This window comes from Corynebacterium sp. S7 (assembly GCF_054401105.1).
Genome location: NZ_CM136760.1, coordinates 1,829,970 through 1,887,640 on the forward strand (window position 1 = coordinate 1,829,970; position 57,671 = coordinate 1,887,640).

At 58.3% G+C, this 57,671-nt stretch carries 52 protein-coding genes and 1 riboswitch (2 of these 53 cut by a window edge); of the genes, 20 read left to right on the forward strand and 32 right to left on the reverse strand.

Going from position 1 to position 57,671, the window contains the following annotated elements; translation table 11 throughout:
- Positions 1-145, forward strand: the 3' end of a protein-coding gene (locus ACXZ66_RS08780; protein WP_458748173.1) for a hypothetical protein. 785 nt of this gene lie to the left of the window's left edge; 145 of the gene's 930 nt are visible here — the last part of the coding sequence; the start codon falls outside the window, past its left edge; its stop codon occupies positions 143-145.
- A gap of 9 nt (positions 146-154) precedes the next feature.
- Positions 155-1,276: an ATP-binding protein gene (locus ACXZ66_RS08785; RefSeq protein ID WP_458748174.1), complete on the forward strand. Its 1,122-nt coding sequence runs from the start codon at positions 155-157 to the stop codon at positions 1,274-1,276.
- On the opposite strand, the gene ACXZ66_RS08790 is transcribed toward ACXZ66_RS08785, so the two are convergent.
- Positions 1,273-2,253 (reverse strand): class I SAM-dependent methyltransferase, encoded by a 981-nt coding sequence (locus ACXZ66_RS08790; RefSeq protein WP_458748175.1) that lies wholly within the window; start codon positions 2,251-2,253, stop codon positions 1,273-1,275. The two genes, ACXZ66_RS08785 and ACXZ66_RS08790, sit on opposite strands and share 4 nt — an antisense overlap.
- Positions 2,240-2,977 carry a uroporphyrinogen-III C-methyltransferase gene (gene cobA, locus ACXZ66_RS08795; protein ID WP_458748176.1) on the reverse strand — a complete coding sequence of 246 codons (738 nt, stop codon included), beginning with the start codon at positions 2,975-2,977 and terminating at the stop codon, positions 2,240-2,242. The genes ACXZ66_RS08790 and cobA overlap by 14 nt, the downstream gene beginning before the upstream one ends.
- A gap of 24 nt (positions 2,978-3,001) precedes the next feature.
- Here cobA and ACXZ66_RS08800 point away from each other — a divergent pair, with 24 nt between their 5' ends.
- Complete coding sequence (locus ACXZ66_RS08800) at positions 3,002-4,129, forward strand: protein adenylyltransferase SelO family protein (protein WP_458748178.1); 1,128 nt, start codon at positions 3,002-3,004, stop codon at positions 4,127-4,129.
- Positions 4,130-4,132: 3 nt separating this feature from the next.
- On the opposite strand, the gene ACXZ66_RS08805 is transcribed toward ACXZ66_RS08800, so the two are convergent.
- On the reverse strand, positions 4,133-5,026 hold the full coding sequence (locus ACXZ66_RS08805) for a VOC family protein (RefSeq protein ID WP_458748179.1): 894 nt from the start codon (positions 5,024-5,026) through the stop codon (positions 4,133-4,135).
- Positions 5,027-5,101: 75 nt separating this feature from the next.
- Positions 5,102-6,601, reverse strand: coding sequence for a malate dehydrogenase (quinone) (gene mqo, locus ACXZ66_RS08810; protein WP_458748181.1), 1,500 nt, complete (start codon positions 6,599-6,601; stop codon positions 5,102-5,104).
- A gap of 244 nt (positions 6,602-6,845) precedes the next feature.
- Between mqo and ACXZ66_RS08815 the strand changes: the two genes are divergently transcribed.
- On the forward strand, positions 6,846-7,841 hold the full coding sequence (locus tag ACXZ66_RS08815; protein ID WP_458748183.1) for an alpha/beta hydrolase: 996 nt from the start codon (positions 6,846-6,848) through the stop codon (positions 7,839-7,841).
- 84 nt (positions 7,842-7,925) lie between these two features.
- Positions 7,926-9,335 carry a mycothione reductase gene (gene mtr / locus ACXZ66_RS08820; RefSeq protein WP_458748185.1) on the forward strand — a complete coding sequence of 470 codons (1,410 nt, stop codon included), beginning with the start codon at positions 7,926-7,928 and terminating at the stop codon, positions 9,333-9,335.
- Here the strand turns inward: mtr and map are convergent.
- From map to dxr, 5 genes are read right to left on the reverse strand one after another with little or no spacing between them, the layout of a single operon-like run.
- Positions 9,332-10,207, reverse strand: a complete 876-nt coding sequence (map, locus tag ACXZ66_RS08825) for a type I methionyl aminopeptidase (RefSeq protein ID WP_458748186.1) — start codon at positions 10,205-10,207, stop codon at positions 9,332-9,334. The genes mtr and map overlap by 4 nt on opposite strands.
- Before the next feature lie 43 nt (positions 10,208-10,250).
- Complete coding sequence (locus tag ACXZ66_RS08830; RefSeq protein WP_458748187.1) at positions 10,251-12,077, reverse strand: penicillin-binding transpeptidase domain-containing protein; 1,827 nt, start codon at positions 12,075-12,077, stop codon at positions 10,251-10,253.
- Between the two features lie 60 nt (positions 12,078-12,137).
- On the reverse strand, positions 12,138-13,301 hold the full coding sequence (gene ispG / locus ACXZ66_RS08835) for a flavodoxin-dependent (E)-4-hydroxy-3-methylbut-2-enyl-diphosphate synthase (RefSeq protein ID WP_458748189.1): 1,164 nt from the start codon (positions 13,299-13,301) through the stop codon (positions 12,138-12,140).
- A gap of 59 nt (positions 13,302-13,360) precedes the next feature.
- Entirely contained in the window at positions 13,361-14,572 is a 1,212-nt protein-coding gene (locus ACXZ66_RS08840) for a M50 family metallopeptidase (protein WP_458748191.1), read from the reverse strand.
- 30 nt (positions 14,573-14,602) lie between these two features.
- Positions 14,603-15,784: a 1-deoxy-D-xylulose-5-phosphate reductoisomerase gene (dxr, locus tag ACXZ66_RS08845; protein WP_458748193.1), complete on the reverse strand. Its 1,182-nt coding sequence runs from the start codon at positions 15,782-15,784 to the stop codon at positions 14,603-14,605.
- A 149-nt stretch (positions 15,785-15,933) separates the two neighbouring features.
- Here dxr and ACXZ66_RS08850 point away from each other — a divergent pair, with 149 nt between their 5' ends.
- Positions 15,934-16,371 carry a DUF2631 domain-containing protein gene (locus ACXZ66_RS08850; protein ID WP_458748195.1) on the forward strand — a complete coding sequence of 146 codons (438 nt, stop codon included), beginning with the start codon at positions 15,934-15,936 and terminating at the stop codon, positions 16,369-16,371.
- A 56-nt stretch (positions 16,372-16,427) separates the two neighbouring features.
- On the opposite strand, the gene rlmN is transcribed toward ACXZ66_RS08850, so the two are convergent.
- Complete coding sequence (gene rlmN, locus ACXZ66_RS08855) at positions 16,428-17,531, reverse strand: 23S rRNA (adenine(2503)-C(2))-methyltransferase RlmN (protein ID WP_458748197.1); 1,104 nt, start codon at positions 17,529-17,531, stop codon at positions 16,428-16,430.
- A gap of 93 nt (positions 17,532-17,624) precedes the next feature.
- Between rlmN and ACXZ66_RS08860 the strand changes: the two genes are divergently transcribed.
- Positions 17,625-18,041 carry a LapA family protein gene (locus ACXZ66_RS08860; protein WP_458748198.1) on the forward strand — a complete coding sequence of 139 codons (417 nt, stop codon included), beginning with the start codon at positions 17,625-17,627 and terminating at the stop codon, positions 18,039-18,041.
- Here the strand turns inward: ACXZ66_RS08860 and ACXZ66_RS08865 are convergent.
- The 5 genes from ACXZ66_RS08865 to rpsB all read right to left on the reverse strand — a co-directional run bounded on the left by ACXZ66_RS08865 (position 18,038) and on the right by rpsB (position 22,415).
- Positions 18,038-18,952, reverse strand: coding sequence for a phosphatidate cytidylyltransferase (locus ACXZ66_RS08865; RefSeq protein WP_458748200.1), 915 nt, complete (start codon positions 18,950-18,952; stop codon positions 18,038-18,040). The genes ACXZ66_RS08860 and ACXZ66_RS08865 overlap by 4 nt on opposite strands.
- A gap of 50 nt (positions 18,953-19,002) precedes the next feature.
- Complete coding sequence (gene frr / locus ACXZ66_RS08870; protein ID WP_458748202.1) at positions 19,003-19,560, reverse strand: ribosome recycling factor; 558 nt, start codon at positions 19,558-19,560, stop codon at positions 19,003-19,005.
- Positions 19,561-19,633: 73 nt separating this feature from the next.
- Positions 19,634-20,362, reverse strand: a complete 729-nt coding sequence (gene pyrH / locus ACXZ66_RS08875; RefSeq protein WP_458748204.1) for a UMP kinase — start codon at positions 20,360-20,362, stop codon at positions 19,634-19,636.
- A 192-nt stretch (positions 20,363-20,554) separates the two neighbouring features.
- Entirely contained in the window at positions 20,555-21,382 is an 828-nt protein-coding gene (gene tsf / locus ACXZ66_RS08880) for a translation elongation factor Ts (RefSeq protein WP_458748206.1), read from the reverse strand.
- Positions 21,383-21,563: 181 nt separating this feature from the next.
- On the reverse strand, positions 21,564-22,415 hold the full coding sequence (gene rpsB, locus ACXZ66_RS08885; RefSeq protein WP_458748207.1) for a 30S ribosomal protein S2: 852 nt from the start codon (positions 22,413-22,415) through the stop codon (positions 21,564-21,566).
- Between the two features lie 333 nt (positions 22,416-22,748).
- Between rpsB and ACXZ66_RS08890 the strand changes: the two genes are divergently transcribed.
- A complete protein-coding gene (locus tag ACXZ66_RS08890; protein ID WP_458748209.1) occupies positions 22,749-23,270 on the forward strand; it encodes a M23 family metallopeptidase in 522 nt (173 codons plus the stop codon).
- Here ACXZ66_RS08890 and xerA read toward each other — a convergent pair.
- From xerA to ACXZ66_RS08935, 9 genes are all read right to left on the reverse strand, one after another.
- On the reverse strand, positions 23,267-24,205 hold the full coding sequence (gene xerA / locus ACXZ66_RS08895; RefSeq protein WP_458748211.1) for a site-specific tyrosine recombinase/integron integrase: 939 nt from the start codon (positions 24,203-24,205) through the stop codon (positions 23,267-23,269). The genes ACXZ66_RS08890 and xerA overlap by 4 nt on opposite strands.
- Before the next feature lie 27 nt (positions 24,206-24,232).
- On the reverse strand, positions 24,233-25,426 hold the full coding sequence (locus ACXZ66_RS08900; RefSeq protein WP_458748212.1) for a DNA-processing protein DprA: 1,194 nt from the start codon (positions 25,424-25,426) through the stop codon (positions 24,233-24,235).
- On the reverse strand, positions 25,423-26,946 hold the full coding sequence (locus ACXZ66_RS08905; protein ID WP_458748214.1) for a YifB family Mg chelatase-like AAA ATPase: 1,524 nt from the start codon (positions 26,944-26,946) through the stop codon (positions 25,423-25,425). Before ACXZ66_RS08905 ends, ACXZ66_RS08900 begins: the two co-directional genes overlap by 4 nt.
- A complete protein-coding gene (locus tag ACXZ66_RS08910) occupies positions 26,933-27,301 on the reverse strand; it encodes a YraN family protein (RefSeq protein WP_458748216.1) in 369 nt (122 codons plus the stop codon). Before ACXZ66_RS08910 ends, ACXZ66_RS08905 begins: the two co-directional genes overlap by 14 nt.
- A 133-nt stretch (positions 27,302-27,434) precedes the next feature.
- The gene (locus tag ACXZ66_RS08915) at positions 27,435-27,743 is read right to left on the reverse strand and encodes a DUF2469 domain-containing protein (protein ID WP_018298056.1); all 309 of its coding nucleotides are present in this window, start codon (positions 27,741-27,743) and stop codon (positions 27,435-27,437) included.
- The gene (locus ACXZ66_RS08920; protein ID WP_458748218.1) at positions 27,740-28,390 is read right to left on the reverse strand and encodes a ribonuclease HII; all 651 of its coding nucleotides are present in this window, start codon (positions 28,388-28,390) and stop codon (positions 27,740-27,742) included. The genes ACXZ66_RS08915 and ACXZ66_RS08920 overlap by 4 nt, the downstream gene beginning before the upstream one ends.
- 1 nt (position 28,391) lies before the next feature.
- Complete coding sequence (gene lepB, locus ACXZ66_RS08925) at positions 28,392-29,117, reverse strand: signal peptidase I (RefSeq protein ID WP_458751344.1); 726 nt, start codon at positions 29,115-29,117, stop codon at positions 28,392-28,394.
- Between the two features lie 135 nt (positions 29,118-29,252).
- Positions 29,253-30,176, reverse strand: coding sequence for a MaoC family dehydratase (locus tag ACXZ66_RS08930; protein ID WP_458748220.1), 924 nt, complete (start codon positions 30,174-30,176; stop codon positions 29,253-29,255).
- A gap of 7 nt (positions 30,177-30,183) precedes the next feature.
- Positions 30,184-31,524 (reverse strand): 3-oxoacyl-ACP reductase, encoded by a 1,341-nt coding sequence (locus ACXZ66_RS08935; RefSeq protein ID WP_458748222.1) that lies wholly within the window; start codon positions 31,522-31,524, stop codon positions 30,184-30,186.
- 95 nt (positions 31,525-31,619) lie between these two features.
- On the opposite strand from ACXZ66_RS08935, the gene ACXZ66_RS08940 reads away from it, so the two are divergent.
- The 4 genes from ACXZ66_RS08940 to ACXZ66_RS08955 all read left to right on the forward strand — a co-directional run bounded on the left by ACXZ66_RS08940 (position 31,620) and on the right by ACXZ66_RS08955 (position 40,070).
- Complete coding sequence (locus tag ACXZ66_RS08940; RefSeq protein ID WP_458748224.1) at positions 31,620-32,921, forward strand: acetyl-CoA C-acetyltransferase; 1,302 nt, start codon at positions 31,620-31,622, stop codon at positions 32,919-32,921.
- Between the two features lie 108 nt (positions 32,922-33,029).
- Positions 33,030-35,108 (forward strand): acyl-CoA dehydrogenase family protein, encoded by a 2,079-nt coding sequence (locus ACXZ66_RS08945; protein WP_458748226.1) that lies wholly within the window; start codon positions 33,030-33,032, stop codon positions 35,106-35,108.
- A gap of 133 nt (positions 35,109-35,241) precedes the next feature.
- The gene (locus ACXZ66_RS08950; RefSeq protein ID WP_458748228.1) at positions 35,242-37,857 is read left to right on the forward strand and encodes a YhgE/Pip domain-containing protein; all 2,616 of its coding nucleotides are present in this window, start codon (positions 35,242-35,244) and stop codon (positions 37,855-37,857) included.
- Positions 37,854-40,070 carry a YhgE/Pip domain-containing protein gene (locus ACXZ66_RS08955; RefSeq protein WP_458748230.1) on the forward strand — a complete coding sequence of 739 codons (2,217 nt, stop codon included), beginning with the start codon at positions 37,854-37,856 and terminating at the stop codon, positions 40,068-40,070. Before ACXZ66_RS08950 ends, ACXZ66_RS08955 begins: the two co-directional genes overlap by 4 nt.
- Before the next feature lie 122 nt (positions 40,071-40,192).
- On the opposite strand, the gene rplS is transcribed toward ACXZ66_RS08955, so the two are convergent.
- Positions 40,193-40,540 carry a 50S ribosomal protein L19 gene (rplS, locus tag ACXZ66_RS08960; RefSeq protein ID WP_458748232.1) on the reverse strand — a complete coding sequence of 116 codons (348 nt, stop codon included), beginning with the start codon at positions 40,538-40,540 and terminating at the stop codon, positions 40,193-40,195.
- Between the two features lie 220 nt (positions 40,541-40,760).
- A riboswitch (TPP riboswitch) is annotated at positions 40,761-40,875 on the forward strand.
- On the opposite strand from rplS, the gene ACXZ66_RS08965 reads away from it, so the two are divergent.
- The 5 genes from ACXZ66_RS08965 to ACXZ66_RS08985 all read left to right on the forward strand — a co-directional run bounded on the left by ACXZ66_RS08965 (position 40,870) and on the right by ACXZ66_RS08985 (position 44,742).
- Positions 40,870-41,520, forward strand: a complete 651-nt coding sequence (locus tag ACXZ66_RS08965) for a thiamine phosphate synthase (RefSeq protein WP_458748234.1) — start codon at positions 40,870-40,872, stop codon at positions 41,518-41,520. Its footprint overlaps the riboswitch before it by 6 nt.
- Positions 41,513-42,661 (forward strand): glycine oxidase ThiO, encoded by a 1,149-nt coding sequence (gene thiO, locus ACXZ66_RS08970; protein ID WP_458748235.1) that lies wholly within the window; start codon positions 41,513-41,515, stop codon positions 42,659-42,661. The genes ACXZ66_RS08965 and thiO overlap by 8 nt, the downstream gene beginning before the upstream one ends.
- 10 nt (positions 42,662-42,671) lie before the next feature.
- Positions 42,672-42,869: a sulfur carrier protein ThiS gene (gene thiS / locus ACXZ66_RS08975; protein WP_458748236.1), complete on the forward strand. Its 198-nt coding sequence runs from the start codon at positions 42,672-42,674 to the stop codon at positions 42,867-42,869.
- Positions 42,870-42,871: 2 nt separating this feature from the next.
- A complete protein-coding gene (locus ACXZ66_RS08980) occupies positions 42,872-43,654 on the forward strand; it encodes a thiazole synthase (protein WP_458751345.1) in 783 nt (260 codons plus the stop codon).
- 2 nt (positions 43,655-43,656) lie between these two features.
- Positions 43,657-44,742: a ThiF family adenylyltransferase gene (locus tag ACXZ66_RS08985; protein WP_458748238.1), complete on the forward strand. Its 1,086-nt coding sequence runs from the start codon at positions 43,657-43,659 to the stop codon at positions 44,740-44,742.
- Here the strand turns inward: ACXZ66_RS08985 and ACXZ66_RS08990 are convergent.
- The 5 genes from ACXZ66_RS08990 to trmD form a co-directional block, all read right to left on the reverse strand.
- Positions 44,739-47,033, reverse strand: coding sequence for a Tex family protein (locus ACXZ66_RS08990; RefSeq protein ID WP_458748239.1), 2,295 nt, complete (start codon positions 47,031-47,033; stop codon positions 44,739-44,741). The two genes, ACXZ66_RS08985 and ACXZ66_RS08990, sit on opposite strands and share 4 nt — an antisense overlap.
- 52 nt (positions 47,034-47,085) lie before the next feature.
- Positions 47,086-48,054 (reverse strand): LacI family DNA-binding transcriptional regulator, encoded by a 969-nt coding sequence (locus tag ACXZ66_RS08995; protein ID WP_458748241.1) that lies wholly within the window; start codon positions 48,052-48,054, stop codon positions 47,086-47,088.
- Between the two features lie 12 nt (positions 48,055-48,066).
- Positions 48,067-49,605, reverse strand: coding sequence for an anion permease (locus ACXZ66_RS09000; RefSeq protein ID WP_458748242.1), 1,539 nt, complete (start codon positions 49,603-49,605; stop codon positions 48,067-48,069).
- 38 nt (positions 49,606-49,643) lie between these two features.
- Positions 49,644-51,065 carry a class-II fumarase/aspartase family protein gene (locus ACXZ66_RS09005; protein ID WP_458748243.1) on the reverse strand — a complete coding sequence of 474 codons (1,422 nt, stop codon included), beginning with the start codon at positions 51,063-51,065 and terminating at the stop codon, positions 49,644-49,646.
- A gap of 242 nt (positions 51,066-51,307) precedes the next feature.
- Positions 51,308-52,510 carry a tRNA (guanosine(37)-N1)-methyltransferase TrmD gene (trmD, locus tag ACXZ66_RS09010; RefSeq protein WP_458751347.1) on the reverse strand — a complete coding sequence of 401 codons (1,203 nt, stop codon included), beginning with the start codon at positions 52,508-52,510 and terminating at the stop codon, positions 51,308-51,310.
- Positions 52,511-52,547: 37 nt separating this feature from the next.
- On the opposite strand from trmD, the gene ACXZ66_RS09015 reads away from it, so the two are divergent.
- Positions 52,548-53,168: a DUF4232 domain-containing protein gene (locus ACXZ66_RS09015; protein WP_458748244.1), complete on the forward strand. Its 621-nt coding sequence runs from the start codon at positions 52,548-52,550 to the stop codon at positions 53,166-53,168.
- Between the two features lie 2 nt (positions 53,169-53,170).
- Positions 53,171-53,764: a TetR/AcrR family transcriptional regulator gene (locus ACXZ66_RS09020; protein WP_458748245.1), complete on the forward strand. Its 594-nt coding sequence runs from the start codon at positions 53,171-53,173 to the stop codon at positions 53,762-53,764.
- On the opposite strand, the gene mmsB is transcribed toward ACXZ66_RS09020, so the two are convergent.
- Positions 53,757-54,644 (reverse strand): 3-hydroxyisobutyrate dehydrogenase, encoded by an 888-nt coding sequence (mmsB, locus tag ACXZ66_RS09025; protein WP_458748246.1) that lies wholly within the window; start codon positions 54,642-54,644, stop codon positions 53,757-53,759. The two genes, ACXZ66_RS09020 and mmsB, sit on opposite strands and share 8 nt — an antisense overlap.
- A 38-nt stretch (positions 54,645-54,682) precedes the next feature.
- Complete coding sequence (locus tag ACXZ66_RS09030; protein WP_458748247.1) at positions 54,683-56,200, reverse strand: CoA-acylating methylmalonate-semialdehyde dehydrogenase; 1,518 nt, start codon at positions 56,198-56,200, stop codon at positions 54,683-54,685.
- A 256-nt stretch (positions 56,201-56,456) separates the two neighbouring features.
- Here ACXZ66_RS09030 and ACXZ66_RS09035 point away from each other — a divergent pair, with 256 nt between their 5' ends.
- On the forward strand, positions 56,457-57,671 hold the 5' end (the start) of the coding sequence (locus tag ACXZ66_RS09035; protein WP_458748249.1) for a GNAT family N-acetyltransferase. Its footprint extends 1,386 nt past the window's final position; only the first 1,215 of its 2,601 coding nucleotides appear in the window; its start codon is at positions 56,457-56,459; its stop codon lies beyond the right edge, outside the window.

Here is a 57,671-nt window from a genome sequence, read left to right on the forward strand (position 1 = left end):
GAAGCGGGTTACGCACTTTTCGACGATTGAAACCGGTGTTATCGGCCCGGTGTCTCCTGAAATAGTTGGCTATTACCTGCGCGGACTTGGCCCTATGATCGCGGCGTCAATTGTCATCGTGTTTATCAATTTATCAATCGCGTAGCATGGTGGCATGCGCAATCCCTTCCGACCAACTTTTGGTGCCAGCCCGAAGGTCTGGGCTGGTCGTCAAACGGTTCTCAACGAGTTCGACACTGCCCTCGATTCCGGTCCCGGTCACCCGCACCGTTCGATCGTGATTTCCGGTTCGCGCGGTATTGGTAAGACTGTGTTGCTCACTGAGCTGGAAGAGAAGGCCCGCCAGCGTGGCTGGGTAGTCATTCGTGCTTCGGGGCGCCAAGGTATGTCGGAGATGCTGACCGAGTCGGCGATCCCAGAGGCCATCGAATCCCTGGATCCCACTCCGCAGCGCAAACTGACCGGCTTTAGCGTTACCGGCCTCGGCAGCGTCCGCACTGATCTGACCGAAGAAAAGCCTGTCGCTCCGCGGCTTGGTAATCGACTTCGCGCGCTTTTAGGCAAGCTCCACGGTACCGGGGTGCTAATCACGATCGACGAGATCCAGGACTCCGACCCCACCGATCTCACCGAAATCGCGGTGGCCTACCAAGACCTCGTGCGCGATGATGCCGAAGTGGCTCTGGCTATGGCTGGGCTGACCCAGGGCGTGAACCAGTTGCTCAACCTGCCTGGTGCGACGTTCCTGCGCCGGGCCCGCCACTATGAACTGGGACCTTTAACCATCGAAGACGCCACGGCGACCCTCACCGATACTGCCGCAGCCGCCGGTAAGCCATTCACCCCGGGTGCTGCCGAGTACGCCGGTGAGCTGACGCAGGGCTACCCCTACCTCGTTCAGCTGATTGGCTATCTCGCATGGAACCACGCAGGTAACAAGGAGATTGCGCGGGCGGATGTGTCGTCGATAAGCGAAGAAGCCATTGACACCCTGGGCCGTCAGGTCCACCACCCTTCGCTGCGTGCGGTGCCGCCGCGGCAGCGTGAGTACCTCGATGCTATGGCGCACATTCAGTCGCAGACTGGCAGGTCACGCGTATCGACGACCGACCTCACCACCGCGCTGGAGCGACCCGTGACGGCTCTGTCGGATACCCGCAGCAAGCTTATTGATCGTGACTTAATTGTCCCGGCCGGCTGGGGCGAGGTGGAATTCGCGCAGCCTTATCTCGGCGACTATCTGCGGCGTGAACAGGGCCCGACGCGGGTGAATTAGCCTTCTTTCACGCCGCGCATGACGGTGAACTTCTGGTTGCGCGCTTCCTCCGTCACTCGCTCGAACCGTGCCTCGATCTCTGGCCGGTAGCGCAGATGCGAGTTGTGTACCAGGTAGAGTTGCCCGCCTGGTTTCAGCAAGCGCTTCGCCGCATCGAGGAGGTACTGCACGAGCGTGGCATCGACCGAGGTTCCCTCATGAAAGGGCGGGTTGAGCAGCACAGTATCAAAGTCAGGCTCCAACTGGGCTCCCGCATCATCCCAGGTCACCTCGGCACGCTCGCCAAGTGTGGCACGCGCAGAGTTGACGGCGTCGGCATCGGCATCGGTGGCCACGACGCGCGCGTCCGGGTACGCCTCCAGCACGCGCTTGGCCACCGAACCGTTGCCGCAACCCAAATCAAGGACGGTCCCAGGAGCAGTTCGCTTATCGACGACCACCTGCGCCAGCAGTTGGCCACCGAAATCCTCGCGCGCACCGGAGAACACTCCCCCGACAGCCACTAGACCATCGGCTTGCTTGGGCTCATAAGTGGAGGGTGTGGGCCCCGATGCCACCAGACAGCGGAACTTCCCCTTGCCACGCGAGGCCGAGACATTCTCGAAGGACTCCCCCAGGACCTCATTCATGGAGCGCGAGAGGTGCTTATTGTTCCCGCCAAAGACGAGGGTGACCTCACTGAACCCGGCTGAGGCAACCGAGCGCGCCACATAATCGAGCCTGGCCAACGACTTCGGCATCTGCCCAATCACCACGGCACTGCCCTCCCCTTTCAGCCACTGATCCAGCCGGTTGTCTTCCACCGACTCGGCTCCGCGGGAGAGGGCATCGCGGGACTGCGCAAAGTCCGGCGAAATTGAGATGATGCGGGAGGCGGTGAGGTGCTCGTCGATAAGCGAACGCTCTGGGTCGTCGTCGATGATGACCGTGTCGGCGCGCGGCGCGACCTCGAGGATGAGTGCATCAAGCGTGCGCAAGACCAGCTACCTTTCCAATGACATACACGGCTGGGTTGGTGATGTTGTTCGTCTCCATCGTATCGGCGAGGGTGGCTGCGGTGGCGGAGAGGGCGCGCTGCTGCGGGGTTTCGCCGTTTTCAATGACCTTGGCTGGTGTCTGCGGGTCGAGGCCGGCGGCCACGAGCGCGTCGAGGATCGCGCGGGCATTGCGCACTCCCATGATCACCACGATGGTGCCGCCGACCTGCGCGAGCGCCTCCCAGTTGATCAGCGAACCAGGATGGCCTGGAGCCAGATGCCCGGAAACCAGCGTGAAGGAATGGGTCACCCCTCGATGCGTGACCGGTACCTCGGCGGCGGCCGGCACCGACACGGCACTGGTCACACCGGGGACGACCTCGCAGGCGATCCCCGCGGCCAGACACTCCTGGTACTCCTCGAAACCGCGACCAAACACATACGGGTCGCCGCCCTTGAGCCGCACCACGTGCTTGCCAGCTTGCGCATGCTCGATGATCAGGGCGTTCGTCTTCTCCTGCGCCACCTGCCTACCATAGGGCAGCTTGGACACATCGATGACCTGTTTGCCGGTGAGGTCAAGGAAGTCGGAGAGCTGATTGGTCGGGCCGAGATGGTCCGTCAGGATCACATCCGCATTCTCCAGGGCGCGCAGGCCGCGCACGGTGATCAGGTCCCAGGCGCCCGGACCACCGCCGACTAGGGTGACTCGTCCATTATTCATAGTGTCTCAGTCTAGGCTGGGGGCATGTCCCAACCACGACTTACCCACGCTTTCGCCGACGCGCTGCCGGAGTTTGCGGTGGAGACCACCGCGGCAGAGTTCCCGGATCGCACACTTATCGTGCTTAACGACGATTTATCCCGCGAACTCGGGCTTGACACGGATTGGCTGCGCAGCCCCGAGGGCGTGGCGTGGCTGACAGGTGCTGGTGGGGGGCATGCGACGGCGTACGTGGGCCACCAATTCAGCCAGTTCGCTGGGCTATTGGGTGATGGGCGGGCGTTGCTGCTCGGTGATCTGGCTGGCTATGAAATCCAGGTGAAGGGCTCCGGTCGGACTGCCTTTTCGCGCGGGATGTCCGATGGCAAGGGTGCTCTGGGCCCGATGCTTCGCGAGTACCTGGTCAGCGAGTTCATGCATGCGGCAGGCATCCCGACCACGCGGGCGCTTGCTGTTGTTGCTACCGGTGAGCAGTTGATCCGCGACGGCAGGCCAGCCCAAGGTGCCGTGGTGGTCCGGGTTGCTCGAAGCCATCTGCGTGTGGGTACTGTCCAGCTGGCGGCGACTCAGTCGGAGGACTTGGTGCGGCGTGTGGTGGAGTTCGCCGGTTTTGCCTCGGCTGCCAAGCTTTTGGACACGGTGATCACACGGCAGCTGAATCTGGTGGCGCAGTGGATGCGCATCGGCTTCGTGCACGGTGTGATGAACACCGATAATGTCACCCTCTCGGGTGAAACCATCGACTATGGCCCGTGCGCCTTTACAGAGGACTTCGACCCGAAGGCCGTGTTTTCTTCGATTGATTCCGGTGGGCGCTACGCCTTCGGCAATCAACCCAACATCATGTCCTGGAACCTGACCAAACTTGCGGAGGCTCTGGTTCCAGTGCTTGATATCGACGAGGCCCAGGCCATCCTTGGCACAATGCAAAAGCGGTGGGACGAGCTGGACACCTCGCGCCGCAATGATCTGGTGTTTATTCCCCGCAACCGGATGCTGGACAGCGCAATTAAGAATGCCGAGCGCGGGGACTTCGGGCCTTACTTCCTCCTCCTTGGCGCAGTGACAGACCCTTCTAACCCGAAAGCTGGGCCAGCGTGGCTGGCCCAGCCCGAAGATCCCGAGCCGTTTGTGACCTACTGCGGAACCTAGGAACTAGAACTCGTCGATAATTAGCTTCTTCATCTGCATCATCTTCTCGTAGGCACCTGGGCGCGCCATCAACTCACCCATATTTTCGGGCACGATCTGCCAAGACACACCCCACTGATCCTTGAGCCAGCCGCAGACCTCAGACTCGGGTACTGCGGAGAGTGCGTTCCAATACTTGTCAATCTCGGCCTGGTCCTTGCAATTGACCATCAGGGAAACACCCTCGGTGAAGGTGAAGGGTTGATCCACTGCTGAATCCATCGCGGAAAACCACTGTCCGCCGAGCTTGAAATCGGAAAAGACGATCTCGGCACCATTCGGTGCGTCCTGGCCTATGTCCAGGTAACTCACGCGGTTGCCCGGGGAGCTGTTTTCAATGGTGGCAATGTAGCGGTCGGTGGCTTCCTCGGTGCAGTTCTGGGCTGGGCCGCAGAACATCAGCTGGGGGACCACGAAGGGACGAGTGGCACCTTGAGGGTTGGTCAGCATCAGCTGCCAGTTCACGCCATACTTATCTTCCACCCAACCGTAGAGCTTGGAGTGCGGGTACTCGCTGAGCTCCATGAGCTCCTGGCCACCCTCGGTGAGCTTCTCCCAGGTCTCGCGGAGATGAGCTTCGGCGTCTGGGTCGTTAGCAGGGTCGAAGTTGAGAAAGAAGTTGATGGCGGCATTTGGCCGGAACTCGTCGCCGGCGTTGATCAGGATCATCCGGAAGCCGTCGATGGAGATCTCATTGGTCAGGGTTTTGCCCGCCAAGTCGAGCTGGAAGTCAGCCAGACCTTCTGTTGGGTAGGCAACGTTTTCTTCAAGGGTGGTGTGGGGAATGGACTGTACATAGAACTCCGCGGCCTCGTCAGCGGTGCCCGTGTACCAGAGGTTAGGAATGATCTTTTGCATAATAAAAACGCTACACCCCGCACTCTGGGCATGCCAGAGTGCGGGGTGGGCTAATCGTCGTGAAGCGAAAAAGCTTTAACGATCCAGCTTGAGCATCTTCTGGGTGTAATCCCACTGCTCTTGGTAGGCAGCCTCGTCGTTAGCGAGGGACTTGCCGTAGGTTGGGATCATCTCGAGGAGCTTTGGAGCCCACTCGACCATGCGCTCGCCGAAGCAACGCTCGAGCAGCTCGATCATCGCAGCCGGTGCGATGGAAGCGCCTGGGGAAGCACCGAGCAGACCCGCGATGGAACCCTCCTGGTCGTTGATCAGGGCGGTACCAAACTCGAGGGAACCGAACCGAGGAGCGTCAGCAGGCTTGATCACCTGAACGCGCTGGCCTGCAACGATGGTCTCCCAGTCCTTGCCCTCAGCGGATGGAACATATTCCTTCAGGGTTTCGATCTTCGCGTCGAAGTCCTTGAGAACCTCCTCGACAAGGTACTTGACCAGGCCGAAGTTGGTTGCTGCAACACCCAGGTAGGAAGGAATGTTGTCCAGGCGGATGGACTTGAACAGGTCCAGGTAAGAACCCTGCTTCAGGAACTTTGGAGTCCAACCACCGTATGGGCCGAAGAGGAGACCCTTCTCGCCGTCGATGATGCGGGTATCCAGGTGAGGCACGGACATTGGAGGAGCGCCGACCTTAGCCTTGCCGTAGACCTTTGCGGCGTGCGCCTCAATGAGCTCTGGGTTGGTGGAACGCAGCCACATACCGGAAATTGGGAAGCCAGCGTAACCGCGAACCTCAGGAACGCCTGCCTTACGCAGCAGGTCCAGAGCGTAGCCACCAGCGCCGACGAAGACGAAACGTGCCTTGGTGACCTTCTTGTCGCCGGTGTGAACGTTCTTGACGGTCACACGCCAGGTCGAGCCTTCCTTCTTCAGGCCGATGACCTCATGGCCGTAGCGGATTTCGGTGCCTGCAGCCTCTGCTGCGGTGAGGAACTGACGGGTCAGAGCGCCGAAGTTGATGTCGGTGCCCTTGTTGGTCCAAGAGATGGAGACTGGCTCTGCCTCGAAATCGCGGCCCTTCGCCATGACTGGAAGCTTCTCTGCGAAGACGTCCTTGTCAGCGGAGTACTGCATTTCTGGGAACAGGTGGTTCTTGCTCAAAATATCGTAGCGACGACGCAGGTAATCGTTCTGCTGCTCGCCCTGAGCGAAGGAAACGTGAGGAACCGGGTTGATGAACTCCTCCGGGTTGGTCAGGATGCCGTTGCCGAGCTGGTTTGCCCAGAACTGACGGGATACCTGGAACTTCTCGTTGATGCTGACTGCCTTGGTAACATCGATCTTGCCGTTCTTCTCCGGCGTGTAGTTCAGCTCGCAGAGTGCGGAGTGGCCGGTACCTGCGTTGTTCCATGGCGACGACGATTCCAGAGCTGGTCCGTCGAGGCGCTCGTAGATTGCTTGGGTCCAGCTTGGCTCGAGCTCGCGGAGCATTGCACCCAGAGTTGCGCTCATTACACCAGCACCGACGAGGAGGACGTCTACCTCGTCATGTGCAGTTCCAGTCGTATTGTCGTTGGACACCTGTATAAACCTCTTCGTCGTTGAACGTCGTTGTGCACCGGGCTTTGGGCAACAAAAAATCTCACCCGCGACACCGGTTGAGTGGATATCCATAGATGATACGCGCCTAAAACACGGGGGTGATAATAGAGGTGGCTGCTTTCGCGGATTGTGGTCTTCTTCTCCCCTTCTGGGGGTACACACCGGGTACACTCCAGGCTCTAGTCACGTGAGCCTTCAATTGCAACTGTCCTAGAATAGCGCCATGACTCAAAACGACGGTCTAATTGGCACTCTTTCGTGGCAACCAGACGAGCTTGGCTCCGAGTACGAACGCGCAGACTTAGACTTCGGCCCGGACCCAGAGGGTGAAGGCAAGGCAATTGCGACTCTTGTGCGTCGGCTTCCCGACGATCCCACTGGCAAGCCTGCCCTGCTGTGGGTCCACGGTATGACGGATTACTTCTTCCAGACCCACGTTGCGGAGTACTTCACTGCCCTGGGGTACCCGTTCTACGCCCTGGATTTACGCAAGTGTGGTCGCGCCCGCCAGGAGGGCCAGCGGTGGCATTTCACCAACGATCTGACGCATTATTTCCCAGAGCTCTCCCGCGCCACGGAGATCATTACCAGTGTCCATCCTTCGGTGATACCCATCTGCCATTCCACCGGCGGGTTGATCGTTCCGCTCTGGGCGGATCACCTGCGCCGGAAGAATCCGCAGCTGCACCGCAAGCTTGGTGGCATTATTCTGGACAGCCCGTGGCTGGATATGCAGTACCCGCAGTGGTTCGTGTCCGTGATCACGCCGATTGTGAAGGTCGTGGGCAAGCGCAGACCTAATATTAAGGTGCCCGGCGGCAATCTTGGCTCCTATGGGCAGTCGATTCATAAAAGTAAATACGGTGAGTGGGACTTTGACCTAGTGAAGAAGCCTGTCGGCGGGCACCCGAAGTATATGGGGTGGTTACGCACCGTGATGGGTAATCAGAAGCGGATACATCGCGGTGAGATCGATACCGGTGTACCGGTTCTGACGCTGTGTTCCTCGCATTCCTACCTCAGCAAGCCCTACTCCCCGGCTTCGAATACGGCTGATACTGTCCTCGACGTCGACCAAATTCAGCGTTGGTCGCCCAGGCTTTCCGACGATGTCCACGTCCGCAAGATCGAAGGCGCGCGACACGATGTCTTCCTCTCGCTGCCTGATGCCCGCAAGAAGGCCTTTTCGGTCACCGCCGAGTGGCTTGCGCAGCGCTGATCGAGAGCGGGGAATCAATCCCGCCCCCGAATGGTTGGACCATTATGGACATATCAACATTTCAACTCAAGGAGTACAAGTAACGTGACTGCAGTCGATGCCCACTTCGATTACATCATCATTGGCGCCGGATCGGGCAACTCGCTCCCAATCCCGGAGTTCGATGACAAAACGATCGCAATCGTGGAAAAGGGGCTGTTCGGCGGCACCTGCATGAACGTCGGTTGTATTCCGACGAAGATGTACGTCGTGGCAGCAGATCGCGCGCACCAGGCCAGCGATTCGTCGAAACTTGGGCTCGACACACAGTTCAATGGTGCTGATTGGAAGTCAATAGTGCAGCGCGTCTTCGTCAATCGCATCGATTTGATCGCGGAGGGCGGAGAGGCTTATCGACGAGGCCCTGAAACCCCGAACATCACCGTCTACGACCAGCACGCCACATTCATCGCGCCGAAAACGCTCAAGACTGGCCAGGGCGCGGAGGAAAAGATCATTTCGGCGGACACGATCATCGTTGCTGCGGGTTCCCGGCCAATTATCCCAAGTGGTATCGCGAATTCGGGTGTCACGTATCACACCAACGAGACGATCATGCGTCTCGACGAGCAACCGAAAACACTGACCATCGTCGGCGGTGGCTTCATCGCCGCCGAATTCGCGCATGTCTTCCAATCGCTGGGCACGAAGGTGACCTGGGTCAACCGCTCCCCACTGCTACGCAACCTCGACGAGGAACTGAGTTCGCGCTACAACGAGATGGCCAAGGAGCGCTTCGATACGCGCCTCGAACGCACTATTATCACCGCCCGAGAAGATGCCAACGGGGTCACGCTCGTTCTTGACGACGATTCCGAGGTCACCTCCGAAGCCGTATTGGTAGCCACCGGGCGCCAACCCAACGGCGATCAAATGAACCCGGAAGCAGCCGGCATTGAGCTACGCGAGGATGGCCGCATTAAAGTGGACGACTTCGGCCGTACCACCGCCGAGGGCGTGTGGGCCTTGGGCGATGTCTCGTCTCCGTACCAGCTCAAGCACGTGGCCAACGCCGAGACCAAGGCGGTACGCCACAACATCTTGCACCCAGACGATATGGTAGCTATGCCACACAAGCATGTGCCTTCGGCAATTTTCACCAACCCACAGATTGCTACTGTTGGTCTGACCGAGCAGGAAGCCAAAGACCAGGGTTACAACACCACCGTCAAGGTGCAGAACTATGGCGATGTTGCCTACGGTTGGGCATTGGAGGACACCACGAGCATTGTCAAGCTGGTGGCCGATAAGGACACCGGCAAGCTCCTTGGTGCGCACTACATGGGCCCACAGGCTTCAACGCTGATCCAGCAGATGATTACGGTGATGGCTTTTGATCTGGATGTGCGCGAGGTGGCCATGAATCAGTACTGGATCCACCCCGCTTTACCTGAGGTAACAGAGAATGCGCTTCTGGGGCTCGACTTCGAGTTCCCAGATGTGATCCGAAACTAAACAATATCCTCATCAGGAATGGTGAGAATCTCATTTCCATCCTCGGTGATGACAATGGTGTGCTCGAACTGGGCGGTGAACTTGCCGTCGTTGTTCTGCACGGTCCAATTGTCATCCCAGATGGTGTAGGGCAGCTCGCCGAGGTTGATCATCGGCTCGATGGTCAACGTCATGCCGGGCTCAAGGACATCGGTGTACGCATCGGAGTCATAGTGCAAAACCACAAGGCCGTTGTGGAAGGTTGGGCCGACGCCGTGGCCGGTAAAATCGGTGACCACGTTGTAGCCGAAGCGCTTCGCGTAGGACTCGATGACACGGCCAATCACATTGATCTGGCGGCCCGGCTTGGCCACCTTAATCCCACGCATGGTCGCTTCCTTGGTGCGCTCAACCAGTAGGCGGTGCTCCTCGGAGACGTTGCCGGCAAGGAAGGTCGCGTTGGTGTCGCCGTGGACGCCATTCTTGTATGCGGTGACATCAATATTGACGATGTCACCGTCCTGGATCACCGTGGTATCGGGGATACCGTGGCAAACAATCTCGTTGAGCGAGATGCAAGAAGACTTGGTGTACCCGCGGTAGCCCAGCGTGGATGGGTAGGCGCCGTGGGAGATCATGTACTCGTGTGCAATGGCATCGATCTCGTCGGTGGTCTTGCCCGGTGCAACCGCCGCACCCGCAAGCGCTAGTGCATTCGCGGCAATCTTGGAGGCCTCACGCATGGCTTCGATGACCTCTGGGGTCTGTACGAAAGGCTCACCGACGTTTTCTTGGACTTCCGACTTCCACGCATATTCAGGGCATTTGATGGAATCGGGCACCTTCCGGATCGGGGTGGGTTTACCTGGGGTTAGCATTGCACGTTCACTCATGGGACTCATGGTAGTCTCCCTCTCCAAACCGGTGCCTGTCAGGTTATTGAGCAGCCCCAACAGGCTGCATCGATTCGTCGAGATTGATCAGCATCCGGTCGGTGAGAGAAACCGCAGCCTGAGATCCACCGCCGAGCACCACAAGGGAAGCGAAAGCAATATCATCGCGATATCCCGCAAACCATGCGTGCGATCCGCCCGTAATTTCCGCCTCACCGGTCTTGCCGTAAATCTCTCCGCCGGCAGACATTCCCCTAGCGGTACCGCTGGTGACCACGGAACGCATCATCTGGCGAGTATTGGCAATGGTTTCCTCGCTCAGCGGCGCAACCTCTTCACTGACCTCGGTGTGCTGGCCCGCGATGAGGTATGGGACTGGGGTTGTGCCGTGAGCCACGGTCGCTGCAACCATCGCCAGACCGAACGGGCTGGCCAGGTCGTAGCCCTGACCGTATCCGGCCTCGGTACGCTCCAAGGGGGTCTCCCCCGCTGGAATGGAACCGGTCAAAGTGTCCAGGCCTGGAATGTTGTAATCCACGCCGAGGCCGAATTGCTTACCCACCTGTTCAAGTTCACCGGGTTGCAAGCTAGTCGAGATATCGGCAAAGGTCGTGTTGCACGAACGGGCGAAAGCCTGCTCGAGCGGAACGTTGCCCAGAGCGAAACCCTCGTAGTTAGTCACCACACGCCCATAAATATTTTGGGTACCCGGACACCCAACAATCGTCCCCGGATTTTTGCCCTGCAGCTCAAGACCCGCAGCCGCAGTAACAATCTTGAACACCGAACCCGGCGGGTATTGACCCATCAAACCAATATTGCCATCGCGGTCCGCCGCAGCGGTTTGGGCAATGGCCAGAATCTCTCCCGTTGAAGGACGCACTGCCACAATCACGGCCTGCTGCCCCGCAACCGGTTCCAGTGCCTTCTCCGCAGCAGTTTGTACCTTCGAATCCAGACTAATTTTCACCGCCGGCGCAGGACTCGGCGCATGGTACTCCACATCCTCGAGCGCGACGCCCTCATTGTTCACAATGGATATCCGCCACCCGTTCGTCCCATCGAGCTGATCAGCCACAATCCCACCAACGCGCGCCATAATGTCGGGCGCAAATGTCGGATCTTCGTTGACCATTGCGGCTTCCTCATTCAGCGTCACGCCCTTCACACCAGCAAGCGCATCACGCACGCGCTGCCCCTGTGCTTGGGGCACCATCGCCACCGAATAGGTGCCCTGAGCCCGCGAAATTTCCTCAGCGAGCTGCGCTGCGTCGCGCTGCGGCACTGTCTTGTCGTCGTTATGCGCGGCGCCCAGCGCATCAGCGATAGCACGAGCAGTGCTTTGCGACGATTCCATCTCCGCAGTATTGACCAGCAGTCGGTAGGCGATTCCCGGTTTCAATAGTTCGGCGCCGTCGGAGGAAACCACGCTTGCAGGTTCGGCTTGAACGGAGCGCAGCTCGAGATGCTGGTGTGCACCTAAGGCTGGGTGAACCAAGGAGGGCTGCCAGCGCACCGACCAATTGCCGTCCACTTGAGTCAACGTGGCCTTGGTGTCGTAGGTCAGTTCACGCTCGCGGGGCAGCTGCCAGTGCAGCGTGTAGGACGCCGTGGCCATATTTTCGTTTTGGTCCACCTGGTTCAGGGTCGCTGTGGCTCCCTCTGCTTGCAGGCCCGTATATGTTGCGTTGATGACCTCCGTGGCGGTGGCGGAATCGTCGATAAGCGGTGCTATTGCCTCCGCATCGTTGGAGGTGAGCGCGGCGAGGAAATCTTCCGCCACTGGTGTCGCGTCGTTGGGGCGGGGTGTGCACGAGACCACTCCCGCAGCCATGATCAGCGCCACGAGAACTGCCACGAGCTTTTTCATGGCATAAAAATAACAGCACCGGGGTATGACCCGGTGCTGCCACGCTTGAGACCTAAAAGTCTAGTGGGTGACCTTTACTTCTGCCTTGGTGCCTTCCTTGGCTTCGAGGCCTTCCTCTTCAGCGATGCGGTTGGCGTAGTCGATGAGGGTTTCTACAATCTTGGACTCTGGCACGGTCTCGACGACCTCGCCCTTGACGAAAATCTGACCCTTGCCGTTGCCGGAGGCGACACCGAGGTCGGCATCGCGGGCCTCGCCCGGACCGTTGACAACGCAGCCCATGACGGCAACGCGCAGTGGGAACTCGAGGCCTTCCAAGCCTGCGGTGACCTCTTCGGCAAGGGTGTACACGTCAACCTGTGCACGGCCACAAGATGGGCACGACACGATCTCAAGGCCACGCTCACGCAGGTTCAGCGACTGCAGGATCTGATCGCCGACTTTGATTTCCTCGACTGGGTCTGCGGACAGGGAGACACGGATGGTGTCGCCGATGCCCTGAGAAAGCAGCGCGCCAAACGCGACGGAAGACTTGATGGTGCCCATGAACTTCGGGCCCGCCTCAGTCACGCCGAGGTGCAGCGGGTAGTCGGTCTTCTCGGCCAGCTGGCGGTAGGCCTCCACCATGAGGACTGGGTCAGAGTGCTTCACCGAGATTGCAATGTCACCGAAGCCATACTCTTCGAACAGACCCGCCTCCCAGATCGCGGACTCGACGAGGGCCTCTGGTGTTGCCTTGCCGTACTTTTCCAACAGGCGCTTGTCCAGGGAACCACCGTTGACGCCGATGCGGATTGGAATACCGGCATCGCCTGCAGCCTTGGCGACTTCCTTCACGCGACCATCGAACTCACGGATGTTGCCCGGGTTCACACGCACGGCGGCACAGCCTGCGTCAATGGCAGCGAAGATGTATTTCGGCTGGAAGTGAATATCGGCGATCACAGGAATCGGCGACTTCTTCGCAATGATCGGCAGCGCTTCGGCGTCCACTGTCTTTGGAACAGCCACGCGCACGATGTCGCAGCCTGCGGTGGTCAGCTGCGCGATCTGCTGCAGGGTGGAGTTAATGTCGTGCGTTTTCGTTGTCGTCATTGACTGGACGGAAACCGGGTGATCCGATCCAACCCCTACGTTGCCCACAAAAAGTTGGCGGGTCTTGCGACGCGGCGCGAGCGTCGGTGCTGGCCCTGCGGGCATTCCAAGACCGATAGGTGTAGGCATGTTGCTCCTCAACATAAAATAAAACCAAATGTTGTCATCAATGCTAGCACCGGTGTCAACTAACCGAATAGGCTAATTGGATTGACAACATCAGCAATAATCACGAGCAAACCCACAGTAAGTAGGATCCCTGCCATCACCATTGTGATCGGCATGAGCTTCTCATAGTTTGCCGGGCCGCCTGGGCCCAATCCGCGCAGGCGACGGAAGAGGTCGCGGACCTTCTCATAGAGCACGACGGCGATGTGCCCGCCATCAAGAGGCGGCAAAGGCACCAAGTTAAACAGTGCGAGGAAGAAATTCAGGTTGGCCAGGAGCATGAAGAATACGCTCCACATCGAGCGCTCCACTAACTCGCCGCCGGTCATCGAGGCACCGAGCACACTCATCGGGCCCTCAACGTCGCGTTCGGCGCCAAAGATCGACGCAACCACACCCGGGATCTTGGCTGGGAATTGCAGCAGCGACTGGAATGTCGCCTCAATGGTCTGTCCTGTAAATGCAGCGGTGGCCGCGACGGCTTCTAGCGGCCCGAACTTCTTCATCGCATCCTGCACGGGCGCATTGACAAGGCCGATGGCACCAGCCTCGATCATCTCACCCTTCGAATTCAGGCGCTGCACCGGCTCAACATTGATGGCGTAGGTATGCTCGGTGCCTTCGCGGTCGATGGTCAGATCCACGGTTTCGCCCGGGCGAACCATCACATAATCGCGGAGCTCCTGGAAGGTATCAAGCTTCTTGCCGTCCACGCTGACAAGCTTGTCGCCCACTTCAACGCCAGCCGCACCTGCCGGTCCGGTGCCGGTGCAATCCTCGAGAGTTTCTGCATCGATCTGGTTAGAGGTACACGCCACCTCCCCCACGGTTGGTGTGCGATCCGCATAAGGATTAGGAATACCCGCCGACACCGCCACCAAGTACAAAATGAGAAAACCCAAGAAGAAGTTCATGATCACGCCACCGGAGAGCACCAGGATGCGTTGCCACCATGGTTTATTCACCATGGCATGAGGCGCTTCCTCTTCGGTCACCGGATCTTGGGCTGTCATGCCCGCAATTTCACAGAAGCCGCCAAAAGGCACGGCTGCGATGCCGTACTCCGTATGGCCCTTCTTCGTCGACCAGATGGTGGGGCCGAAACCGATGAAGTACCTCCGCACGCGCATCTTAAACGCGCGCGCGGTCAGCAGGTGCCCCAGCTCGTGCAAAGCAATGGTCGCTGCGATGCCCAATGCAAAAAGCAGAACACCTAATATATATGAACCCACAGGTGGGGCCCTCCCTACAACAAATGAAAACTAGGTGGCCAGCTCGTCGATAAGTGTGTTGGCGCGCATCCGTGCGATGCGCTCGACTTCAACTACATCTTCGAATGTCGATGCTACGTGGGCAAAATCGTCTGCGCCGGAAACCACGGCCGCAATCACGTCAACGATCTGTGGGAAATGGATTCGCCCAGCCAAGAAAGCTGCTGCTGCCTCCTCGTTTGCAGCGTTGTAGACTGCGGGAAAAGTGCCACCGCGAGTGGCCACATCGCGGGCGAGCTGGACGGCGGGGAAGGCCTCGTCGTCAAGCGGCTCAAAATGCCAATCATGTGACTGCGTGAAATCGAGTGCCGGCTGGGCCCCCGCGACGCGTTTCGGCCAGGCCAGTGCATGGCTGATCGGCAGCATCATCGACGGCGGTGAGGCCTGCGCGATCGTGCTGCCGTCGACGAAAGTCACCGCGGAGTGAATGATCGACTGCGGGTGCACGGTGACGTCGATGAGTTCGGGCGCGACGTCGAAAAGCAGGCTCGCTTCGATGAGCTCGAGGCCTTTATTGACCAGCGTCGCCGAATTAAGAGTATTCATCTGCCCCATCGACCACGTGGGATGCGCCGCGGCCTGCTCCGGAGTGACGTCCCACATCTGCTCGCGTGTGCGGCCGCGGAATGGCCCGCCGGAGGCCGTGAGTACGAAGTGCGCCACCTCGTCCCTGCGACCGGAACGCAAACACTGCGCCATTGCCGAATGCTCCGAGTCCACCGGCACGATCTGGCCCGGTTTCGCCCGATCAATCACAAGCCTGCCACCAGCAACCAGCGACTCCTTATTCGCCAACGCCAAAGTGGACCCGGTATCTAGCGTCGCCAGGGTTGCGGCCAGACCAAGAGAGCCCACCAGCGCGTTTAATACGGTGTCAGCAGGTTGCTTTACGACGAGCTCCCGCGCCGCATCCGGACCCGAGATCACTTCCCCACCAAGAGCCTGGCTGACGGTATGGGCCGCCTCTTCATCAGAAACTGCCACGTTGTGTGGCTGCAGGCGAAGCGCGTGGGCCTGGTCGATGATCGCTTGAGGGTTCGATCCCCCAGCTGCGATTCCCACGACCTCGAAGGCGTCCTGGTTGCGCTCAATGACGTCGATGGCCTGGGTACCGATTGATCCTGTAGAACCGAGAATCAACACCCTCGTTGCTGCGGTTTTGGTTGTGCTCACCCGACCTATTGTGGCACCTAAAACCTATCCTGCGAAAGTATGAAACCTTAAGGGGGTATTCACTCACATAAACGGACACGTTTGTGCGAAGATAGAACGCAGGTAACAGTGTTTGCAAGGTTTGGCTGTAAAGAATTAAGGAGAAAGCAATGGCTGCGTCCCACGAGAAGACCTATGAGGTTTACAACGGCGTATCTGAGGAAGACGTACCTTCCTCGAAGTGGGGTTGGTCAGAGCTCAGCCCAAAGACCATTCAGATCGCTGGCTGGATCTCGGTTCTTTTCTTGCTGGGCTACAACTTCGGTAACCACCGTGGCCATGTAGAGACCATCTGGTTGCTTTCCCTTGCAGCTTTGATCGCAATCGGCTTGATTCTTTTCGCCCTGCGCCCTCAGCTCTCCCAGATCCGCACCCTGACCGGTAAGAATGAACCGGTCGGCCACGTTGAGCCAGACTGGGCATACGATCAGAAGACTCTGTCCGGCGAATACTCTAACCTGACTGATGCTGAGCTGCGTGCACTGAACATCGACCCAGCTCGTGTTCGCCACCTGCGTGAGGTAGAAGGCTCCGCAGAGGCTAAGTAGTAACTTAAAAAACACCCTGTACCGGATTCGGTACAGGGTGTTTTTGTGTCTTCCGGCTAACTAGCCTTTTCGTCGGCAGCGAGCTGACCACAGGCCGCGGCGATTTCCTGGCCCTTGGTGTCGCGCACCGTACAGGTCACGCCCTGGGCAATAACTCGACGCACGAACTCATCCTGGCGAGCTTTTGGCGATGCATCCCACTTCGACCCCGGAGTTGGGTTCAGCGGAATCAAATTCACATGCACCTTCGAGCCGAGCGCATCATGGAGTTTCTTACCCAGCATGTCCGCACGGAAATCCTGATCATTGATGTCACGGATCAGGGCGTACTCGATAGAGACGCGTCGCGACGATTTGTCTGCGTAGTAACGCGCTGCGTCAAGAACTTCTTCCACCGAGTATCGGTTATTGATGGGCACCAAAGTGTCGCGCAATTCGTCGTCAGGCGTGTGCAAGGACACGGCGAGGGTACAGGAAAGGTCCTCGTCGGCAAGCTTGCGAATCGCAGGTGCGAGACCCACCGTGGACACGGTGATGTTGCGTTGCGAAATGCCGAAGCCATCCGGCGTCGGCTGGGTGATCTGACGTACGGCCGAGACGACGCGCTTGTAGTTGGCCAGTGGCTCTCCCATGCCCATGAACACAATGTTCGACAGGCGGGAACCCTCTGCCTCCATCATCGCGGCAGCTTCACGGACCTGATCGACGATCTCTGCAGTAGACAGGTTGCGGTCAAGCCCGCCCTGACCGGTGGCACAGAATGGACATGCCATACCGCACCCTGCCTGGGAGGAAATACACAACGTCGCGCGGTCTGGGTAGCGCATGAGCACGGATTCGAGCAAAATACCGTCGTGCAGACGCCACAGCGTCTTGGTGGTATCGCCTTCATCGGTCTCGACCTTGCGCACAGGGGTGAGCAGCGTGGGAAACAGCGCTTCCTTGACAAGTTCGCGCTGTGCTTCCGGCAAGTCGGTCATGGTGGTTGGGTCAGCTTCAAAGCGACCATAGTAATGGCGTGCGATTTGATCTGCACGGAACTTAGGCAAGCCGAGCTCCTGGATCGAATCTTGGCGTTCCTTCTTCGTCAGGTCGGCGAAGTGCTTTGGCGGCATGCCGTGCTTGGGGGCTAGTAATTGGATCTTAGGAAATTCACTCATATCGCGCTCCATCATTGCACGTCGAAGGCTGTTTACCGAATTGTTCGCACGCCTGCCATAGATTTTCATGCGCATACGTTTATCATAAGTTCTATGACACGAGAATCTTCTCCCGCTGGTTCATCTGAGTATTCAGAACCCATTGAGCCGAGTACTTCTGCGCATCCACCGGCAGTGCGTGAGGAACCTATGCTTCAGGCTGAGGATACCAAGACCTCGCAAAAAGAAAAACATGAAGAAACCAAGCCGCCTGCGGAGGTCTCTCATTCCCTTGCGGCTGGCACATGGGCGGCGTTAATCGTCGGCACGCTTCTGTTGATTTTGCTGATCATTTTCATTCTGCAAAACCAGCAGGAAGTGGAGATGACACTTTTCAAGTGGAGTTTCCAACTCCCGGCTGCAATCGCCTACCTGGCATCTGCGATTGCAGGTGCACTAATCATGGCGCTTGTTGGTGGCTGGCGGATGTTTGAATTGCGTCGCCAGCTAAAGAAAGCCTATAAGCGCTAAATCAACTGGGAGCCGCTGATGACACTGAGCAGAAGCCAGGTCACGGCGGCCGCCGGCAACATCCCATCAAGGCGGTCCATCAGGCCGCCGTGGCCGGGCAAGAAGCCGGACATGTCTTTGATGCCAAGCTCGCGCTTGAATTGGCTTTCCACCAGATCGCCGAGAGTGGCGCAGATGACCAGCGCCAAACCAAGAATTGCGCCCATCCACCACTGCTGCTGTAACAAGAACTGCAGGCACAACGCGCCGATAGTCATGCCAAACACGACGGACCCGGCGAATCCCTCCCAGGATTTCTTTGGGCTGACCGCAGGTGCCATCGGATGGGAGCCGAACATGACTCCGGCGATATAGCCGCCCACGTCCGAGCCAACGACGCAAAGCATAAAGGTCAAGATGAACAGCGAGCCGGGGACATCCCAGCTAGACAGCTGCGAAATCATCGCTCCGAAGGAACCAAATAGTGGGATCCAGACGAGCACGAAAATCGACACTGCTGTGTCGCGCAGATAGTTCTTTGGAGCCGTGGTGCGACCGTGATGGAACAATCGGCCGAACATGAGAATGAGCGCGCTGAGGGTGAACGTGAACATTAAACCCGTCACACCAAATGGCCACGTTGACCAGACCATGGCCTGGCCTGCAATAAGGAGCAACGTGCGCGGAACAACGTAGCCTGCTTCACGCAGACGAGTGAGTACTTCCCACATCCCCCCTGCTACCGCGACGGCAACCAGCGGATACCATCCGACCGGTCCCGCAATCAGCGCGGCGATGACAAGGGCGCCCAAGATGACGCCCGTTGTGATGGCCTGGGTCAGGTTCCTACCAGCCGAGTTTTTCGGTTTCGGAAGATCCAAATGTAGCGCTGAATCGCGATGCTGTTTCGGATTGTCTTTATCAGTACTCACCGTTGAACAAAGTTCTCGCTTCCTTGTAGTTGTCTCGTTATCGCCTTACGCTAGACCTCCATCAGCTCGGCTTCCTTGTTAGCGACAACTTCATCGACCTTCTTTACATAGGTTGCGGTGATGTTGTCCAGTTCCTTCTCCGCGGTAACGACTTCGTCCTCGCCAGCATCGCCGTCTTTTTGGATCTTCTTCAACGCCTCCATGCCTTGACGACGAATGTTGCGAATCGCAATCTTGCCGTCTTCGCCCTTGGACTTAGCCATCTTCACCATGTCACGGCGACGCTCCTCAGTGAGCTGAGGAATGGTCACGCGCAAAACCTGGCCATCATTAGTCGGGTTCACGCCGAGATCCGAGTTGCGAATTGCATTCTCAATCTCGCCCATGGTGGACATGTCATAAGGCTTGATCAACAGCATGCGTGGCTCAGGCACCGAAATGGTAGCCATCTGGTTGATAGGAGTTGGCACGCCATAAAAATCAGCGACGACGCCATTGAACATCGCTGGGTTGGCGCGGCCGGTACGAATAGAGACTAGATCATCGCGGGTGTGCTCGACGGAGCTGCCCATGCGCTCTTCGGAATCTAGCAATACTTCATCAATCATTGAATTTCCTTCGCTATCATGTTGGATCTCTACGCGCTTAATCTACCAGTGACAAAGCACGAGATTGAACTATCTATTTAACAAGGGTGCCAATCTTCTCGCCCATCACGGCGCGCTTGATATTTCCCTGGGTCAACAGGTTGAACACAAGAATCGGCATATCGTTGTCCATGCACAGTGAGAACGCAGTTGCATCTGCTACCTTGAGGCCCTTTTCAATGACCTCGCGAGGTGTGATCTCCGAGTAAAGCTCGGCATCCGGGTTCGTGCGAGGATCGTCCGAGTAGACTCCGTCAACGGCCTTGGCCATGAGTAGTACTTCGCAGTTAATCTCCAGGGCACGCTGGGCCGCGGTGGTATCCGTGGAGAAGTACGGCATACCCATGCCGGCACCAAAGATGACCACACGGCCCTTTTCCAGGTGGCGCACCGCGCGCAGTGGCAGGTAAGGTTCGGCGATCTGTGCCATGTTGATAGATGTTTGCACTCGGGTGTCAACGCCACGCTGCTGCAGGAAGTCCTGCAAAGCCAGGCAGTTCATGACAGTGCCGAGCATGCCCATGTAGTCCGAGCGGGCACGATCCATGCCACGCTGCTGCAGCTCCGCACCGCGGAAGAAATTGCCGCCACCAATAACGACGGCGACCTCTGCCCCAGTTTCGGCAACTTCTGCAATTTGTGCCGCGACATTTTCGACGACATCTGGGTCGATGCCGACTTGTCCGCCACCGAACATCTCTCCCCCGAGTTTCAGCATCACTCGCTTGTAGCCCTGACGCGGTTGTTCAGCAGTTTCAGTCACTTGAGATGTACTCCTTCGGGCATACGCCATCGCAATTTTCCTCCTGCATATCCTACCTGGAAACGTCGCCATCTCGTTAGTTACCCGCCGAAAGGTGGAGCGATGTTTCAGGTGGGCTAATCGTCGTGAAGCAAATGCAAAATCCCCGTTCACACCAAACGGTGTCAACGGGGATTTAAAAAGCTGCAGGAATTACTGCTGGCCAACCTCGAAGCGGACGAAGCCGGTGATCTCCAGGCCATTCTCGTCTGCGTACTGCTTGACGGACTTCTTGGAGTCAGACAGGGAAGGCTGATCAAGAAGGACGATGTCCTTGAAGAATGCGCCTACGCGACCCTCAACGATCTTTGCGATGGCAGCTTCTGGCTTGCCCTCGTTGCGGGTGATCTCTTCCTGAACTGCGCGCTCCTTCTCGACGGCGTCAGCTGGGACGTCCTCGCGGGTCAGGTAACGAGCCTTCATAGCAGCGATCTGCAGTGCGACCTGGTGAGCAGCCTCAGCAGCCTGCTCGCCTTCACCCTTGTAGCCGACGAGAACGCCAACTGCTGGTGGGAGGTCAGCGGAACGCTGGTGCAGGTAAACCTCGAGGTTTTCAGCCTCAACGGTAGCTGCGCGACGAAGCTCGAGCTTCTCGCCGATCTTGGCGGAGAGCTGCTCGATGACCTCGGAAGCTGGGGTGCCGTTGACGTCAGCTGCAGCAAGCTCCTCAGGGGAGTTTGCCTTAGCAGCGGCTGCTGCGTCAGCGATCTGACCTGCGACGGTCTTGAACTCTTCGTTCTTTGCCACAAAGTCGGTCTCGGAGTTGATTTCGACGATGGTGTTGCCGGAAACTGCAACCAGACCCTCGAGAGCGTTGCGCTCTGCGCGCTTGCCCACGTCCTTAGCACCCTTGACACGCAGGATCTCGACGGCTTTCTCAAAATCGCCAGCGGCCTCTTCAAGAGCCTTCTTGCAATCCATCATGCCGGAGCCAGTCATCTCGCGGAGCTTCTTAACATCAGCAGCGGTGTAGTTCGCCATAGTGGGGCGATCCTCCTCGTTGTAGAACGAAATTCGTTTAAATGATCTTTAAAAAGACTAGTCGACGCGCCAACTCGTGGCATGTCGAAAAAGACAACACCCCCAGGGCCACCGCGCGCCCATGTATTTAGATATGGAACGACGTGCGGGCGCTGGGGGTAGGTGCCGTATTCAGCAGCGACTAAGCGTTGTCAGACTCAGCCTGAGCTGGAGCTTCTGCCTCAGCCTGTGCTGGAGCTTCTGCTGCCTGGTCAGCGGAAGCAGCTGCTGCTGCCTCTGCGTCCTGAGCTGCCTTCTCGTCGGTGTCGCCTGCTGCTTCGCGGGAAGCTGCGAGCTGACGCTCTTCGCGGGACTGCTTACCAGCGATGATTGCCTCACCGATGACGTGGGTCAGGATCTTGGTGGAACGAATTGCGTCGTCGTTGCCCGGGATTGGGAAGTCAACTTCATCCGGATCACAGTTGGTGTCGAGGATAGCCACAACAGGGATGCGCAGCTTGTGTGCCTCAGCAACAGCGATGTGCTCCTTGTTGGTGTCCACGATCCACAGTGCGGAAGGTGCCTTGGTCATCTCGGAGATGCCGCCAAGTACGCGCTCGAGCTTGGTACGCTCGCGGGTCAGCATCAGGATTTCCTTCTTGCCGCGACCTGCGTAGCCGTCCTCGGCCGCATCCATTGCCTGCAGTTCCTTCATGCGGTGCAGACGCTTGGAAACGGTCTGGAAGTTGGTCAGCATACCGCCGAGCCAACGGTGGTTGACGTAAGGCATGCCAACGCGCTCAGCTTCTTCCTGAACTGCTTCTTGAGCCTGCTTCTTGGTGCCTACGAACAGGATGGTGCCACCGTGTGCGACGGTTTCCTTCACGAATTCGTATGCCTCATCGATGTAGGTCAGCGTCTGCTGCAGGTCGATGATGTAGATGCCGTTACGGTCGGTGAAGATGAAGCGACGCATCTTCGGGTTCCAGCGACGGGTCTGGTGGCCAAAGTGCACACCAGCGTCGAGGAGTTCGCGCATGGTTACAACTGCCATGGGAATCTCTCCTTAGGAGTAATAGTTAGTTCGGTTACAAAGTTTTGTGTGGGTTTTTATCCCACACCCTGGCAACGAGCCGCACCAACGCCCGCATTCCTTAACCGAAACTAGGGACCGATGTTGGTAACGACAGCTAAACATTTGTTTAGTATTTCGTCGCGCGTAGTCAGTGATTCAAAAGCTCTTGCAAGTAAATGGACACACTGCTGGGCACAATCTTAAACCGTGAACGGTATTCTCGCCAAACGGGCGCACCGAGCTATCCACAGCCTATGGGTTATCCACAAGTTTGCGATGCCCCGGAAGCGCTCGATAGAAATTCGGGCAAGGATGCAATATATGCACACGCGTCAGGTGATTCTTGCCTTGTCCTCATTCTTAGTCGTCCTCTTCACGAGTATCTTTTCGTCTATCTTCGCACCCGCCTCTGCGGCTGCCTATGTCGATCCCACAACCGGGCTCCCGCAGGCCACGAGGGTGCTGCGGGGAGCGGAGATACCTCAGAAGAATTGGCTGCCCGGTCACCGTGGGGTTGATCTGGCCCTCCCCATTGGTGGGGATGTTCTGGCCGCGGAGGCCGGCACGATTGCTTTCGCCGGCGTTGTGTTTGGAACTCCTACGATCTCCATAGATCACGCCGACGGAATCCGCACCACCTACCAGCCTGTCCACGCCCAGGTCGCTGTGGGCGACGTGGTCCTCGAAGGTCAGATCATCGGACGCCTCGGACACCCCTTCGATGACTACCCCGGACTCCACTGGGGAGCGCGAACCGGCCCCGATCTTTATATCAATCCGCTTTCCTTGCTTGATAGACCGACGATTCGGCTCAAGCCTGTCGAGACTGCTTAGGCGCGCGGGTGCGCCTGTTCGAATACTTCCTTTAGCCTCTGAGAGGACACATGCGTGTAAATCTGAGTGGTCTGCATCGAGGAATGTCCGAGCAGTTCCTGTACGAGACGAAGATCCGCCCCGCCTTCTAGAAGATGCGTAGCAGCAGAGTGCCGTAGCCCGTGGGGCGTCAAATGCGCGACATCAGACTGCTGCCCGGCGCGCTCAACGATGCGCCTGACTTGCCGCGGGTCGATCCGTTTTCCTCTGACTCCGACGAACAACGCATCGGTGTCCTGGGCTAGTTCATCGCGGGCGTGATTCAGCCACGCGCTGAGTGCTAGTCGGGCCTGCCTCCCGAACGGCACAACCCGCTGCTTATTGCCCTTACCTGTGACACGCGCCTGCATGCGTTCAAGGTCGAGGTCGTTGATGTCCAGGTTGGTCAGCTCGGAAACGCGGATGCCACTGGCGTAGAGCAGTTCTAGGATCGCTTGATCGCGCACTGCTTCTGGCCCCTCGGGATCGTCGGCGTGGGCTTTCGGTTGCGTTACCAGCTCTGCCGCGCGTTCAGTGCTGAGAACCTGTGGCAACTTCCGGTTGATCTTCGGGGTTTTTAAGCGGGCCGCCACATCGGAGGCGATGTATTCGTGATTGTAGGCCCAGGTTGAAAAGGCTCGGGCGGCTGCAGTGCGCCGCGCCAAGCTGGTTCGAGCTAGCCCCTGCGACACGCCTTCTGCCAGCCACGAGCGCAAGGTCACGATGGTAAACGAGCGAAAAGTCGGCGCGAACTCGGTCAAAGTTGCAAGGTCGGATTTATAGCCCCGCACGGTCGCTTCTGAACGACCCTTGACCAGGGAAAGGTAATCAGCGAAGTCTTCGATTGCTTCGCCAACTTGGGTGACCTTTCGAACACCGTCGCCTACACCCTCGCCCTCACCTTTTGTGCCACTCACACCTCACGAGTATAGCGACCTCTCGATTTATCCTTGCTCGATTCCAGGCTGTGGGCCAGGAAGCTTCGCCCACTTGGTTCCCTGCCGGACAACAATGGCGCGCTTCGCTAGTTCTACTAAGAGGTGAACAGTCAGGGCCACGCCGAGCCCCGCTTTTGTCGCTGCTTCTTCTGCTGTGATTCCACCTTGATCCTCACGCGGCAAAACGTCATAGACCCGCAATTCGTTGCGCGAAAGCTCTTGGATCGGACTAGGCGCATATTCAAGCTCGAGCTGGGCATCGACGTCGACTTCCCCAATGCGCGCGAGATGCGCATGGACTTCGCGGATATCGACGATTGCGACGGCACGCTGCTGTTTGATCAGATTGTTACTCCCGTTCGATGCCCCACCATTAATTGGTCCTGGCACGGCCATCGGGAGTCGGCCAAAGTCGTCGACTCGTTTCATCGTATTAAGAGCACCGGATCGATAGGGTGCCTCGACAACTACGGTGCCCTGGGTCAGCGCGGCCACGAGGCGATTGCGGACCAAGAAACGGAATCGCTCCGCCGGTGTTCCCGGCGCATACTCGGTAATCAGCGCGCCACCCCGCTCCACGATGCGATTAAATAAGTCCTTATTGCGCAATGGGTAAACAAACCCAGGGCCAGAAGCCATTACGGCCACAGTCGGAGTACCGCACTCGAGCGCCGTGGTGTGTGCGTGAGTATCTATTCCCAATGCCCCACCCGAGAAGATTGTGTAGTGGTGTCGCGCTAGGTCTGTGCATATTTGTTGAGTGACTTCAACGCCGTACTGTGTGGCAGCACGCGTGCCGACGATGCCCACCGCGCGCGCCGTCAACGCTTTAAGGTCGAGGTTGCCGCGTATCCAGAGTCCGTGCGGGCGCGTAAGCTCCCGCGGGTCCGTGCGAGAAGATACGTCTGCGAACTCTTTGGCATGGTAGAACGCCTCATCGATGACTTCACCTGGCCAGAACCTCGACTCTGGGTGGATGAGTTCAAATCCAGCGCGACCTGCCTGCTCGATGGTTTCGTGGACATTAATGTCACGGCGGCGCTCGGTTTCTTGGGCGAGCGGGCCCAACCAGCTGGCTCGGGTTTGAATTCCATGGGCAATTTCTTCTGCGCTTCTGCCTGCCTCCAATGCCTGCTGCAATGCTGGCGATGGCCCGTCAAAAACCGTATTGAGATATGCCCAAGCTGCGTCACTAGTCACTCCACTCGCCCCGCATTCATGGTTGCTCGCAGCTCCATAGCGGAGGCCACGTGATCTAAGTTTGGCCGACTTTCTCCTGCTAGATCGCATAACGTCCATGCGAGCTTGATGGAGCGATCTACTCCACGTTGGGTAAGTTCCCCTTGTGCTAAGTAGGCTCCAAGCAGAGCCATCCCCGATTCATCAGCGGGAAAGTGGCGCCGCAAAAATGGAGCCTCTACCTCCGAATTCGTCTGAATGTTCAGCTCGGCGCGGGCCCACCGGGCTCGAGCCCGATCGCGCGCGGCTTCGACACGGTGCGCAATCTCGGCTGAAGATTCCGTTGAATCGTCGGCTAGGACTGCCCCCGAGGCTCTGGTTGCCACGGTGATGTCAATCCGGTCGCGCAAAGGGCCTGAGAGATTGCTCAGGTGTGTTTGCCTCTCTCGTGAGTTGCAGCGACACCGCTTTGCATCTCCAGCACCACATCGACATGGATTTGCCGCCATGATCAGTTGGAACCGTGCGGGGAACTTCACCTCCCTGCGCGCACGAGACAAACGAACGCAGCCTTCTTCCAAGGGGGTCCTCAAATTGTCTAGTACAGCCGCGGGTACCTCGCTGACCTCGTCGAGAAATAGCACTCCTCTATGGGCCAGGCTCACGGCACCTGGCCGGGGCCTGCCTGATCCGCCTCCGATCAGTGCTGCTCGGGTCAGCGCTGGGTGCGGCGCAATATACGGCGCACGCCTGATCACTGTGTGAGTATCCCTGCCCGAGACAGAGTGAACTGCGGTCGCCTCGACAATTTCTTGAGGCGAAAGTGGCGGGAGAATAGACGGAATGCGCTGGGCAAGCATGGACTTGCCTGAACCCGGCGGTCCAACCATCAGGACATGATGGGCTCCTGCGGCTGCCACTTCCAGGGCTTTCTTCACTTCGGTTTGGCCCGCAATATCGGAAAAATCCGGCCCCGCTGCTGTCACCTCTTCGCCGTGCTCAAAGTCTGTGGCCGCGGGGAGCTGCGCGTCACCGAGAGCCCAATTCCACACATCAGAAAGAGAGCGCGCGACAAGGATATTCCGCTGCCCGACAAGGGCGGCTTCGGCGGCGTTGCCAATAGGGACAATGATCGTTCTCTCCGACTCTGACTGCGTTGAGGCGACAATCGGCAGGATTCCGTCAACAGCTCTTAGACTTCCGTCAAGGCCTAGCTCACCCGCTAACACTGCAGATTCCAGTCTTTTCGCTGCAACAGGGTGAATGGATCCCAGCACGGCCAGAGCCACGGGCAAATCGAAATGGGACCCTGATTTCGGCAAATTCGCAGGAGAAAGGGAGACCATGATCTTGGTTTTCGGCCACGGGAGCCGTGAATTAACAATGGCGGTTTTAATCCGGTCTCGTGATTCGCGCACCGTCGCATCGCCAAGACCGACGATGTACATGCCAGGCAGTCCTGGGCCAATATTGGCCTCCACGGTCACCGGATGTGCGACCACGCCTTCGACGGTAGCGGCCAGCGTACTAGCGAGCGCCATCTTCGACCCCCTCGAAATAGTCGAGGGCAAAAGTACTTCCCGCTACAGTCAAGGCAACAACGTCAAAGCGCACCATCGAATAAGGCTGATCGAGTAACCACCGCGCAGCAGCCTTGCGCATCTTGGCCAGTTTGCTTCGCGTGACGGATTCGGCGCTGCCATAGGACGTGCCCGAACGGGTTTTCACCTCCACGAACACGATCGTACCGTTGGGCTCGCGGACAATCAGGTCCAGTTCTCCAACCGGATAGTGGATATTGCGGGCAACAACGCGTGCGCCCCGCTGCTCATAAAAATCTGCTGCTGCTTGTTCGCCCCGCCTGCCCAAGCTCAGCCGTGCTTCTGATTGCTGCATAAAAATTTCCCCCAAGTAGATGCTGATCTCACTGCATCTAGCTTGGGGGACAAAGCTTCGACGCGGAAGCCTCGCGCAATCAATGCCCGAAAATTGTGGAAAACAACATTTCGGGCACAGACACCACTAACTATTACTTCTCTGGGAAAACCAGATCGGGCTTGTCTAGCTCTTCAATATTGACGTCCTTGTAGGTGATAACCCGCACGTAGCGGACGAATCGCACGTTGCGGTACATGTCCCAGACCCACGCGTCGGACATGCGTACCTCGTAATAGACATCTTTGCCTTCGGTATGTGGAATTAGTTCCACTGCGTTAGCCAGATAGAAACGGCGCTCAGTTTCGACAATGTACGAAAACTGGCTCACAACATCGCGATATTCGCGATAAAGGGACAGCTCAACCTCTGCTTCGTAGTTGTCTAGTTCCTCAGCGCTCATGGTGTGTTCGTACTCCTTTGAAATTCCGCATTTGCAGCAGCCACGTTTGAGTAAGTGTAGCGATGCAGCGGCGTTGCACCGTTGCGACGCACCGCATCCATGTGGTCCTTTGTCCCGTACCCCTTGTGTTTTTCCAAACCGTAGCCGGGGTAATGCTGCGCAAGTTCGCTAATCAGCCTGTCCCTGCTGACCTTGGCAATGATGCTGGCAGCAGCTATGCAACGCGCGGTGTAATCGCCTCCGATGATGGGAAGCTGGGGCGAGCGGAGCCCAGGAATGCGGAAAGCGTCGACAAGGACATACCCGGGTTGGGTGTCTAAGAGTGCGATCGCCTTGCGCGCACCATCCAGGTTGGCTGTTTGGATGCCGCGCTCGTCGATAAGCTGTGCTGAAATATGCACGGCGGAATAGCTCACGGCGTTCGCTTTGACGGCGTCGAAGAGCTCGTCGCGACGCTTTGGCGTGAGCTTTTTGGAATCCGTCAGTCCTTCTAAGGCGGCGATGGGACGATCGGGCAAGATGCATGCCCCGATGGTGATGGGGCCGAAGCAAGCGCCGCGGCCGGCCTCGTCGATACCTGCGATGGGGCCAAGACCAGCCTTCGAGAGTGTGACTTCGTAGGTGCGTAATTGTTTGAGTCTGCGCACGTTATTGCTGAATTGCCGGGTCTGCGACCCCACCAATACGGCTAAACGGCAAAATAATCGCTTGGACCTTGCCTCGAATATTCTCGGCGGGGATCGCGCCCTGGTATGGATCGCCCAGGTGGTAACGCGAGTCAAGCGAGTTCGTCCTGTTATCGCCCATCATGTAATAGCTATTGTCCGGCACAGTGATCGGACCGAAGTAGTCGCCGCCACACTCCACTGAACCTGTCTCTGGATCGACGGGATAGGTCGGCGGATCGAGGACATAGGACTGGTCGATGGGTTTGCCGTCGACCATCACCGCGGGGTCACCTGCTTGGCAGGAAACGGTCTGCCCACCTGTAGCAATAATGCGCTTGACCAGGTTGTTCTCATCGGGTGCAACCAATCCGGCATAGGAACCGAGATTCTGCAGCCCACGAACAAACGTGTTCTGGCTGCGCTGCGAAACGAAGCCTTGATTCCACGAGTCCGTGCCCTCGAAGACAACTACGTCGCCTGGCTTCGGGTCGTTGAAGTAATAAGACACCTTTTCCACGAAGATCCGGTCGCCGGTGCATCCCTCACAGCCGTGGAGTGTGGGCTCCATGGATGCGGACGGAATCAGATATACCCTGCCCACAAAAGTTTGTAGGACAAAAATCAAACCCAACGTCAGCAGGATGACCACGGGGATCTCGATGTACCACGGGGTGGTCTTCTCCTCAGATTCTTCGGAAGACTCCACCCCCTCGGGATCATGGTTTTGTTGCGCTGCTCCAGTTGAATATGTCACGAAGAGCCACTCTACCAATGATGAGCTAATTCACTTGTGCCATCCTCATGGGATTGGCCTGGGAGTTTCATTAGTAAAAGGTGGGGTTTATGAATCACCCACATCCACGGCTTCGACCAGCCCTACAGCATGCAAGGTTTCCGGCTTCGAGGCTTTCCGCGCCTGGAGCTCCCAGCCCTGCTGCGTCTGCCGTGTCCATACCGCGATCCTCGCAGGCAGGATCACTGGCTTGGCAAAGTCAACGCTGAAAGTGAAGCTCGCAGGCAAACGACCTTCAAGAGCGCGCAGCATGAGCGCGGCCGTGTACATCCCATGCGCAATCGTCGACGGGAAGCCGAAGGCCTTCGCCCCAAGTTTGGACACGTGAATCGGGTTCTTATCCCCCGAAGCTTCGGCGTAATGAGCAATATCCTGCACACTCACACGCACAAGCGCATTCGAGGCACGCTCGGGTACATCGGGGCGGCCAAGGCTCTGCCCGGAGTCTTCCGCACGCTCGCGTATCGACGATTCCGCGTCCTTGGCCAGCTTCGCGCCACCTCCTAAGAACGTGGACTTTTGGTGCCACACGATCTTGCCCTCAACGGAAACCTCGGTAATGAAGTCGATGATCAATCCCCTGCGGTGCGGGCGAAGATTCTCAGCATGCACACGCACATCAAAGGTGTCAGTGACGGTAATTGGGTGCAATTGAGTAATTGTGTTGGAGATGTGCACGGCACCGATAGCCTTAAACGGAAAGTCCGGGGCCGTCAGTAGCTTCATCACCAGCGGAAAGGTCAGCACGTACGGGTAGGTTGCTGGCACCTCGTTGCCAAAGCGCAGGCCGGTTGCTTGGCAATAGGCCGCCAGGTGGCGTCCGTCTACCTCTACCCCAGTGACTTCAAAGGCAGTTGTCGGATCGGCCTTCGCGGTGTGGGTTGTGCCAATTACCGGCACCATATCTTTCATCGCCGAGCGATAAATAACCATCAGCTCGGGGATCTTCGACAGCTGTGTGTACTGTGCCATTTCTAGATCACGCGCCCATGAGGTTCTGGCCACAGACACGCACAACGTTGCCGTTGACTGCCTTAGACGAAGTAGCAGCGAAGTAGGCCACGGTTTCAGCTACGTCAACCGGCTTGCCACCCTGCGAAAGTGAGTTCAGGCGGCGACCAATCTCACGCGGGGCCGTCGGCATTGCCGCGGTCATGTCGGTTTCAATAAATCCAGGGGCTACTGCGTTGATATTGCCACCGAGTTTCGCAAAAGTATCTGCCAGCGCGTCAACCAACCCGATAATTCCGGCCTTGGTGGTCGCGTAGTTTGTTTGACCACGGTTGCCGGAGATGCCTGCCATCGACGACACCCCGATCACTGATGCACCTTCTGCCAGTTCACCGGCTGCCAGCAGCTTTTCGGTGATGCGCACTGGCGCCACCAGGTTAATGTTTTGTACCAGGTTCCACTGGCCGTCATTCATGTTGGCCAGCAGCTTGTCACGAGTCACGCCTGCATTGTGCACAACTATGTCGATCTTGCGCCCGTGGCGTTCATTCGCGTGGCTCGCCAAACGATCGGCAGCATCTGCTGCGGTCACATCCAGAGGCAAGGCAGTTCCCTTGACCTTGTTGGCTGTATTGGCCAACCCCTCACCTGCCGCAGGAACATCTACGCAGATGACGTCCGCACCGTCTCGTGCGAGCACCTCGGCAATGGTGGCACCGATACCGCGAGCAGCACCGGTCACCACTGCCAGTCGGCCCTGGAGAGGCTTCTCCCAATCATCAGGAGTTGGAGCAGCAGTCGCGCCTACGCGAATAACCTGACCATCGACGAAGGCAGACTTGCCGGACAGCAGAAAGCGGAGCGTGGATTCAGCAGATTCCAGTTGCGCATCGGGTGCCACATAGACAAGTTGGGCGGTTGCTCCCCGGCGCAGCTCCTTGGCCACTGAGCGACTAAATCCCTCCAAGGAGCGTGCCACGATGCGGGCGTCGGCGTCGTCGAGAAGTTCTGGTGTGTGCCCGAAGATGACAATGCGACCGCTTGGCAGCAACTTCTTCATCTGTGGGTTGAGAAAATCGTAGATTTCGTGCAATTCTTCCGGCGCCGTCAGCCCGGTCAGGTCAACGACGATTGCGGAACGCTTGGATTCTGCCGCCGCGTCAACGAGCTGGTAGTCGCCTTTCAGCAATGCGGGCAAGCCCGCGAGGAGTCGACCGCGTCCGCCGATGACCACCGGCCCGTCCAGGAGTGGCTCTCCAGGCGCGTATCGACGAAGTGGTTCCCCCTGCGGAACACCGAGTTTGGCGCCCACTGGGGAGTTAATGAGTTGTTCGAGGATTCCCTGCTTTGGTTTTGCCATTTCTACCATCCCTTTCGTACTTTTACGTGATCTACACTACACTAGAAAACGAACGGTGATTCGTAACACAGATAATTGCACCTAATACGAGGGAGAGTCAACCCATGAACACCCCACAAGCTCGTCGCGTAGCCATCGTCGGAGGAAACCGAATCCCCTTCGCACGTTCCAATAAGGAATACGCAAACGCCTCGAACCAAGACATGCTCACCGCAGCCATCGACGGCCTTGTCGCACGTTATGGCCTCCAAGATACAGAGTTGGGCATGGTCGCCGCAGGCGCAGTGTTGAAGCACGCCCGCGACTTCAACCTCACCCGTGAGTGTGTACTTGGCTCGGCATTGGCTCCCACGACGCCAGCCTTCGATATCCAGCAGGCATGCGGTACCGGACTTGCCGCGGCCGTCCAGGTCGCTGATGCAATCTCACTCGGTCGCATCGAGGTCGGCATTGGTGGGGGTACCGATACCACCTCCGATGCACCCCTGGCCGTCGGCGATGAATTGCGTCGCACCCTGATCAAACTCTCAAATGCCAAGAAGCCAGCGGATCAGCTCAAGCTCCTGGGATCGATCCGCCCGAAGCAGCTCACGCCGGAACAGCCTCGCAACTCCGAGCCTCGCACTGGACTGTCCATGGGCGAGCACGCGGCAATTACTGCACGCGAGTTCGCCATCACCCGTGAGGCCCAAGACGAGCTTGCGGTTACATCGCATCGCAACTTGGCCACGGCATACGATTCAGGTTTCTTTGACGATCTGGTCACGCCATTTTTGAAGGTGACCCGCGATACCAACATGCGCCCCGATACCAGCAAAGAGAAGCTGGCAGAACTCAAGCCTGTATTCGGCAAGAAAGATGCAGAACAGCATGGCACTCAAGCAACAATGACCGCGGGCAATTCCACTCCGCTGACCGACGGCGCCTCTGTCGTCTTGTTGGCTTCCGAAGAATGGGCCGAAGAAAACAACTTCGAACCGTGGGCATACCTCGTCGACTCCGAGACCGCAGCCGTTGATTTCGTTCACGGCCAAGACGGGTTGCTCATGGCTCCTACTTACGCAGTGCCTCGCCTACTGGAGCGCAATGGCTTGACCCTGCAGGACTTCGATTTCTACGAGATCCATGAAGCCTTTGCATCGCAGGTACTCGCTACCCTTGCCGCATGGGAATCTGAGGACTACTGCCGTACCCGCCTTGGCCTCGCTTCCCCACTGGGCTCCATCGACCGCGCGAAGCTGAACGTGAAGGGTTCCTCGCTTGCAGCGGGTCACCCATTCGCAGCAACCGGTGGCCGCATTCTCGCGTCGGCAGCGAAGACCCTCAAAGAAAATGGTGGCGGACGCACCCTAATTTCGATCTGCGCGGCAGGCGGCCAAGGTATTACGGCCATCATTGAAGCATAGGAAAACTCATACCGCTGGGGGTAACTAAAAGGTCGCCACCAGCAACTATGAGCCCTTTTCACCCAAAAACAGTAGTGTTCTACATCACATTCAAGCTAAGGTTGCGACATGTCCCACATACAAGCTGAACTGAAGACCTCGCAGAAGAGCTCGCCTAAGAATGCCCCCAAGGCGAAGCCCGAGGCACACCGCCCGGAAAACCTTCCGGTCTCGCGAAATGATTTCGACGTCGAAGCGATCGTGCGCGGACTGCGCAGCGTCATCGACGGCAAATACGCAGAGGACCGCGACCTGATGCGCGCGGCCATCTCAACACCAACCATGCAAATCAATCTCGAAGGCACCCTTGATGAGCAACGCGACTTGCAGGTGGAAAAGCTCCGCGAGCTGCTCAACACCGGTGTCCAGCGCGCTACGTTCTCCCAGGCCAACGGGGGCGACGGCAAGACCGCCCGCGCGATCGTCGCACTAGAAACTCTCGGCTCGGTGGATATGTCCACCATGGTCAAGGCCGGAGTCCAGTGGGGCCTGTGGGGCGGCGCCATCGATGCCCTTGGTACCGAGCGCCACTGCAAGTACGTCGAGCCCACCATGAATCTTGAGCTTCTAGGTTGCTACGGCATGACTGAGCGTGGCCATGGCTCTAACGTGGCTGCGATTGAAACGTCGGCGACCTACGACCCGGAGACCAAAGAGTTTGTTATTCACTCCCCCAACGACGGCGCGCGCAAGTCCTACATTGGTAACGCGGCCCGCCACGGAACTATCGCTGCGGTATTCGCACAGCTCTACACCCCAGGCAGCACAAAGTCGCACGGCGTGCACTGCCTTGTCGTACCCATCCGCGATGATGAAGGCAACCCTATGCCAGGCGTGGAGATCGGCGACAACGGCCGCAAGGGTGGCCTGCTCGGAGTGGATAACGGCACGCTGAAGTTCGACCATGTCCGAGTTCCACGCGAAAACCTGCTGAACAAATTCGGTGATGTCGACGAAGCTGGTAACTACTCATCCCCGATCGAGTCGCAGAATCGTCGCTTCTTCACCATGCTCAGCACCCTGATCCGAGGCCGCGTCGGCGTGGGCGCAGCCGCAGGGGCTGCAACACGCACCAGCCTTGACATCGCGGTGCGCTATGCGACGAGGCGTCGTCAGTTTGAAGGCGCTCCAGGTAAAGAAAAGACCCTGATGGAGCACCGCTCCCACCGCCTGCGCTTGCTTGTTCCACTTTCTCGCACCTATGCACTGGCTGCCTTGCAGAACAAGGTCACCGAGCGCCTAGACGACCACTACGCCAACATTGCCAACGGCACCTACAACTTGATGAATCCCACCGAGGAGCAGAGCATCCAACAGCGCGAGCTCGAATCGTGGGCATCAGGTGTCAAGGTTATTTCCTCGGCGCATGCCACAGCCACGATTCAGGAATGCCGCGAGGCCTGCGGCGGTGCTGGCTACATGTCGGAAAATAAGCTGACCACGTTCAAGGATGACTCCGACATCTTCACCACCTTTGAGGGCGACAACACCGTCTTGATCCAAATGGTGGCCAAGGAAATGCTCACCGCTTATAGCCGCGACATGGCTGATCTGACCCCACGCGATATTGTGCGCTACGGCATCGATGAGGTTTCCGATCTTTTTCGTCGCCGCTCCGGGTTGTCGGTCACGGTCCAGGGCTTAGTGGACCGCGTGTCCAAGCGCGATGAGAATTCTCTTTTCGATTCCGGTTACCAAATCACCCTGCTCGAGGAGCGCTCCCAGAACCTTCTCAAGTCGCTGGTCCGTCGCATCCAAAGCGCCCGCAAGCTCGACCCAGTTGCAGCAGCAGAGGTTGTGGATAAGGCCCAGGACCACATGATTGCAGCCGGTTACGCTCGCATGGATTCGTTGGCCCTGCAGGCTCTTGTCGAGGCAGAAGAAAGGCTCCCGGAGGACTCCCAAGAACGCAAGGTACTTGAACAGGTCCGTGACTTGTTTGCTCTGTCCACCATCGCCGACCACGGCGGCTGGTACCAGGAACAGAATATTCTACCTGCAGGTCGCCTCAAGGCAACTCGCGCAGCCATCAATGACCTCGTCGATTCGCTGGGCCCATGGGCCGATGTTTTAGTCGATGCCTTCGGCATCCCAAGCGAGATCACCAATGTGCCAATGCTCAACGACGGCGGCGTGGATCCCCGCTAACCACGAGCTCTACAATGCTCCCAGCCAGGACCATAAAAGTTTTGACTGGGAGCATTTTTTCATGCGGCGCTTTAGATAAGTCAATCGCCAAGTTAGTCCCTATCTAGGCGCTACTTGGGAGTACCATCACATCGTGCAACAAAGCTGGAAGATTTTTACGCGGGACCTGTCACGGTTGTGGAAGGTCCCCAAGATCTGGATCATCGTCATCGGTGTGCTGATAGTCCCCGCGATGTATGCGTGGATCAACATCGGTGCATTTTGGAATCCCTACGGCAATACACAAAACATCAAGGTTGCAGTGGTCAACGAAGACCAGGGTGCCAACAATAGGCTGACCGGCCCGATCAATATCGGCGACCAAGTGGTCAACACCCTTGCAAGCAATGATCAGCTTGGGTGGCAGTTCATGGATAAGGCCGAAGCTGACTATTCGCTTCGCCGTGGCGATGTCTACGCAACCATTGAGATCCCTAGTAATTTCAGCGGGAATTTGGTCAGCATGTTCGAGGGCACTTACACCCAACCGACATTGATCTATCACCCGAACGAGAAGCTCAGCGCGATCGCCCCGGTCATCACCGATAACGGTGCCAACGCCATCGATACTCAGATCACCTCGGTGTTTAAAGAGCAGGTCGCCCAGGCCGCAACGACAGCGTTGCGCGATGCGGGAGTTGGGCTTGAAGGGCGTATCGACGACGCCGAGAACCGCGCCGGTGCCACCTTAGGAAACACCGCCGATTCCCTCGCCTCTGCCCAAGAGGAAGTCACGCGGATCCAGGACTCTCTCGAGGGCGCCCGGCCAGTACTTTCTGCCACCGAGGAGACGTTAGGTTCTGTCAACACAACTCTCGACGATGTCCGGACAGCCTTGTCCGAAGTGCAAACAATTATGGGTGAGGTCCAGGGCCTCGTCGTTAATTTCTCTGATGCAACCACCTCCGCTTTCGTTGATGGCACCTCGGCCCTAGCTTCAGGAACGGCCTCGGCGAACGCCTCGGTGAGTACGGTGGTCGGCGAGCTGGATCGAGCGGGTGCCCAGATCGATACCGCCACGCGCGACACCCAGGCAGTGCTTTCTCAGGGTGACGCTGCCATCGCGCAATTACAAGGTGTGCTGGCCACGGCGAACCTTTCGCCAGAGCTGACCCAATCGCTCAACGATGCCATCTCGGGAATTGAGCAGCGCAATGCCACCAACCAACAGCTGCTCGCGGACTTGAACGGACTCAACGGCAGCGTGGGTGACATGGTTGATTCCGTCCAGGCTTCAGGTGACGCCCTGCAGCAAGCAACCCAGGCGACAAATGGGACGGCGCAGACTTTGCGGGGAACGGTCTCTGATTCGATTCCGGCGTTAAATAGTTCTATTGCCCAACTTTCGTCAACCGCGGCGGGCTTTTCGTCGTCGATAAGCAATCAGCAAACCTTGCTGGGTGAAACCTCCCAGCTCCTGCGCGACATCGACGGCCAGCTTGTCGCCACCGGTGACGCGCTCAACGGCTTTAAAACTGACCTGGCAAACATGGAAGATGGCGCGCGGACTGCGCAGACCGACGTGCTGGCGCTCAACGCGGCGGCGGGTTCGGACTTGCTGCAAAAGGTCACGGGTCTGGATTCGGTGGGGATTTCGCAATACATGGCTACGCCCGTCAAGGTCACAAACGAGACTGTGTTTCCGGTGAAGAATTATGGTTCGGGCATGGCTGGTTTGTTCACCAACCTCTCGCTGTGGATCGGTGCGTTCATGCTGATGGTGATCTACCGCGTGGAGGTGGACACCACGGGGTTGAGCCGTCGGGTGTCGGTGGCGCAGGCCTACCTCGGGCGCTTTTTGTTGCTGGCGCTGATGGTGATTTGTCAGGCGTTGGTGGTTTCGGTGGGCGATCTGATTATTGGGGTGCAAACCGTGAATCCGCTGGCTTTCGTCCTTACCTCGGTGTTTATTGCGCTGACGTATTTGAGCATTATTTATGCGCTGGTGGCCGCGTTTGGGCACGTGGGGCGCGGGCTTGCGGTGCTGCTTGTAATTGTGCAGATTCCGGGGGCGTCGGGACTGTACCCGATCGAGCTAATGCCGGACTTCTTCAAGGCGATTTACCCGTGGCTGCCGTTTTCCTATGGCATTGATGCTTTGCGCGAAACCATTGGCGGGTTCTACGGCAATCACTATTGGCGCTACATGGGTGTTTTGGCTGTGATGTTTGCTCTTTCCTTCGGATTGGGCATTCTTCTGAGGCGTAATCTGTCCTATTTCAATTTGCTGTTTAATCAGCAAATCGCCTCGACAAAATTGATGTCCAGCGAGAAACCACAGGTCGTGGGCAGCGGATACCGCCTGGCGGATGTGATTCACGCGCTGCAAAACCGTGAAGAATACAAAGAGGATATTGAGCAGCGCTGGAAGCCCATCCGGGAAAACTACTCCACGCTGTTAAAGATTGCCGTGATTGTCGGTCTGCTCGGCGCGCTGGTTCTGGGCGCCGTTGCTTGGTTCTTCCCAGCCGAAAAGGCCATGATGCTGGGTATTTCTGTTCTGTGGGGGCTTTTGGTGTTGGGATTCATTGGCGCGCTCGAATACATCAAGCAAAGCTTCGCGCACGCCGAGGAGTTGGTGCATCTCAATTCCACCGACCTTCGCAACGCGGCTGCACCTGAGAATCAACGGTTGCACACCGTTGACGTGGACGCTGAATCTGATAAGGGTCCTGATAAGGGTTCTGATAAGGGGGCCACTCGCTCATGAAAAACATTCTGACCATTGTCCGCAGCGATGTCCGCCGGATCTCGCACAATGTTTCGGCCTCCATCGTGGTGTTCGGCCTGATCGTGATTCCGTTGCTATTTACCTGGTTCAACGTCCTGGCTTCGTGGGACCCATTTGGAAACACCAGCAACCTAAAAATCGCTGTGGCCAGCCAGGACGAGGGGCATGTCACCGACCTCGCGCCGGTTCGGCTAAACCTAGGCGAACAGGTCCTTGCCCAGCTCAGCCTCAACAATGACCTGGATTGGATCATCACCGACGTTGATCAAGCCATCGACGGCACCGAATCCGGCGAATACTACGCAGCCATCGTGCTTCCGCCGACTTTTAGCACCGACATGCTGACTTTCTATGTCGACGACACCCAACCTACCGAAGTCACTCTTTATACCAATCAGAAGAAAAACGCCCTGGCCAGCACGATTGTTGCCCAAGGTGCCACCGGTGTGACCTCGCAGATCAACACCACCTTCACCAAGATTGTCAGCGAGGTTGGCCTAGGCTTAGTCACCTCACTTAACGATTACCTGCAACAAGACCAAACGCAGCAGGCCTTGGGAAATATGGAAAACCGACTCGACGGCGTATCCACTCAGCTCCGCTCCAGCGCGGGGACTGTCTCGTCCCTCTCCGCGCTGGTGGACTCCAGCATCCCGCTGGTCAACAGTGCTGGGAGAATCGCGTCCGCAGCCGGTGCCCAACTAAATACCACTGGCACCGATACCGGGGCTGGCACGCAAACGACCGACGGGCTTGCCAACACCCTGCAGCGGTCCACCCAGTCCTTGAGCACTTCCTTAGATGCCACGAGCCAGAGTTTCGATCTCGTGGGGCAGCGTGTCGACGAGCTCTTTGCAAACGCGGATTCCACCAGTGTCTCTGCCTCGGAAACTTTTGATACCTTGACCCAGCGCGTCGGTGAGCAGGTCAGCCTGTACGAATCGGTGCGCGATCAGCTAAATACCACGGTGGCACCCAACCTGCCGGCGAGCGCGCGCCCTGGATACAACGACGTGATTTCCAGCTTGGACGATGCCATCGCACGCCAGCGCACGCTGCAAGAGCGTTTCGCGCAATCCGCCAGCGATATTTCAGCGGGAAATACCACCTCGCAGGGGAACCGGCAGGCCACCACGAACGCGCTCAACGAGGCAAAAGCAGCCATCGACAACGCGCGGTCAACCTACGACACGCAACTTCGCCCGCAACTAGATCAGCTGGGAGGCACCTTAGATACCATTCGCTCGGATCTCTCCACGGTCGGCGCTGACATTAATCAAGCCACCTCGGCACTATCCAGCTCGCCTGGCTCCGTCCAAGACACCTTGGACAATGCCAAGAATGTCACTGCTGGTCTTGCCGATACGCTCAACCGCACCGCCAATGATTTCGATCAAGCTCGTGATGCCATCCGCCGTGCCCGCGATACCGGTGACTTCTCCCAGCTCGCTGACTTGGTCGGTTCCAACCCAGAGCAATTAGCCTCGGCTTTGGCCACGCCGATTGAGGTCAAGCGCGAGCCCGTCTTCCCTGTTGCCAGCTTCGGTGTTGCAATGACCCCGCTGTATACCACTTTGGCATTGTGGGTGGGCGCGTTGCTTTCCGGTGTCGTTCTGCGTGCGAATGTGTCGCGCAAGGATATTGACGAGGCTACTTCCGCAGACTCTGCTGATTCAGCACCGCAAGAATTCACCCGCACCGAGCAATATTTCGGGCGCTTCGGCATCTTCGCGCTCATCGGCCTGGCACAAAGCACCTTGGTGGTGCTCGGTCTGATTATTTTCGTCCAGATCGAACCCGTCCACCCATTCCTGCTTTTCTTGATTGCATGGCTTGCATCCCTGGTGTTCATGCTGATCGTCTACACCCTGGTGCTCTCCTTCGGCAACGCAGGCAAGGCCGTCGCGGTGGTGCTTCTGGTATTGCAAATTTCGGCAGCCGGTGGCTCCTACCCCCTCGAGCTTCTGCCCAACTGGTTCCAAAACATCAGCCCGTGGCTGCCAGCAACCCACTCGATCAACGCGATGCGTTCGGCCATCGCAGGCACCTTTGAGGGTGATTTCTGGATCAGCTTCGGCTGGCTCGCGCTCTTTATTGTGCCCACGCTGCTGCTCGGCGTAGTTTTGCGCCCGCTGCTGGACGGCTACAACCGTTCCATGACCGAGGCAATGGAGAAAACGAAGCTGATGTAGTGGCCCCGCGGGTAATCGATATCGAAGTCCTGAAAGACTGACTCCCCGGGGTGCAAACCAGCAAAAAGCCCCTCGGCTGCGCAATGCAGCCAAGGGGCCAAGAGCCTGAAGAAACGCTAGAACTAGCGACGTTCCTTAATACGTGCAGCCTTACCACGCAGATCGCGCATGTAGTACAGCTTCGCACGACGAACGCGACCATGGCGCTCTACCTCGATGGAATCAATGTTTGGGGAGTGTACTGGGAAAGTACGCTCAACGCCGATGCCGAAGGAGATCTTACGCACGGTAAAGGTCTCGCGGATTCCGGAGCCCTGGCGACGGATAACAACACCCTTGAACAACTGGGTACGGGTGTTGGTGCCCTCGATAACCTTTACGTTAACGTTCAGGGTGTCGCCTGGGCGGAAATCTGGGATGTCGGAGCGCAGCTGTGCTGCGTCGATCTTGTCAATGATGCCGTTGCTCATGTTAGGCAATCCTTTTCAATTCTGGACAGAGGACCCTAGCGGCTTTTCCCTTATCAGGGCGCTCGGCTGGTTCGTGTCAGCTACAAGTACACGTGCTGCCACAAAATGACAGTCAACGCTCACATCTTGCCACACCGCTCCCCGATCCCCCAAATTTCCAACCGGGCAAACTCCCTGCAAGAAACGATTGCGAAGAAGTTTTGGCCTAGCTAACCTAAGAGTCTAAACCCACGGGTGCCCGAAGGATCGGGCTGAGATCGCGCTTTTGTCTCCTGCGCGGGACCGTTTGAACCTGTCTGGTTAGCACCAGCGAAGGAAGGAAAGGCTTCTTGGCACACGTGTCCTCACTAGATCTACGCTGCTACGTCATCACCGGCCGCGGCGACGCCGACCACATCGTCCGCGTCGCCTCCGAGGCTGCCCGCGGCGGCGCCGGAGTGATCCAGGTGCGCTCCAAACCCATCGATGCGGGCGACCTGTTCGCGCTGGCAGAGCGCGTCGCGCAGGCTGTTGCCCAGGTCAATACGAGCACAAAGATACTTATCGACGACCGCGTGGACGTCGCCCTGGCCCTAATCAATCGCGGTGTGCCTATCCACGGTGTGCACCTCGGGCAGTCTGACCTGCCGGTCCAGGCAGCACGCGAACTCCTTGGCCCCGAGGCCATTATTGGTCTGACCACAGGAACCGAAGAACTCGTCCGCTCGGCAAACGAGGTAGCCGAGTGCATCGATTACATCGGAGCTGGACCGTTTCGCCCCACACCGACCAAAGACTCGGGTCGCCCACCCATCGGGCTCGGTGGCTATCCCCGCCTCGTCGAGCTATCCGAGCTGCCCATCGTCGCTATCGGCGATGTCCAACCAGCGGACGTTGCAAACCTGGCAATGACGGGCGTGGCAGGCAGCGCCATGGTGCGTGCTTTCATGGATTCGCCAGACCCTTATTCCCTGGCTCAGCAGGTGGTTGCGCATGCCTAAGCACGTTTTTGTCATCGGTGGAGGAATCATCGGCCTGGCTACGTGCTTCGAATTCCAAGAGGCAGGTTTCAAGGTCACCCTCATTGATCCAGACCCGGCTTCCGGTGCCACCCACCACGCCGGCGGCATGCTGGCGCCCACAGCCGAAGTGCAATACCAGCAGCATTCTCTTGTCCCACTCATGCAAGCCTCGGCTGAGCTCTACCCCAGCCTCATCGAGCGCGTTGGCCAGCACACCGACCTGCCCACCGGCTATCGCACCGACGGCACCCTGCTGGTCGGAGCCGACCGCGCAGATGCCACCCATCTCACCGATCTCACCGGCTACCTGAAACACGAGGGAATTAAGGTAGCAACTCCGACAACACGTGAGGCGCGCAAGATGGAACCGGCGCTCTCTCCGCGCATCGCGAAGGTTCTTGGTATCGACGGGGATCACCAGGTCGCGCCGCGTCTGTTCGCGGAGGCGCTCTACGATGCCATCTCCCGCCGCGGGGCACACTTCATCCGGGAAGAGGTCACCTCGATTGAGGGCCACTCCCCCACTACGGCGATTCACCTAGGAAACGGGCAGGTGGACTCGTCGCAAAGCTTCGTTGTGCTCAGCCCTGGCCTCGGTGCTGCGACGATTGACGGTTGGTTTGAGGGTGATTCCACGCCGTTGCAACTGCGCCCCGTCTACGGCGACGTGCTGAATCTACGCGTGCCAGCAGAGATGTTCCCGCTGATCACTCGTGTGATTCGTGGGTTTGTTGAGGATCGTCCGGTGTACCTGATTCCGCGCGAGAATGGGCTGCTCACCATTGGTGCGACCAGTCGCGAGGATTCCCCGCAGCCGAGTGCCGGGGCGGTATACAACCTGCTGCGCGACGCGATTCGCATTGTGCCTGGCATCGAGGAATGTGAGTTTGTCGAGGCGACCTGCGGCGCGCGTCCCGGCACCCCCGATGATCTGCCCTACCTGGGCAAAGCTGGCACGAACCTGATCGTGTCCACCGGTTATTTCCGCCACGGGATTCTACTTGCTGCCCTCGGCGCAAAAAGTGCGCTCGCGCTCGCTACCGATAGCGAAGTGCCCGCCGATCTCACAGCGTGCGATCCGTTTCGCCACGCACTCGTACCTAATTCAGTCCCTAATTAATAGGAGCACCATGATTACCTACACAGTCAATGACAAATCCGTCAGCACGCAGGCCCTTTCGGTCGAGGACCTCGTGTTGCAGCAGGTCGGCACCGAAACAGGCGTGGCCGTGGCTATCGGCGGGGCCGTCGTGCCACGCTCGGGGTGGTCGCGCACCATTGCCGACGGCGACACTGTCGATATTCTCACCGCTGTGCAAGGAGGCTAATGATGCTCACGATTGCCGACAAAACCTTTGAGTCTCACTTGGTCATGGGCACCGGTGGCGCTAGCTCCCAGTCGCTGCTCGAGGAAGCACTTGTTGCCAGCGGAACTCAGCTGACCACGGTCGCCATGCGTCGTCACCAAGCAACGGCCGGTGGCGGAGAATCCGTCTTCGAGTTGCTCACCCGCCTGGGTATCGCGCTGCTTCCGAATACGGCAGGGTGTCGCACTGCCCGCGACGCCGTTTTGACCGCGCAGCTTGCGCGCGAGGCCCTGGGCACGAAGTGGGTCAAGGTAGAGGTCATCGCCGACGAGCACACACTTTTGCCCGATACGGCCGAGCTTATCGACGCCTGCGAGATCCTCGTCAGCGAAGGCTTCACGGTGTTGGCGTATACCTCGGATGACCCGATCGTAGCCACCCGCCTAGAAGATGTCGGCGTGGCTGCCGTGATGCCACTCGGCTCCCCGATTGGCACAGGTTTGGGCATTCTCAATCCGCACAATATTGAGCTGATTTGCACGCGGGCCTCAGTTCCCGTGCTCCTGGATGCCGGTGTGGGCACCGCCTCCGATGCGTCACTGGCCATGGAATTAGGTTGCGACGGCGTTCTTCTTGCCTCCGCGATCAATCGTTGCCAGGATCCAGTGGCCATGGCCCATGCAATGCGCCATGGCGTCGAGGCGGGGCGACTGGCCAGAGGTGCGGGGCGCATCCCCAAGCGCGAGCACGCGGTGGCCTCGTCTAGCTTCGACGGGCTGGCGTCTTGGTCAGATCAGGTGCTCTAACCATGACATTGCCCAAAGCCGAGCTTCACCGCACCGCCCGCCAGCTCGCACTGCCCGGCTATGGGCTGGAGCAGCAGACTCGCCTGCACAATTCCCACGTCCTCGTCATCGGTGCCGGTGGCCTCGGCTGCCCTGCCATGCAATCTTTGGCCTCGGCGGGTGTGGGCACCATTACGGTGATCGACGACGACACGGTCGACATTTCCAACATTCACCGCCAAATCCTCTTTGGTGCCTCTGACGTGGGCAAACCCAAGGTAGAGGTAGCCGCAACACGCCTTGCCGAGCTCCAACCAGGCATCAAGGTCAACGCCATCAACGACCGCTTGCGTTCCGACAACGCCTTGGCCATCGCCGACGGCGTCGACCTGATCCTCGACGGCTCGGACTCTTTTACCACGAAATACTTAGTCGCAGATACCGCCGAGATCACAGGCACGCCTCTTCTGTGGGGCACGGTTCTGCGCTTCCACGGCGATGTCGCACTATTCAATTCGGGGCCTCACACCCGAGGGATTGGCCTGCGCGACCTCTTCCCCGAGCAACCAGACGCCGATTCAGTGCCCGATTGCGCCACCGCGGGAGTCCTCGGCGCAACCACCGCTGTGGTGGGCAGCCTCATGGCCACGCAAGCCATCGCGTTTCTCGCGGGCCTGAACGGTGTCGAACCGGGCCTCATGCTCAGCTACGACGCACTCCCAGCCACCATGCGCAGCTTTAAAATCACAGCGGACCCGCACCGCGAGCTAGTCACGTCACTGCAATCAAATTACGGTGCGGCCTCCTGCACGATGACTGCAGCTACGCAGTCGCTTCTCGACGACGTGCGTGCAGGTCTCCTCACCGCTCTTGATATCCGCGAGCCCCACGAAGTTCTCCTGGCGGATCTGCCTCAGGATCTGCCGTCACTAAAGCTGCCGCTGAGTCAGATCCATTCGGAGCAGGTTGTCACCGATGCCCTCGCCGGGAGCGGGCGTGTGCTGGTCTATTGCGCCTCGGGTAAGCGAAGCGCCGACTTCGTCGAACGCTACCGGCACCTTGGTACCGAGCTAGTCAGTCTGCCCGGTGGGGTGGGCTCGCTGAATTAACCACCCAGCCCGGCGCGCTTGAGTGCCTCGGCCATGGATCCAACGGCCGGGGCCTGCGAGCGCTGGTTCTTCTTCCCGCCGCGGCCGGACTGTTTGCCTTGAGGCTTGCCCTTATTCTTTTTCGCTGCCTTATTGTCGGCGCCGGGCTCGTCGTCAAGCCGAAGCGACAGACCGATCCGCTGCCGCTCCACGTCGACCTCCAAGACCTTGACCTTGACTACCTCGCCGGAGCGCACCACGTCGTGGGGGTCTTGGACAAACGAATGGCTCATCGCGGAGACGTGGACGAGACCATCCTGGTGTACGCCGACATCGATGAAGGCGCCGAAGGCCGCGACGTTGGTGACGGTGCCCTCGAGAACCATGCCTGGGGTCAGGTCGGAGACCTTGTTCACGCCTTCTTGGAAGGTGGCTGTTTTGAATTCAGGGCGCGGGTCGCGGCCTGGTTTGTCCAGCTCAGCGATGATATCGGTGACCGTTGGCACGCCGAAGGTCTCACCCGCGAAGTCTTCGGGTTTAAGCTTTTCAAGCACGCGAGTGTTGCCAATGAGCTCTTGGACGCCGAGTCCGGTTTGTGAAGCAATTTTCTCCACAACCGGGTAGGCCTCGGGGTGGACGGCCGAGGCATCCAGCGGATTATCGCCAGTGGAGATCCGCAAGAAGCCGGCGCACTGCTCGAAGGCCTTGGGCCCGAGGCGAGGGACCTTGCCCAGCTGCTTGCGGTTGGCAAACGAACCGTTCTCGTCACGGTAGGCCACGATGTTCTTAGCCAGGGTATTCGAGATGCCCGCGACGCGCTCAAGCAGCGGAACGGAGGCCGTGTTCAGGTCAACGCCAACGGCGTTCACGGCGTCTTCCACCACGGCATCAAGGGTGTTGGCCAGCGCCGTTTGGTTCACGTCGTGCTGGTACTGGCCCACGCCAATCGACTTCGGATCGACCTTGACCAGCTCGGCCAGCGGGTCCTGGAGGCGGCGCGCGATGGAGACCGCGGAGCGCAGCGAGACGTCCATGTCCGGGAACTCCTTCGCGGCGATCTCCGAGGCGGAGTAGACGGAAGCACCAGACTCGGAGACAACGACCGGCGTAGGCTTCTTCCCACCGGCCTTGGCAATTAAGTCTGCGACCTCGCCGGCGAGCTTTTCAGATTCACGGCTAGCAGTACCGTTGCCGATGGCAATGAGTTCGACGCCATGGGTGGCCACGAGAGTGGAGAGCTCCTGAACCGCCTGTGACCACTGGTTTTGCGGCTGGTGCGGGTAGACGATTGTGGTGGCTAGGACCTTGCCGGTGCCATCAACCACAGCGCATTTCACGCCATTGCGGTAGCCCGGGTCGAGTGCGAGGGTGGAACGCTGACCTGCAGGGGCAGCGAGCAGGACGTCGCGCAGGTTGGTAGCGAAGACATCCAGTGCGCCTTCTTCTGCCTTTTCCTTCAGGCGCATGCGGGTATCCAGGCCTGAGGAAACAAGCAGCTTGGTGCGCCAGCCCCAGCGCACGGCTTGGGCTAGCCACGCGCTCGACTTGGTGTCCAGATCGAAGCGCTGGGCGATTTTGCCCTCATAGATGGCGTCGTCGCCTGGGTCGAGTTCGAGGGTGAGCACGCCCTCTTTCTCACCGCGCAAAAGTGCCAGGATGCGGTGGGATGGCAAGGTGGTGAAGTCCTCATTGAACTCGAAGTAGTCCTTGAACTTCGCGCCTTCTTGCTCTTTGCCTTCGACCACGGAGGCACGCATCGTGCCGGATTCATACATCTCTTCGCGAACCTCACCGACGAGGTCGGCATCGAGGGCGAAACGGTCGATCAAGATGGCGCGCGCACCTTCGAGAACAGCCTTGGTGTCGGCAAAGCCCTCGGCGATGTAATTTTCGGCGAGCTGCTCGGGTGTGGCAGCCGGATCGCTAATCAGCGCATCGGTGAGTGGTTCGATGCCTGCCTCGCGCGCGATGTCTGCCTTCGTCTTGCGACGCTTCTTGAACGGCAGGTAAAGATCCTCGAGGCGGGCTTTGGTGTCGGTGGCGTTGATCAGCGCGCGCAGCTCGTCGGTAAGTTTGCCCTGCTCATCGATGGCTTCGAGGATGGCCTCCTTACGCTCGGCGAGCTCGGTGAGGTAGGTATTGCGCTCGTCGATGTGGCGCAGCTGACCGTCGTCCAATCCGCCTGTTACTTCCTTGCGGTAGCGGGAGATGAATGGAACGGTGTTGCCCTCGGCGAGCAGCTTCAGCGCGGATTGGACCTGCGCTTCGGTGACGCCGAGTTCTTGTGCGATCGTACGAGCAATAGATATCATTCGTGCGATTCTAGCCCATCAACCAGACATGCTCGTTGAGCAAAAACGTGTCCTAAGCCGAGCCTCGTTGGATGATCGTCCCCGGCAGCACGACGTGGGTGGTCTCTGGGGTTTTGGTACTGTGCGAGTCCAAAATAATGCGGACTGCTTCGCGCGCCATCTCCTCGTGGGGTGGCACAAATGTGGTGATTCCCGGCCCTATAAAGGAGTACCATTCCGGGTCGTCGAAGCCCGCCACGGCAATCTCGCCTGGCACTGCTAGTTCCCTTTGTCGGATTACTTGGGCAACACCTGCCATGATGCGTGGCGAGCCAACGATGACTGAGCGAGGCGGGAGCTCGTCGTCAAGCAATTGTGCCATGATCTCGCGGCCGGACTCTGCCGTATATGTGCCGTAGCGCAGATCGACCTTGCACCCGGTGGCCTCGGCTGCCGCGCGGATCCCCTCGGCGCGCAGCTTCGTTGTGGACATGGACTCCTCGCCGAGAATCGCTGCGACGCGGCCGGGATTGCGCTTGATGACAAGTGAGGCGAGTTCGAAAAACCCGGCGCGATCATCGCAGGCAACTAGCGAGGCTGTATTTTCGTAGACAGAGCGCGTCAGCTGCACGACAGGGATATTCGTGACTGGTTTGGAACCAATATCCGGCACGACGATAATGCCCGCGACCTTATACGAAGCCATCATCTCGAAGGCTTGGTTTTGCGCTGTCGCGCCGCGTGCCGACGAGATGAGCATTTGGTAGCTGGCCTTGGCAAGCTCCTCGTGGATGACTTCAGTGGCGTTGTTATAAAACTCATTGCGCAGATCCGGCAGGATAACGCCGACCAAGGGGGACGAATTTTCGCGGAGGCTGCGGCCAAGTGCGCTGGGAACGTAGTTGAGTTTCGCTGCCGCATCCAGAACGCGCTGCTTGGTTTCAGGGGCTACGGAACCGCGACCGGATAAGGCGCGAGAGGCCGTGCCGAAGCCCACACCGGCGAGTTCTGCAACGGCTTTCAGGCTGGGTTGGTTACTCAATGGTAGCGGTCCTTACCAGAGGCCGATCAGGTTCATCCAAGCACCGCCGACGACGATCCAGATCGCAATGGAGACGCAGCCTGCAACAAAGGAGGTCCTCCACCACTCCCCGACTTGGATGTAGTTCATACCGAACAGGGTTGGGGCGGGGCCACCTGCGTATTGCGTTAGGCCACTGAATAGGTTGGAGGTGTAGGCCAGCGCGAGCGCTGCCAGCAGTGGCGGGGCACCCAGGGCGATGGCGGCGCCGAGGAAGGCGACGTACATCGCGGAGATGTGCGCGGTTGCCGAGGCGAAAAAGTAGTGGGCGAAGAAGTAGATCAAGATCAAGATGACCAGTGCGACACCCCAGCTGAAGCCGTCGAGACTGCTTGCAATGACCTCGGAGATCCAGCCGATGAAGCCGTAGGAGGTCAGGGCCGTTGCCATCATGTAGAGCACGGCGAACCACACCATTGTGTCCCATGCGGACTTCTCGGAGATGATGTCGTCCCAGGTCAGTACGCCTGTGATCATCAAGATGATCACGCCGATGAACGCAGTGGTTGTCGCCGAGACACCCAGTACCAAGTCGCCGACGGTCCACAGAAGCAGCAGGACGACGAAGGTGACAATCAAGACCTTCTCACCGTAGGTGATCCGGCCGAGCTGGCCGAGCTCACGCTTCGCCATCTCCTTAGCCTCTGGGGTTTCCTTCAGTTCAGGCGGGTAGATCTTGTACACAACCCACGGCACGACGATCAGGGCCACCAAGCCAGGAACGATCGCGCCGATAAACCAGTTGGTCCAGGTGATTTCCACGCCGAGCTGTGCAGCAAGCGAGGCAATCAGCGGGTTGCCGGCCATCGCGGTAAGGAACATGGCACAGGTAATCGCGTTGACCTGCACCACATTGAGTGCGAGGAATGCGCCGGCGCGGCGCCGGGTGGGGCCGGGTTCGGAATCATAGGTCAGCGCCACCGACTTCATAATCGGGGCCATAATGCCACCGCCACGAGCCGTTGCCGAAGGGATCGCCGGTGCCAGGACCAGGTCGGCTGCGGCTAGGCCGTAGGAGACGCCGAGCATTTTGCCGCCCAGCTTGGAGACGAAGTACAGCGCTATTCGACGACCCAACCCGGTCTTAATGAAACCGCGCGAAATGAGGAAGGCCATGACGATCAGCCAAATGGTCGAGTTTGCGAAGCCCATCAGCGCATAAGGTGCACCCGGATCTGACGAGGAGACAGCCAGCGGGATGAGCCCGGTGAGTACACCGATGATCATGCCAATGATGGTGACGGCACCCATCGGCATGGGTTTGAGAATGATCGCAACAATGGTGGAGACGAAAAGGCCAAACATTCGCCACGCCTGATCGCTCAGGGCTTCTGGGTGGGGCGAGAACCAGATCACTGCGAAGATGGCCAGGGGGATTCCGAAACCTATGAGAAGTTGCTTCCAATAGGATTTATGGGGAGCCGAGACACCTTTGCTAACGACGATGGCCTCGTTGGCAGGGGTGTCCGTGCTCTGAGAAGACTGTGTGTTCTGTGTGGACCTGGTGGACATGGCATTTCGCGCTTTCTTAAGAGTCCAATGTGGTGGTGTTATGTGGTGGCGTTCCAGCGGGCGACAGCCTCGTCGACCATTGCTCCTGCCTCGCCGACGTAGTCGGCTGGCTTGACCAGTTGGTCAGGCAGCAGATCGGCGACACCGTGCTCGGCGGCGATGATGGGCAACTCGTCGGCAAGCGAAGTGTGCTCTTCTCGCGCCTTGGTGGATGCTTCGTAGACCAAGTCGTGTGCCTTCTCGCGGCCCATCTCGGGTGCGAGCTGGATCATTTGCGCCTCGGCCATGATGAGACCGCCGTCGAGTTTCAGGTTGTCGCTCATGCGCTGGGTGTCCACGCGCATGCCTTCGGCAACAACGATCGCCTCGTCGAGGGCGGCGCCGGCAAGGTTGCCCATGGTGGGGATGATGAACCACTCGGCTTGCCATTCGCCGGCGGCGCGCTCGTGGCCAGATTCCTGGACGCGGACGAACGCTGAGGTCAGCGAGCCAGCCACGGTGGCGATGCCGATCATCAGCTCCGAGGAGATCGGGTTAACTTTTTGAGGCATGGTGGAGCTCGCACCACGGTGGGAGTTGTAGGGCTCGAAGACCTCGCCGATTTCGGAGCGGGATAGGTCCACGATGTTGCGTCCGAGTTTGGCTACGGTGCCACAAATTGAGGCGCAGGTAAAGCCGAAGTCACCGAGAACGTCGCGTTCGACGTGCCAGGAAATAACGGGATCTGTCAGACCCAGAATCTCGGCCATGTCCTTGCGCACCGCTGGTGCGGTTTCGCCCTGGGCCGCATTGTTGCCACCAGCGCCGAATAGCGAGATCACGCTGACGTGTTCGAGTGCCGTTGCTACTCGGCCGCGCTGCCGGCGAACCTGCTCGAGCAGTGTGGCAAGTGTTGCGCCGAAGGTTGTCGGGATGGCTTGCTGGGCGTGGGTACGCCCTGGCATCACGGTATCGCGGTATTCCTGGGCGCGTTTTGATAGGGCGTTGCCGAAGCGGACGAGTTGGTCGTCGATAAGTTCCAGCGAGCGCTTCATCTGCAGTGACTGCGCGGTATCCATGATGTCCTGGGTGGTCGCGCCGTAGTGCACGCGGCCGTTGGGGCCCTCTGGCAGATGCGCGGAGATTTGGCGGACCAGGCCGAGGATGGGGTAACCCACGTTCTTCGCGTCGGCCCAGAGCTTTTCACGGTCGATGTTGTCTAGGGTTGCTGCCTCGTTGATGGCGCGGGCATCGTCCTCGGTGATGACTCCATGGCGGGCTTGGGCAGTTGCAAGAGCTTTCTCGGCGTCGAGCCAGGCCTGGATGGTGGCGTCAGAGCTGAAAACTTCCAGCTGGTCGTCGTTTGCGGCGTACTGCCAGAGTTGAGAGAACGGAGCCTTATCGGTGGGGTACATTGCTGACCTTTCTTCGCTTTGCTGTGTCGCGTCTGCGCTTGCCTTGCCGGATGGAATCGTTTCCATCACCTAGTTGGAATCGTATCCATTTATTGGCAAAGAAGATACATTGTTAAGGTATTACTTTGGTCACAGGGGTGGCGCCGATCATTATCGACCAACCGCAAACAAGGGCCTAAAAACAGACCCTTACGCATGACTTAACAGACATTAATTTCTTATGGTCGATAACGGACCGCATTTCGCAGGATATTGGGACCGGCGGATTCCCAACGAACACAGGCTGCCGCTACCATTACCAGTTCGAGCTATGCGCCCGTATCCTGCCAGGCACACGAAGCCGCGATCCCAGGCTCCTTCGACCCCTCATCGGTAGTGCCGTACCAATAGATCCCCTTCGGCAACGCCGAAACCACAGCCTTCGTCGCCGCCACCAGAGAAAGCGCCGAGCGCCCATTGACCACAATCCGGTGCAGCACCTCGACCGACGGGCTGTGTCCCTCGGTTATTTCATACTGGTTGACCAAAATATTGTCCGGCTCACAGGTCAGATCAACGACTTCTGCGTTAATGTCGTAGGGCTCATATCCAGCTTTGCGCAACTTCTTCGGCATCTTCGCCACTACGCGCTTCCACTCGGCTGGGGTAATCAGAATGGACATGTCGGTGGCCACGTCGCGCGCATTCAACACAAAATCATCCTCTGGTGAGAGCTCCGCGTCTTCTAACAAGTCCGGGCGCACACGCTTGGTTCGCAACAGGGATTGGTCACGGCGCCAGCGCTCGATCTTTCCGTGATCGCCCGAGAGTAACACCTCCGGAGCTTCAATTCCGCGCCACGTCCTCGGCTTCGTGTACGACGGCCCCTCGAGCAAACCGTCAGAGAAACTGTCCTCCTCGTGACTGGAGGTATTACCCAGCACACCCGGAATCAACCGAGTCACAGCCTCCGCGATGACAAGCGCCGCCACTTCCCCACCAATTAGCACATAGTCACCGATGGACACCTCCCGCACGCGATAACGTTGCTCAGCATCTTCGAATACACGCTGGTCAATCCCCTCATAGCGGCCACACGCGACCACAATATGTTCCTCGCGCGACCAGGCACGCGCATCAGCCTGCGTAAAGGGAGTGCCCGCAGGGGTTGGGACCAAAAGCAGCGGCTTCGAGCGGTCCTCGCCAGAGCCGTCGTAGGGGCGCGGGGCAAGGCTATGCACGTCGTCGTGACGCGCTTTATCGTTGCGGTGTTCGCTTGCCGACGAGAGCTTGGCGCCGACCCTGCCCGCGGCGACATCGTCGAGCGCGGGGCCCCACACCTCGGGCTTCATCACCATGCCGGGCCCGCCGCCAAGGGGAGAATCGTCAACCGACTTGTGGTTATCCGTGGCCCAATCCCGCAGGTTATGCACCCCAACTTCAAGGATTCCCTGCTCAATCGCCTTGCCCAGCAACGCATGGCGCAGTGGTTCTAGGTATTCGGGAAAGATCGTGATGATGTCGAGTCGCAGCGCCAGTTTATTCACACCTTCGAGGATACTAGGGAGCATGCGTAGTTTGAATCGTCCGTTCCTTGGAATCGTGCTCACCTCGGCCCTCGTGCTTGCAGGATGTGGAAACGGAAGCGATTCCGCGTCAGCCGGTTCGACCGCAGACGTTGAAGCACTACAAAATGATCTGCCGTCAGAATCACCAGCACCTGAGTTGGCGCCTGCCGAGGAGGGACACCGCCAAGAAGATGTCCAGGCTGGTAGCTCGGCGGATACCTGCCTGGCAGCAAATCTGGACATTACAGCGACTGCTAGCGGCTCGACCTATCAACTCGAGATGAAAAACACGGGTGCCGATTGCACAATGATCGGCTTCCCCGAGGTCAGCATGGTTGGCGGTGGAAATGAGCGTCAGATCGGTGCCCAGGCAAAACGCAGCAACACCGCCTCGAACTATGTCACCCTTCAACGCGATCAAACTGCAACGGCCACGCTCGAAGTTGCAGGCACCGCTACTTTCGATTCCGCCACATGTAACCCAACCCCCGCGGACGGTTTCCGGGTTTTCCCACCGGCGAACACGAACTCCATCTTCGTTCCTGCGGCGAACCTCCAAGGCTGCGACAATCCAGATATTTCGGTGCTTACCGTGGGTCCAGTGAAGGGGCCGGTGAAGTAGTCGTGAGTGAGCGGTCCCCTAGCCAGCGTTCCGATGCGAGGGAGCGCATCCTGGAGTGCTCCCGTGAACTTTTCAGCGAGCAAACTTTCGCGCAGGTGTCTATGAAAGACATCGCAGAAAAAGCTGGCGTGAGCGTTGCCTTGATTGTGAAGCATTTCGGATCCAAGGAAGCACTCTTTGAGGCCACCGTGGATTTCACAAAGTCTGCGTCTGCTCTTTTCGGCGGGCCCTTCAATCAATTGGGACGCACGGCGATAACCGAAACTCTGACCGCGCCATTCAACGCACCTTACTCTATGGCTCGCACAATCTCGGTAGCCTCAGGTGCTCCCGACAGCATGAGCGCAATTGGACGCCGCATCAAATCGGATCTGCTTGACGTATTAGCCGGAAGGATTCGCACTGAATCAGAAACTTCCACACCGTCGCCAGAGCTGCGCGCCCAATCAGCACTGTCATTACTGATTGGGCTGTCCATCATGCGGCGGTTTGGCGATACCGATTTCGAAACCTTCGACACTGAGACCTTGATTTCGTACTACTCAGGGATTCTGCAAGGCATAATCGACGGTACAGTGTCACCTCAATCTAGCTAGATTTCTTGCTGCGCACCTCGTTGATAATCGCGGAAAAGTCCAGCCCGCCGTTTCCCTCGTCGACAAACTTGCCGTACTGCTGCGCTGCGATGCGCCCTAGTACGGTGTCAGTCCCAGTATTTTCTGCAGAGGCCATGGCCAGCTTGAGATCTTTCAGCATCAATGCCGCAGAAAATCCCGGCGCGAAGTCGTGATTCGCAGGCGACGTAGGAACCACGTCTGGAACCGGAGCGTTGACCGACAGCGACCATGAATTACCGGTGGCATTGGACACGACATCAAAGAAGGCCTGATGATCAAGTCCCAAGCGTTCCCCCATCACGATTGCCTCTGCCAGTACGATTTGCTGCACAGCCAGGATCATGTTGTTGCACGCCTTGACAGCTTGCCCATTACCGATTGCACCGCAGTGCGTCACTGATTTGGCCATTACGTCGAGGACCGGGTGTGCCTCGTCGAAAAGTTCCTTATCGCCTCCCACCATGAACGCAAGCGTGCCAGCCTGCGATCCCGTCACTCCGCCAGAGACTGGGGCGTCGAGGAAGCGCGACCCGGTGGCTTCGACGAGGTCAGCAATCTCCCGAGCCTCCGCTACGGCAATTGTCGACGAATCAATGAACACCTTTGGTGCCTTGTCCGCTTCGAGGACTTCCCTAATAACTTGCTGGACGAGCGCACCGTTCGGAAGCATCGTGATGATAATCTCGGCGTCCTTTGCAGCATCCGCAGCTGACTCGTGAGGTGTAACTCCCGCAGCAGCGGCCTTCTCCCTGGCCTCGGGAACCACATCGAAACCGGCCACCTCGTGGCCAGCCTTGGCGAGGTTGACGGACATTGGCCCGCCCATGTTGCCTAATCCAAGAAAAGCGATCTTAGCCATGATTCTCTCCCGTTGGTCTTATTTTGGTTCTGTTGCAATTAGTTCATCACTGGCATGGTGAACTGAGGGCCCGCATCGTTGTCGTCAGGCCACCTAGAGGTAACGGTCTTCGTCTTGGTGTAGAAACGGAATGAGTCAGGTCCATGCTGATTGAGGTCGCCAAATCCGGAAGCTTTCCAGCCTCCGAAGGAGTGATATGCAATGGGCACTGGGATAGCAACATTGACACCAACCATGCCTACCTGCACCTTCTTGGCGAAGTCGCGTGCCGCGCCACCGTTTTGGGTGAAGATGGCCACGCCATTGCCATATTCGTGCTCACTCGCTAGGCGTGTGGCTTCTTCTAGGGTTTCAGTGCGAACCATTGTCAGCACCGGGCCGAAGATCTCGGTGCGGTAGATGTCCATGTCTGGCGTGGCATGGTCGAAGAAACTTGGACCAGAGTAGAAACCATCAGCCAAGGACTCGCCGGCAAATTCCTTCCCCGACATATCAAGTTCACGGCCGTCGATGACAAGGTCGGCACCTGCGTCGACGCCCTCACCGATCATGCGCTCGACACGGTCTTTCGCATCTTGTGTTACCAGCGGGCCGTAGTCCGAATTCGGGTCAAGGCTGTGGCCGACGGTAAGTTCCTTAGTCTTCCGGATGATCGCTTCGCGCAGGTTGTCAGCAGTTTCTTGACCCACTGGTACCGCCACAGACAAAGCCATGCAGCGCTCTCCTGCCGAGCCGAAAGCTGCTCCGACGATCGCGTCTGCGGTGGCCTCGATGTCGGCATCGGGAAGAATTATCGCGTGGTTCTTCGCACCGCCGAAACACTGGGCACGTTTACCGGTTGCCGCGCATTGCTCGTAAATGTACTGAGCAATTGGGGTGGAGCCAACAAAGCCCACAGCTTGAATCGTCTCGGACTGCAGGATTGCATCGACGGCTTCCTTGCCCCCGTGCACAACGTTGAAGACGTTTGGTGGCCCGCCCGCTTCGACGAACAGTTCAGCAAGGCGGACTGGCACAGACGGATCGCGCTCGGAGGGCTTGAGCACAAACGTGTTGCCTGCGGTCAGTGCAGGTCCCGCCTTCCACAGCGGAATCATTGCCGGGAAATTGAAAGGAGTAATGCCCGCAACAACGCCTAAGGCCTGACGCATGGAGTATGTATCAATACCTGTGCCCACTTCCGAAGAGTATTCGCCCTTCAGCTGGTGTGGGGCGCCCAGCGAGAACTCCAGCACGTCAACGCCTCGGGCGATGTCGCCCTTCGCATCGGCAAAGGTCTTGCCATGCTCCAAGGACAAAGTGCGCGCCAGCTCCTCAACATTGTCGTTGATCAACTGGATCCATTTCATCACCACCCGGATACGCTTTTGCGGGTTCAAAGCTTCCCATGCTGGCTGTGCCTCGGCTGCAAGTGCGATGACCTGATCGACGTCCGCTTGATTAGCAAGGCGGACTTCTGCCTGTGGCATGCCCAGCGAGGGGTTCAAGACGGGCTGGGTAGCCTCTGAGGTGCCCTCGAATTCGGCAGCTCCAACGAAGTGGTTGATTGTGCGCATGGTTTCTCCCTGAGCAATATTTGGTGAATTGTTTTCGTTCTGCCCATTACTATCTACGTAACCGGCATCATATTCAATGATTTAAGTGACCTAGAACGCCGTTCACCCCCTCATTGCCTCAGTCACGCCCCCCTAGCCTGCAAAAGCACCCTTCACCATGGAAAAGAAGCGCGGGTAAACGCGGTTCACCCCGACAAAAAGTATCGAAATCGGCAAACTTAGCCTCTGAAATAGTCGTCCTCGTTAGACTTCGGGCATGAGTGCTCGCCGCCACTTCACATCCGACGTTCTCCTCAACGACGGAGCTATTGCCACCATCCGTCCAATCGAGGAAGTCGACAGAGCTGCGTTGAATTCGTTTTACGCGCGGGTCTCAGATCGCTCGAAATACCTCCGCTTTTTCGCCAACCACCCGGAACTCACCGAGTCGGACCTAGCCGCTTTTCTCGAAAACGACGGCCGAGACAAGGTCACGCTCATTCTCGAGAACAAACACGAAGACACTCAATACGACAATGGCAATATCAATGACCACATCAATGCCAGCATTGTAGCCATCGCAAGCTACCAGCTCGTGCCCCAGTTACTCCCTACCCGCGTCGGCGAGGTCTCATTTCTTGTCCAGGACGACCAGCAAGGCCGAGGCGTGGGCAATATTTTGCTCGAACACTTGGCAGACATCGGTCGTGAGCAAGGAATTGAACGCTTCACCGCAGAGATGCTGACCCAGAATCGGCAGATGACACGGGTGTTTCTCAACGCTGGATACAATGCGCAGCCGGAATTAGTGGACGGCTACATCACAGTGGACTTTCCTATTGCGCCCAGCAAATCGTCGCAAAGCGCAATGATGCGCCGGGAACAACGAGCTGAGGCAAATTCCTTGCGACGCGTACTTACGCCACGCACGATTGCCGTGCTGCGCCCCGAAGACGGAAATGGGATCGAGCAGCTTAGCGCCATAGACGGCGATGTTGATTTGGTGATCGCCGACCACAATCACGGGGACTTTGACCAGCTCATCGCTGGTGCCCACCGCAAAAACGCGGCAGCGGTGGTTTTGTCTGTCAACGCCGCGCACCGGGGCATAACTGATGAAACCGCACGCGCGATGGTGCGCACCGTGCGAGCCGCTGGCATGAGATTGATTGGACCAGCGTCGCTGGGCCTGATCAATACCCATCCTGATGTGGACCTCAACCTCACCCTGGCGCCGACTCCGCGACGCGGGCACGTGGGAATTTTCACGCAAACCGCTGGGGTGGGCACGTTAGTACTCTCGCGCGCCACCGAGCGCGGGTGCGGGATCTCCACGTTCCTGGGTGCCGGGATTTACTCCGATGTCACTGCCAACGATGTGATCCAGTACTGGGCGACCGATGAGGACACGAATGTCTGCCTGTTGTCCATCGACTCTATTGGTAATCCGCGCAAGTTCTTCCGCGTGCTGCGCGCGTTAGCCAAGGACAAG

What these genes read in the sequence shown, in the direction of transcription:
- ACXZ66_RS08860 (WP_458748198.1), top strand. Translation starts at nt 17,625, where the DNA reads ATGACACGAGAATCTTCTCCCGCTGGTTCATCTGAGTATTCAGAACCC.
- ACXZ66_RS08955 (WP_458748230.1), top strand. Translation starts at nt 37,854, where the DNA reads ATGAAAAACATTCTGACCATTGTCCGCAGCGATGTCCGCCGGATCTCG.
- rplS (WP_458748232.1), bottom strand. Translation starts at nt 40,540, where the DNA reads ATGAGCAACGGCATCATTGACAAGATCGACGCAGCACAGCTGCGCTCC.
- ACXZ66_RS08785 (WP_458748174.1), top strand. Translation starts at nt 155, where the DNA reads ATGCGCAATCCCTTCCGACCAACTTTTGGTGCCAGCCCGAAGGTCTGG.
- ispG (WP_458748189.1), bottom strand. Translation starts at nt 13,301, where the DNA reads ATGCCTACACCTATCGGTCTTGGAATGCCCGCAGGGCCAGCACCGACG.
- rlmN (WP_458748197.1), bottom strand. Translation starts at nt 17,531, where the DNA reads ATGAGTGAATTTCCTAAGATCCAATTACTAGCCCCCAAGCACGGCATG.
- cobA (WP_458748176.1), bottom strand. Translation starts at nt 2,977, where the DNA reads ATGAATAATGGACGAGTCACCCTAGTCGGCGGTGGTCCGGGCGCCTGG.
- thiS (WP_458748236.1), top strand. Translation starts at nt 42,672, where the DNA reads ATGATTACCTACACAGTCAATGACAAATCCGTCAGCACGCAGGCCCTT.
- ACXZ66_RS08935 (WP_458748222.1), bottom strand. Translation starts at nt 31,524, where the DNA reads ATGGTAGAAATGGCAAAACCAAAGCAGGGAATCCTCGAACAACTCATT.
- tsf (WP_458748206.1), bottom strand. Translation starts at nt 21,382, where the DNA reads ATGGCGAACTACACCGCTGCTGATGTTAAGAAGCTCCGCGAGATGACT.
- rpsB (WP_458748207.1), bottom strand. Translation starts at nt 22,415, where the DNA reads ATGGCAGTTGTAACCATGCGCGAACTCCTCGACGCTGGTGTGCACTTT.
- ACXZ66_RS09015 (WP_458748244.1), top strand. Translation starts at nt 52,548, where the DNA reads ATGCGTAGTTTGAATCGTCCGTTCCTTGGAATCGTGCTCACCTCGGCC.
- ACXZ66_RS08805 (WP_458748179.1), bottom strand. Translation starts at nt 5,026, where the DNA reads ATGCAAAAGATCATTCCTAACCTCTGGTACACGGGCACCGCTGACGAG.
- ACXZ66_RS08940 (WP_458748224.1), top strand. Translation starts at nt 31,620, where the DNA reads ATGAACACCCCACAAGCTCGTCGCGTAGCCATCGTCGGAGGAAACCGA.
- mmsB (WP_458748246.1), bottom strand. Translation starts at nt 54,644, where the DNA reads ATGGCTAAGATCGCTTTTCTTGGATTAGGCAACATGGGCGGGCCAATG.
- ACXZ66_RS08815 (WP_458748183.1), top strand. Translation starts at nt 6,846, where the DNA reads ATGACTCAAAACGACGGTCTAATTGGCACTCTTTCGTGGCAACCAGAC.
- ACXZ66_RS08890 (WP_458748209.1), top strand. Translation starts at nt 22,749, where the DNA reads ATGCAATATATGCACACGCGTCAGGTGATTCTTGCCTTGTCCTCATTC.
- ACXZ66_RS09005 (WP_458748243.1), bottom strand. Translation starts at nt 51,065, where the DNA reads ATGGAAACGATTCCATCCGGCAAGGCAAGCGCAGACGCGACACAGCAA.
- frr (WP_458748202.1), bottom strand. Translation starts at nt 19,560, where the DNA reads ATGATTGATGAAGTATTGCTAGATTCCGAAGAGCGCATGGGCAGCTCC.
- ACXZ66_RS08905 (WP_458748214.1), bottom strand. Translation starts at nt 26,946, where the DNA reads ATGGCGCTCGCTAGTACGCTGGCCGCTACCGTCGAAGGCGTGGTCGCA.
- thiO (WP_458748235.1), top strand. Translation starts at nt 41,513, where the DNA reads ATGCCTAAGCACGTTTTTGTCATCGGTGGAGGAATCATCGGCCTGGCT.
- ACXZ66_RS08910 (WP_458748216.1), bottom strand. Translation starts at nt 27,301, where the DNA reads ATGCAGCAATCAGAAGCACGGCTGAGCTTGGGCAGGCGGGGCGAACAA.
- ACXZ66_RS08985 (WP_458748238.1), top strand. Translation starts at nt 43,657, where the DNA reads ATGACATTGCCCAAAGCCGAGCTTCACCGCACCGCCCGCCAGCTCGCA.
- ACXZ66_RS08830 (WP_458748187.1), bottom strand. Translation starts at nt 12,077, where the DNA reads ATGAAAAAGCTCGTGGCAGTTCTCGTGGCGCTGATCATGGCTGCGGGA.
- map (WP_458748186.1), bottom strand. Translation starts at nt 10,207, where the DNA reads ATGAGTGAACGTGCAATGCTAACCCCAGGTAAACCCACCCCGATCCGG.
- ACXZ66_RS08990 (WP_458748239.1), bottom strand. Translation starts at nt 47,033, where the DNA reads ATGATATCTATTGCTCGTACGATCGCACAAGAACTCGGCGTCACCGAA.
- ACXZ66_RS08915 (WP_018298056.1), bottom strand. Translation starts at nt 27,743, where the DNA reads ATGAGCGCTGAGGAACTAGACAACTACGAAGCAGAGGTTGAGCTGTCC.
- ACXZ66_RS08980 (WP_458751345.1), top strand. Translation starts at nt 42,872, where the DNA reads ATGCTCACGATTGCCGACAAAACCTTTGAGTCTCACTTGGTCATGGGC.
- ACXZ66_RS09030 (WP_458748247.1), bottom strand. Translation starts at nt 56,200, where the DNA reads ATGCGCACAATCAACCACTTCGTTGGAGCTGCCGAATTCGAGGGCACC.
- ACXZ66_RS08945 (WP_458748226.1), top strand. Translation starts at nt 33,030, where the DNA reads ATGTCCCACATACAAGCTGAACTGAAGACCTCGCAGAAGAGCTCGCCT.
- ACXZ66_RS08850 (WP_458748195.1), top strand. Translation starts at nt 15,934, where the DNA reads ATGGCTGCGTCCCACGAGAAGACCTATGAGGTTTACAACGGCGTATCT.
- ACXZ66_RS08930 (WP_458748220.1), bottom strand. Translation starts at nt 30,176, where the DNA reads ATGGCACAGTACACACAGCTGTCGAAGATCCCCGAGCTGATGGTTATT.
- ACXZ66_RS09000 (WP_458748242.1), bottom strand. Translation starts at nt 49,605, where the DNA reads ATGTCCACCAGGTCCACACAGAACACACAGTCTTCTCAGAGCACGGAC.
- ACXZ66_RS08800 (WP_458748178.1), top strand. Translation starts at nt 3,002, where the DNA reads ATGTCCCAACCACGACTTACCCACGCTTTCGCCGACGCGCTGCCGGAG.